This is a genomic window from Limosilactobacillus avium, assembly GCF_947381485.1.
In the GTDB taxonomy this organism is placed as follows: Bacteria; Bacillota; Bacilli; order Lactobacillales; family Lactobacillaceae; genus Limosilactobacillus; species Limosilactobacillus avium.
In genome coordinates, this window is the sequence record NZ_CANCWN010000018.1 from 1 (window position 1) to 41,145 (window position 41,145).

Here is a 41,145-nt window from a genome sequence, read left to right on the forward strand (position 1 = left end):
ATTATCAAACACCTTTGGAAGTATTCATGAAGTATATTACAGATGACCAATTTCTAATTTAAATTGACATTCCGGGTGTCCAAAAAACAGTTGTCAGATGATAAATGTTGGTTCTATAATAGTTAGTAGCTAATTTGAGGAGGCAATTTGATGAAAAGGGCAGAGCAATTAGAAAAAACTCGTCAAGCAATTTTAAAAACAGCAACGAAGTTATTCTTGCAAAATGGTTTTGGGGAAACATCAACAAGGGATATTGCTAAACAGATTGGGATCACCCAACCGGCACTTTACCACCACTTTAGTGACAAGGAAGTTTTGTACCTGGATGTCATGACGAAATTATCAGGGAAAATTCGTCAAGAGATCAACAAGGTTATGCGTAAACACAAGCTGACGCCGGAGGAACAACTTTTTGAAATCGTCCGGGTCCTGAAGAAGCACCACCCGCTGAGCATCTATGACCAATACAACCAGGCAATGCAGCTTCTTTCTAAGAGTGCCCAGCAGAAGCTGAACATGATTTTCACCATGGATTACCTGGAGCCAATTGGGGACTACTTCAAGCAACCAGCAGTAAAACTCCGGCCAGACCTTTTACCAAAGGAAGCTGCCGAGTTATTCCTGGCTAGTCTTTCCCCAATCTTTGGTACATATCAGCGAATCGGTGGCCATTCCATTACGGTTGAGCAACGGGATAAGCTGATTCTAGACTGCATCATTAACGGCTTAGCTAAGCGTTAATATTTTTAAACTAAATTATTGACAGGTGAACGGGCAGTTAGTATACTAATAGAGTATGTAATTGTGAGTTCATCTGATCCCGGTGATCTATTGTCCATCGGGATCGGCAATAAAACCAAAGACAGTTTTTAAACTGTTTTTGGATTTTTTTTGCCCAAAAGTTGGATTTTGACCCAATTGTAATCAAAATGTAACATTTAAAATGAACCCACCCAACAAATTAGAGAGGTGAACAGTTTGGCCGGACATTTAGTAAAATACGGTAAACACCGTACCCGTCGTAGTTACTCCCGAATTAAGGAAGTTCTCGAGTTACCTAACCTGATTGAAATCCAAACCGATTCTTACAATTGGTTCATGGACAAGGGCCTTCGGGAAATGTTTGATGATATTATGCCAATTGACGATTTCCAAGGAAAGCTTTCCCTTGAATTCGTTGATTATCAACTTTTGGAACCTAAGTACACTGTCGATGAAGCACGTGAGCACGATGCTAACTACTCAGCACCCCTGCACGTTACTTTGCGGTTAACCAACCACGAGACCGGCGAAATCAAGTCTCAAGACGTCTTCTTTGGTGACTTCCCACTGATGACTGACCAAGGGACCTTCATTATTAACGGTGCCGAACGGGTTATTGTTTCACAATTAGTTCGTTCTCCTGGTGTCTACTATAATGAAGAAACTGACAAAAATGGTCGGCCAAGCTATGGCGCTACCTTTATTCCAAACCGTGGTGCATGGCTGGAATACGAGACTGACGCCAAGAACGTTTCCTACGTTCGGATTGACCGGACCCGGAAGCTGCCAATGACTGAACTGGTTCGGGCCCTTGGCTTTGGCTCTGATGACGAAATTATTGATATGTTTGGTGGCGACAGTGAAACCCTGTCACTGACCCTGGATAAGGATGTCCACAAGAACGCTGAAGACTCACGGGTCGAAGAATCCTTGAAGGACATCTACGAACGTCTGCGTCCAGGTGAACCAAAGACGGCCGATTCTGCACGGAATCTGCTGACGGCCCGCTTCTTTGATCCAAAGCGTTACGACATGGCACCGGTTGGTCGTTACAAGACGAACAAGAAGTTAATGCTGAAGTACCGTCTGTTAGGGCAGACTCTTGCCGAAACATTGGCTGACCCTGACACCGGTGAAGTGCTGGCACAAAAGGGTGACACGGTCGACAAGGAAGTCCTCAAGAAGTTGGAACCTTACCTTGACCGTGACGACTTCAAGATGATTACCTACACGCCATCTGATGAAGCGGTGGTTACGGAACCCGTTAAGCTGCAAAAGATCTTAGTTTACTCCAAGACCGACCCAGACCGGGTTGTACCAATCATTGGTAACGGCCACATTCCGTTGGAATACAAGCACATTGAACCAGCAGATATCCTGGCTTCTCTGAACTACTTCTTCAACTTACAAGAAGGAATTGGGAGCACGGATGATATCGACCACTTGGGTAACCGGCGGATTCGTTCCGTGGGTGAACTGCTGCAAAACCAGTTCCGGATTGGGCTTGCCCGGATGGAACGGGTTGTTCGTGAACGGATGTCTATCCAAGACCCTGACACCGTTACTCCACAACAACTGATCAACATTCGTCCAGTGGTTGCATCAATCAAGGAATTCTTTGGTTCTTCCCAGCTTTCCCAATTCATGGACCAGACTAACCCGCTGGGTGAATTAACCCACAAACGTCGTCTGTCTGCCCTTGGACCTGGTGGTTTGACCCGTGACCGGGCTGGTTACGAAGTTCGTGATGTTCACTACACGCACTATGGCCGGATGTGCCCAATTGAAACGCCAGAAGGTCCTAACATCGGTCTGATCAACAGTCTTTCCTCATACGCTCGTGTTAACAAGTATGGCTTCATTGAAACACCATACCGTCGTGTATCCTGGAAGACGCACAAGGTTACCGATAAGATTGATTACCTGACTGCCGATGAAGAAGATAATTACGTTATCGCCCAGGCCAACTCGCCATTGAACGATGACGGTTCCTTCGTTGACGAACGGGTTATGGCTCGTGATAAGGATGAATACGTTGAAACCAATGTTGAAAACGTCGACTACATGGACGTTTCTCCTAAGCAAGTTGTTTCTGTCGCTTCCGCATGTATTCCATTCCTTGAAAACGATGACTCCAACCGTGCCCTGATGGGTGCCAACATGCAGCGTCAAGCTGTACCGTTGATTAACCCGCACGCACCACTGGTAAGTACTGGTATCGACTACAAAGCAGCTCACGACTCTGGGGTGGCCCTGATTGCTAAGAAGCCTGGTACTGTTGAATACGTTGATGCTCGTGAAGTTCGTGTTCGTGAAGACGATGGTTCATTAGATACTTACAAGCTGATGAAGTTCCGTCGTTCTAACGGTGGTAAGAACTACAACCAACGGCCAATCGTCAAGGTCGGTGAACATGTGGATGCCGATGACGTGCTTGCTGATGGTCCATCAATGGAACAAGGGGAATTAGCCCTTGGTCAAAACCCATTGATTGCCTTCATGACTTGGCAAGGGTACAACTTCGAAGATGCCATTGCCATTAACGAACGGCTGGTTAAGGATGACGTTTACACGTCCATCCACATTGAATCTTACGAATCCGAAGCACGGGAAACCAAGCTGGGCCCTGAAGAAATGACGCGGGAAATTCCAAACGTCGGTGACGACGCTTTGAAGGACCTTGATGAAGACGGGATCGTTCGTATTGGTGCCGAAGTTCATGATGGTGACATCTTAGTTGGTAAGGTTACCCCTAAGGGAATGACCGAACTGTCTGCCGAAGAACGGCTGCTCCACGCCATCTTTGGTGAAAAGTCCCGTGAAGTTCGTGATACCTCACTCCGTGTTCCTCACGGTGGTGGCGGAATTATCCAAGATGTTAAGATCTTTACCCGTGAAAACGGGGATGAACTGTCACCAGGTGTTAACACCATGGTCCGGGTTTACATTGCCCAAAAGCGGAAGATCCAAGTTGGTGACAAGATGTCTGGTCGTCACGGTAACAAGGGGACGGTTTCCATTGTTATCCCTGAAGAAGATATGCCGTACATGCCAGACGGAACGCCAATTGACATCATGCTTAGTCCAATGGGTGTGCCAAGTCGTATGAACATTGGGCAGCTGCTTGAATTGCACTTAGGGATGGCTGCCAAGCGCTTAGGTATTCACATGGCAACACCAGTATTCGATGGTGCCACCGACAAGGATGTCTGGGATGCCGTTCGTGAAGCTGGTTTCCCAGAAGATGGGAAGACAATCCTTTACGATGGTCGGACTGGTGAACCATTTGAAAACCGGATTGCCGTTGGTTCCATGCACTACCTGAAGCTGGCCCACATGGTTGATGATAAGATTCACGCCCGGTCAACTGGTCCTTACTCACTGGTTACCCAGCAACCACTGGGTGGTAAAGCACAGTTCGGTGGTCAGCGGTTCGGTGAAATGGAAGTTTGGGCTCTTGAAGCTTACGGTGCTGCTTACACCCTTCAAGAAATCCTGACTTACAAGTCTGACGATACCGTTGGTCGTGTCCGGACTTACGATGCCATCATCAATGGTGAATCAATTCCAAAGCCTGGTGTTCCAGAATCATTCCGTGTGCTGGTTAAGGAATTACAAGCCCTTGGTTTGGACATGAAGGTTCTTGACGGTAATAACAAGGAAATTCAACTGAAGAACATGGATGAAGATGACTCTGAAGTTGTTAGTGTTGATGCATTGGCTAAGTACGCTGAACAACACAACGCTGATAACAAGGACAAGAAGACGGCAAACAAGGCTTCTTCAACATCCACTTCGACTGAAGATAAGACCAAACAAGATTAATTTATAGTTCTTCGCTCATATATTACGAAATAAGGAGGAACATCCTTTGATTGATGTCAATAAATTTGAAAGCATGCAGATCGGTCTGGCATCACCAGATAAGATCCGTAGTTGGTCATACGGTGAAGTAAAGAAGCCGGAAACCATCAACTACCGGACCCTGAAGCCAGAAAAGCAAGGTCTGTTTGACGAACGAATCTTTGGCCCAACTAAGGACTACGAGTGTGCTTGTGGTAAGTACAAGCGAGTTCGTTACAAAGGTCGGGTTTGTGACCGTTGTGGGGTTGAAGTTACCAGCTCAAAGGTTCGTCGTGAACGGATGGGCCACATTGAGTTAGCGGCTCCCGTATCACATATTTGGTACTTCAAGGGGATCCCAAGTCGGATGGGCTTGGTCCTGGACATGAGTCCTCGTTCCCTGGAAGAAGTCATCTACTTTGCTTCTTACGTTGTTCTTGACCCTGGTGACACCCCACTGGAAAAGAAACAACTGCTTTCTGAAGCTGAATACCGTGATAAGAAAGCTGAATTTGGTGACCGTTTCACCGCTGAAATGGGTGCGGCAGCTATCAAGAAGTTGCTTGCTGACGTGGACCTGGATAAGGAAGCGGCCGAATTAAAGGAAGAATTAAAGGAAGCCACTGGTCAAAAGCGGACCCGGGCAATCCGGCGGTTGGATATTCTGGAAGCCTTCATCAAGTCTGGTAACAAGCCAGAATGGATGGTGCTGGACGTTATCCCGGTAATGCCACCTGACTTACGGCCGATGGTTCAACTGGAAGGTGGCCGGTTTGCTACCTCTGACTTGAACGACCTGTACCGGCGGGTTATCAACCGGAATAACCGGCTGAAGCGCCTGCTGAAGTTGCAAGCACCAGGAATCATCGTTCAAAACGAAAAGCGGATGCTGCAAGAAGCCGTTGACGCATTGATTGATAACGGTCGTCGTGGTCGTCCGGTCGCCGGTCCTGGTAACCGTCCACTGAAGTCCCTGTCACACCTGCTGAAGGGTAAGCAAGGACGGTTCCGTCAAAACCTGCTGGGTAAGCGGGTTGACTACTCTGGCCGTTCCGTTATCGATGTTGGTCCATCCCTGAAGATGAACCAAATGGGTCTGCCAGTTCCAATGGCTCTGGAACTGTTCAAGCCATTCATCATGCACGAACTGGTTAAGCGTGGGCTTTCTGCCAACGTTAAGGCTGCTAAGCGGAAGATTGACCGTCGTGATGACGATGTCTTCGATGTATTGGAAGACGTTATCAAGGAACACCCAGTTCTATTAAACCGGGCACCTACCCTGCACCGGTTAGGTATTCAGGCCTTTGAACCAATCCTGGTTTCCGGTAAGTCCATGCGGTTGCACCCACTGGTATGTACCGCCTACAACGCCGACTTTGATGGTGACCAGATGGCCATCCACGTTCCATTGTCTGACGAAGCGCAAGCAGAAGCACGGCTGCTGATGTTGGCCGCCCACCACATTTTGAGTCCTCGTGACGGGGAACCAATTGTTTCACCATCACAGGATATGGTTATCGGTAACTACTACATGACCACTGAAGATAAGGGTCGTGAAGGCGAAGGAATGATCTTCAAGGATACCGATGAAGCTGAAATGGCCTACAAGAACGGTTACGTTTCACTGCAAACCCGGGTTGGGGTCCAAGTATCCTCCTTCCCAGACAAGCCGTTCACCGATGAACAACGGGGCCGGATCATGGTAACTTCCGTTGGTAAGCTCCTCTTCAACCGGATTATGCCAAAGGACTTTGCCTACATTAACGAACCAACCGACGCTAACATTCATGAAGGGGTTGACGACAAGTTCTTCCTGGAACCTGGTCAAGACATTCACGAATACTTAGAAAACGCCCCACTGGTTCCACCATTCAAGAAGGGCTTCCTGTCTGACCTGATTGCTGAAGTCTACAAGCAATACAAGGTTACCAAGACTTCTCAATTCCTGGACCGGATGAAGGACCTTGGTTACTACGAATCCACGATCTCTGGTCTGACAACGGCGATTTCCGATATTCATGACCTGCCTGAAAAGCCAGAAATCATCAAGAAGGCCCGTAAGCAAGTGGCCTTGATCACCAAGCAATTCCGTCGTGGTCTGATTACGGATGACGAACGGTACGAACGGGTTATCGGTGTCTGGAACGATGCCAAGGATGAAGTACAAAACAAGCTGATTGAGCACATGGACATCCACAACCCAATCAACATGATGTCTGACTCCGGTGCGCGTGGTAACATCTCTAACTTTACCCAGCTAGCCGGGATGCGTGGCTTGATGGCCTCACCAAACGGTAAGATCATGGAACTGCCTGTTCTGTCAAACTTCTACGAAGGGCTGTCTGTTCTGGAAATGTTCCTGTCCTCACACGGTGCTCGTAAAGGGATGACTGATACCGCTCTGAAGACTGCCAACTCAGGTTACCTGACCCGGCGGCTGGTTGATGTTGCCCAAGACGTCGTTGTTCGTGAAAAGGACTGTGGTACTGACCGTGGTCTGGAAGTTACGGCCATTACTAACGGTAACGAAATGATCGAACCACTGTACGACCGGATTATGGGTCGTTACACGATGAAGTCCGTCTTTGATCCAAAGACTGGTGAAAAGATTGTTGGCAAGAACGTGCTGATCGACGAAGACATGGCCCAAAAGATTGTTGATGCCGGTGTTAAGAAGGTTACCATCCGTTCCGCCTTCACTTGCAACACTGAACACGGTGTTTGTGAACGTTGCTACGGCCGGAACGCCGCTACTGGTGACCGGGTAGAAGCCGGTGAAGCCGTTGGGACCGTTGCCGCTCAATCAATTGGTGAACCAGGTACCCAGCTGACCTTGCGGAACTTCCACACTGGTGGTGTTGCTGGTAACGACGATATCACCCAAGGTCTTCCTCGTGTGCAAGAAATTGTGGAAGCACGTAATCCTAAAGGGCGGGCAACCATCACCGAGGTTACTGGTGAAGTTGTTTCAATTGAAGAAAACCCAGCAGAACGGACTAAGGACGTTACTGTTAAGGGTGAAACCGACACGCGGACTTACACCCTGCCAATCACGGCACGGATGCGGGTTTCAGAAGGTGACTTTATCCACCGGGGAACTGCCCTGAACGAAGGGTCAATTGATCCGAAGGAATTAATCCAAGTTCGGGACGTTCTTTCAACGGAAGCTTACCTGCTGGCCCAAGTTCAAGGTGTTTACCGGATGCAGGGTATCGACCTGCTGGATAAGCACGTTGAAATCATGATTCGTCAGATGATGCGGAAGGTACGGGTCATGGATCCAGGCGATACTGACCTGCTTCCTGGTCAACTTATGGACATTGGTCAATTCCGCGAAGCTAACAAGCCAACGCTGTATGCTGGTGGTATTCCAGCAACGGCCCGGCCAGTTATCCTCGGGATTACCAAGGCCGCTTTGGAAACTAACAGTTTCTTGTCGGCAGCTTCATTCCAGGAAACCACTCGTGTATTAACTGATGCTGCTATCCGCGGTAAGAATGACCCACTTGTTGGTTTGAAGGAAAATGTTATCATCGGTAAGATTATTCCAGCTGGTACTGGGATGAGCACTTACCGGCACATTAAGCCGAAGGAAGTTAGTGTTGCTGCATACTCCATCAAGGACTTAGAAGCCAAGATGAAGGAAGAAGACAAGCAAAACTAGTTCTGTGAAATTGATAAAAAGGGTTATGGCTTTTGTCATGGCCCTTTTTTTATTTGCGATGAAGAGGGGGAGTAAGGTGGCAAAAAAATATAAAGTTGAGATACCGGCAGCAGCCTTAAAAGAGACGGACTTCGACCCGGGGGATGACCTTTCCTTAAGTGTTAGTCACAAGCAGTTCGTTATCCGGCCGGCCAAGGTGACTGACCAAATACCACAGATCAACATTGCTTTCTATACGGTACCGGCCCTATTAATGATGGTTATCTTCTTTGTATATAGCCGGAGTCTGGGCGTTACCCAGGTGGCCTTAACCGGGAAAGACTATTCGATTGCGAATGCGGGGACCCTGCTGGGCACAATCAGTGGAATTGTGATTTTCGTCATTGCGGCGATTTGGACGAAGGTTAACCAAACGGGGCCTACTAAGGAACTGTATTGGCGAAACCTCCCAACGATTGTGATTGCCTGTGGACTGATCCTGGTCTTTTCATTTTCGGCGGCCTTCTGGTTGCTCGGCCGCCTATTTATGGACGCCAGTTTTGATATCTACACGTCAACCGTGATGATCTTCATGATCCTGGCGGTTGTTAACTACGTGATGATTAACCTAGCCATGACACTAACCACCAGTATTATCACCAATTTGCTGACCATCATGATCATTGGTGGGATGCTGTTTGCGATGCTGACCAACTCAAGTCGGGACTGGTGGAAGCACAACTTCAGCTTCTTGGGGACAGCGGAGAACTCCGCTAATTTCCAGTTCAACGTGACCCTGATTTTCTCCGGGGCGTTGATGTTGACCCTGGTGGACTACCTCTTTGTTAACCTCCAGAAACGCTTTAAGGGACGGCGGGTTCTGATTCTCCGTTGGCTGCTCTACGCGCTTTCCGTCTGCATTGCGTCAATTGGCCTCTTTCCCAATGACCCCCAGTTCCACATCCTCCATGACCGGATCTCGATGTGGCTGGTCTACATTATCCTGATTCTCATCGTCGCCCTTCGGTGGATCCTGCCACGGGTGACTAAGCAGTTCTTAACCCTGTCATACACGTTGGGCGCGGTGATGGGCGCGGAATACATCATTTTTAAATTGACTAACTACCTATCCTTAACGGCCTTTGAGCTCCTGGAATTTGGTCTGGCCTTTTCCTGGCTGCTCTTGTTGCTCCAGAACATTGAGAACCTGGCCAACTTTGGCCACAACCTGTTTATCGTGACGGTTAAGGACGATTCAAAAGAGTAAACTGCACCTGGTGCCGTTATAGACACCAGGGCTTTTTTATATAATATTATTTTTAAGTAAAATTAGAACTACTGCGAGGGCACTAGCCAACCCGGGAAGGAAGGGAATCTTTTCTTTGGCTGGCACCTGCTGAGTGAGGAGGAGGGTGAAAAATGACCCGCACATGATGACATAGAGGGTGGGGTACCAGCCAATGGTGAAAGTCACGACCAGGAGGAATTCCCCGTCCCCAATTCCCAGGCAGCCAATCAGACAACAGCCGGCCAGGGCCAGGAGTAGCAGGGCCGACGCAATCATATTTTCCCATGTCCACGCCTGATGGTGGGTACAAAAGAAGAGAGGGAGTAGGCCCACTAGGCTGACGGGGTAGATAAATTGGTAAAAGTAGTCACTGCTGGCGAGGGCAACAAGGGTGCTAATCGTAATTAAAAACGCTGCGGAAGTCCCAACGTTAGGGCTACACAATAAAGCAGCCGTGGTGCCCGCCAATAGTTCGCAGAGGGGAAAAAAGACGGAAATCGGCTGGTGACAGTAATGACAGCGCCCACCTTGAATGAGGTAACCAAGGATGGGGATGAGCTGCCACCATCTTAGGCGGACATGGCAGCCGTCACAATAGGAGCGTACGGGGGCCCAGGGACGCTGGTGGTTGCCAATTCGCTGACCACAGAGGGCGCCAAAAGAGGCAAGAACGGTTCCAATAAGAAAGTAGTAACTGGCGAAAAGCAAAATAAACACCTCCCTATTTATAAAGAACGGGGAAAAAGCAGAATTAACTTAAAATAACTATCCGTCGTTCATTGACATTCTATTTTGGGCGTGATACTCTATTTAAGGTGCTTTTTTAGCAACGAGTGTCTGTCGTTGGGCAGGCGAATGCGTCAACGAAGGCACATTAATCTAATATTCATCCAGCACTTTTTTTATTCATCAAAAAGAACCACCTGGATGTGTGGACTTAAATTAAGGAAGGGGAAAAATTATGCCAACCATTAACCAATTGGTACGTAAAGGCCGTAAGAGCCACAAGGGCAAGTCAAAGTCACCAGCTCTTGGTTATGTTTACAACACTTTCAAGAAAGAAGAAGTTAAGACACCTTCTCCACAAAAGCGTGGGGTTGCTACCCGTGTCGGTACGATGACTCCTAAGAAGCCAAACTCAGCTCTGCGGAAGTACGCCCGTGTACGTCTTTCCAACCTGATCGAAGTTACTGCTTACATTCCAGGTATCGGTCACAACCTCCAAGAACACTCCGTTGTTTTAATTCGTGGTGGTCGTGTTAAGGACTTACCAGGGGTTCGTTACCACATCATCCGTGGTACGCTCGATACTGCTGGTGTTGAAGGCCGGATGCAATCACGGTCCAAGTACGGTGCCAAGAAGCCGAAGAAGAAGTAATTTATAAGGAGGAGTTAAGTAATGCCACGTAAAGGACATGTACAAAAGCGTGAAATCTTACCAGATCCAATGTACAACTCAAAGCTGGTTACCAGCCTGATTGACCACTTGATGATCGATGGTAAGCGCGGAACTGCTACAAAGATTTTGTACGCAGCTTTTGATCAAATTAAGGAAGAAACTGGCAATGACCCAGTTGAAGTATTCCAACAGGCTATGGACAACGTTATGCCTGTACTGGAAGTTAAGGCACGGCGTGTTGGTGGTTCTAACTACCAAGTTCCAATCGAAGTTCGTCCAGAACGGCGGACTACTTTAGGCCTTCGTTGGATTGTTCAATACGCACGTCTGCGTGGGGAACACACAATGGTTGAACGTCTTGCACGTGAAATCATCGATGCTTCTAACAACACAGGTGCTTCAGTTAAGAAGCGTGAAGATACGCACCGGATGGCAGAAGCCAACCGTGCATTCGCACACTACCGCTGGTAATCACTGTCAATTGAGACCAGTCGCTTAACTGGTCGAAAAAGGGGTGACGTAGTTGATTAATGACCGTCATCCCTTTTTCTAAAATGACGTAATTATTCATATAACCATATTCTGGAAGGAGATACACTCTTAAGATGGCTAATAAACGTGAATACCCACTCGCTAAGACTCGTAACATTGGTATCATGGCCCACATCGATGCCGGTAAGACGACTGCTACTGAGCGGATTCTTTACTACACTGGTAAGATTCACAAGATCGGTGAAACCCACGATGGTGCTTCACAAATGGACTGGATGGATGAAGAAAAGGAACGTGGTATCACTATCACTTCCGCTGCCACCACGGCCGTTTGGAAGGACTACCGGATTAACATCATTGATACCCCAGGACACGTGGACTTCACTGTCGAAGTTGAACGTGCATTGCGGGTGCTTGATGGTGCCGTAACTGTTCTGGATGCCCAGGCCGGTGTTGAACCACAGACCGAAACTGTTTGGCGTCAAGCTGACCAATTCAACGTTCCACGGATTGTCTTCGCCAACAAGATGGATAAGGTTGGGGCTAACTTTGACTACTCCGTTCAAACGATCAAGGACCGTCTGAACGTTACCCCACTGCCAATCCAAATGCCAATTGGTGCTGAAGACTCCTTCGTTGGGGTAATCGACCTGGTTAAGATGGTTGCTTACGTTTACGACGAAGATAAGCTTGGTACTAACTGGGATACTGTTGATATTCCTGACGACATGAAGGATGAAGCTCAAAAGCGTCACGAAGCCATGATTGAAACCTTGGCCGACATCGACGACAACATCATGGAAAAGTACCTTGAAGGTGAAGACATTTCCGTTGATGAAATCAAGGCTGCTATCCGTAAGGGGACCCTGGAAGAAAAGCTCTTCCCTGTATTAGCTGGTTCAGCTTACAAGGATAAGGGTATCCAGATGATGCTTGATGCCGTTATCGACTACCTGCCATCACCACTGGATGTTAAGCCATTCGTTGCCCACGATGCTGATGGCAACGAAGTCGAATTGACTGCCGGTGACGACAAGCCATTCGCTGCCTTGGCCTTCAAGATTGCTACCGACCCATTCGTTGGTCGTTTGACCTTCTTACGGGTTTACACTGGTTCTCTGCAATCTGGTTCCTACGTTCTGAATGCTACGAAGGACAAGCGTGAACGGATTGGTCGTCTGCTGCAAATGCACTCTAACCAGCAACACGAAATCCCAGAAGTATTCTCTGGTGATATTGCTGCCGCTATCGGTCTGAAGAACACCACTACTGGTGACTCTTTGACTGATCCTGACCACCCACTGCAACTTGAATCCATGGACTTCCCTGACCCAGTTATCCAAGTTTCTGTTGAACCTAAGTCCAAGGCTGACCAAGACAAGATGGACAAGGGTCTGCAAAAGCTGGCTGAAGAAGACCCAACGTTCAAGGCTGAAACTAACCCTGAAACTGGTGAAACGCTGATCGCCGGGATGGGTGAACTTCACCTGGACATCATTGTTGAACGTCTGCGTCGTGAATTCCACGCCGAAGTTAAGGTTGGTAAGCCACAAGTATCCTACCGTGAAGCATTTACTAAGCAAGCAAGTGCCCAAGGTAAGTTCGTTCGTCAATCTGGTGGTAAAGGTCAATACGGTGATGTATGGATCGAATTCACACCACTTGAAGAAGGTAAGGGCTTCGAATTCGAAGATGCCATTGTCGGTGGGGTTGTTCCTCGTGAATTTATCCCTGCTGTTGAACAAGGTTTGAAGGAAGCTATGCAAAACGGTGTTCTTGCTGGCTACCCACTTGTTGACATGCACGCCAAGCTCTACGATGGTAGTTACCACGAAGTCGACTCTAGTGAAGCGGCCTTCAAGGTTGCTGCATCCCTCGCTCTGAAGAATGCTGCTAAGAAGGCGGACCCAGTTATCCTTGAACCAATCATGAAGGTTGACATTGTTGTTCCAGAAGACAACATGGGTGACGTTATGGGTCAAGTTACTGCTCGTCGTGGGACTATCGATGGGATGGAAGAACGTGGTAACGCTCAACTGATCCACTCATTCGTTCCACTGTCTGAGATGTTTGGTTACGCTACTGCCCTGCGTTCTGCTACGCAAGGTCGTGGTACCTTCACGATGACTTTCGACCACTACTCAGCTGTTCCTAAGTCTATCCAAGAAGACATCATCAAGAAGAACGGTAACAACTAGTTTTAGATAATTCCGGAAGGGGAAACTTCCAACTTTCGGTAAATAAAAGGATTCAGTATCCGGTTTTCCGCTACTGAATCCTTTTTTATTCCTTAAATTATTCGTAGTTAAACGTTTTAGCGAACAATTTTAGACTTTACAGGATTTATAGTTCGTGATATGTTATAAAACATAGAAATTTGATGAGGAGTAATTAGGAAATGGAAGAAAAAGCACAACTAATGGTTGGTCCAGACGATAAGATTTCGGTGACCGAGGCAACCCTGTTGGGGCTCCAGCACGTCCTAGCGATGGATGTCTATGTGCCACCGATTATTTTGGCAGGGATGCTCGCCATGGGGGCGGCCGACTCAACGGGGCTCTTGCAGGCGACCTTCCTGGCGGCGGGAATTGGGACTATCCTACAAACGGGAATCTTTATGAAGATGCCGGTTTCTCAGGGGCCATCCTTTGTTCCCCTGAGTGCGGCCGCGGGGGTTGTCCTTGCCAGTGGGGGACTGAAGGGTGGCGGAATGGCCACCTTGCTGGGTTCACTAGTTGTGGGGGCCATCCTGTTGATTATCCTCGGCCTAAGTGGCGTTTTTCAAAAAATTATTAACTACCTTGTGCCAGCGGTTGTGGGGGGCACCATCATTACCTGTGTGGGCCTGTCGTTGATTCCGTCGGCCCTGAACGATAATATTTTTGACGCGCAGGGGAACGTTTACCAGAACATGGAACTGGCCGCGGTTACGGCCATCACCTTACTAATCTGTGTGGGAATTAGTATTCGCTTTCCCCGGGTCCAAAAACTGTTTAAGGCCGGCTCAATCGTGATTGCCCTCCTGGTCGGCACGGCAATGAGTGCCAGCATGGGGCGCTTTGATTGGCACTCGGTGGCGGCTGCACCTTGGTTCAGCCTGCCGCAACGGACAATGCTCCACTGGGGAATCCATTTCAACATGACGGCCATCCTGACGTTTATCATTATCTACGCTATCCTGACGACGGAAACGACCGGAACCTGGTTCGCCATGGGAGCCGTTACCAACCACAAGATCACCAAGAAGCAGTGGAATCACGGGATCGTTGGTGAGGGGCTCAGTTGCCTGATTGCGGCCTTTAGTGGGACCACGCCGGTTACGGGCTACTCTACCAATGCCGGAATCATCTCAATTACTGGAGTTGCCAGTAAGCGGGCCTTCATTTCGGCCGGCTGCTGGTTCATCGTCCTGGGCTTCTTTACCAAACTGTCGGCCTTCTTGGCTGCCATCCCGGCACCGGTGATCGGTGGGGTCTTCGCGATTATCACGGTTACCATTATGCTAAACGGGCTGAACGTTATTCGGAACCTGAAGACGGGTGAGAGTGATATCTACGTTATTGGCATACCAATTATTTTGACGATTGCCCTGGTCTTGTTGCCAAAGCACGTCCTCAACGCTTCACCACAGATGCTCCAGTACTTACTGGGGTCACCAATCGCCATTGCGGCAATTACCGCAATCATCCTGAACATCCTGATGCCGCGTCGTCAACGGTTATAAAGAAAGAAAGTCGCCATACCGGCGGCTTTTTGCTTTTCAAAATTCTCTGTTTACTAAGTAGACGGGGTGGACCAGCTATAATTCTTAAGGACTATTAAATGTTTCCCTTAATATTGTTAAGGACGGGGATAGATATATTGCGTATTTTGTTTTACCGCAGGACAAAAACGGTCAATCAAAATTGACTTCAATCCTTCGAAAACTTTATAATAATAACATTATAAAAATATTAACTATTTTTAATCTTACTTATAAAGCTGGTAATTTTATGGAGGTGTCGTGATAAATGGGAAAACAAAGAAGCATTGACACCGCATTTTTTGGGCAGCCTCGTGGATTATCGACCCTGTTCTTTACTGAAATGTGGGAACGGTTTAGTTACTATGGAATGCGGGCCATCCTGATATTCTACATGTACTACGCCGTCACAAAGGGTGGCTTAGGCTTTAACCAGGTAACAGCCGCCTCAATCATGTCCATCTATGGCTCACTAGTTTATCTTTCTAGTGTGATTGGGGGCTGGCTTTCTGACCACATCTGGGGGTCTCGGAAGACCGTTTTCTACGGTGGTGTCCTGATTATGTTTGGGCACATCGCCTTATCTCTGCCCTTTGGCCGCTGGGGTCTCTTTGCCTCAATTGCCCTGATTGTTATGGGGACCGGTTTATTGAAGCCCAACGTTTCCGAAATGGTAGGGAGCCTGTACAGTGATGAGGATAGCCGACGGGCATCCGGTTTCTCCCTGTACCTCTTCGGGATTAACCTGGGGGCCGCAGTTGCCCCTTGGGCAGTGCCGTGGGCAGCTGACGGCTTTGGCCTGGGGCTTTTCCACGGCCAAATGAACTTCCACGCGGGATTCTCACTGGCGGCCGTCGGTATGTTCTTTGGCCTGGTTCAATACGTAATAGATGGTCACAAGTACCTGCCAGAAGTAAGCTTAAAGCCAGAAGACCCGTTGAAGGCTGGACAGGCACGGCCGGTTGTTAACAAGACAATCTGCGGGATCGTTGTCCTGGCCCTTATTCTCGGTGTCATGGGATTAACCGGGAAGCTGACCATTGCCAACGTTATCATGCTGATTACGATCGTTGCCATTCTGTTGCCAATCTACTACTTCGTCTTAATGCTGCACTCCAAGAAGGTTACTAAGATTGAGCGGACCCGGGTTCGGGCATACATCCCACTATTCTTTGCGGCGGTAATCTTCTGGATCATTGACGAGTCCGGATCAGTTGTCCTGGCCCTGTTTGCTGCCCAGCGGACTGTTTTACATATCGGTAGCTGGCACTTTGCAGCCGCTAATTTCCAGACTCTGAACCCATTATTCATGATGATTTTGACGCCGTTATTTGCGGTTATGTGGGACCACCTCAAGAAGCGGCCGAGCGCACCGGCAATGTTTGCCCTGGCTTTGATCTTTGCCGGACTCTCATACGCCTTTATGGCTCTGCCTGGTTTGATTCACGGGACAACCGCTGGCCGGGTATCACCATTCTGGCTGGTGGGTTCCTGGTTTATCGTCGAACTGGGTGAAGTTACTCTTTCCCCAGTGGGACTGTCGATTACTAGTTCGCTGGCCCCGAAGGCCTTCAAGTCGCAGATGATGAGTATGTACTTCCTAGCTGACGCCGCTGGGCAGGCGGTCAATGCGCAGATTGTTAAGTTTTACTCGTCAGCTACCGAAGTGCCTTACTTCCTGACAATTGGGACGACCAGTATTGCGTTTGGGATCTTGCTGTTCTTCTTCGTTAAGAAGATTCGTAGTTTGACCGAAGAGTAAGAAAGAAGGGTGTAGAAGTTGGATAAAGAAAAGTTGACGACCGCGTGGCAAAAGGTAATGACCAAGTACGGAAACCAGGCGGCGGTTGCGATCCAGTTTGTAGATGACGATGAAGTCCTGGCAACTACCAATGCGCCGGCACTGCGCTATGAAACGGCCAGTACTGTCAAAGTAGCTGTTCTAGCGCTCCTGTTGAAGAAAACGGGTGGGCAGCTTAACCCAACCCAGCGGGAACTTACGGAACGAATGATTCGTTATAGTGATAATGATGCGACAACGGCAATTCTGGAAAATTACTTAGGGGGGATGCTTTCACTCCAGTCCCTTTACCAGGATCTGGGGATGACAAACACAACCGCCTCGTCATGGTGGGGGACCACATTAACCGTCCCGAGTGACCAGTTGAAGCTGTTGCGGATGATCTACTGTAACTTGCCTGCTGACTACCTGAGTGACTCTTCACGGGCCTACGTTAAGAAACTGATGGGGGAAGTGGCAGTTAGCCAACAGTGGGGGATTTCAACCGGGAAGAGTGAGTACTACCTGAAAAACGGCTGGCGTCCCGCCAGTGATAATGGTAAGTGGGAAGTACACAGTATCGGTTACGTCCCAAATGAACCAAAAAGCTATATCATTGCTATTTATACCCGTAATAATCGTGATTACGCATCCGGTGTCAGTCTGGTCGAGGATCTTGCCCGGGCAACGCAAAATAATATCTAATATTTAAAGGCTAAAAATTTTTTTAGCCTCTTTTTTTGCTTTAACAAAGAAAACGTTTTTTGTTACAAAATAATTTCATTCAAAATAAATCGATTTAAACACTTGATATGACGGCGATTCTTTAGTATTATGGATAGGTGCTTGAGCGTTGGAGGTAGATTTGCCCTACCCCCATAGCGGTTTAAGCTGCGAAGCGATGATGCGGAAGGTTGCGACACACCCGGCCGCTTTGCCACAGGATGTGGCGGTAATTTCCGCGGAGCTAGTCAAATTTTAAATCTGACGAAGGAGGGAACATAATGGCAAAACAAAAGATTCGTATTCGGTTAAAGGCTTATGAACACCGTATCCTCGACCAATCTGCTGATAAGATCGTTGATACCGCTAAGCGGACAGGTGCTCAAATCTCAGGTCCTATCCCGTTACCAACTGAACGGACTCTCTACACTGTTATCCGTTCACCACACAAGTTCAAGAAGTCTCGGGAACAATTTGAAATGCGGACTCACAAGCGTTTGATCGACATCATTGATCCAACACCAAAGACTGTTGATTCATTAATGAAGCTCGACCTGCCAAGTGGTGTTGACATCGAAATCAAATTGTAATTATTTTTCTACTATATAAAAGAAACAAACTAAAACATTAAAATTGGAGGTGTACTCATGGCCAAAGGAATCTTAGGTAAAAAGGTTGGAATGACTCAAGTCTTCACTGACAACGGTGAATTGGTTCCAGTTACTGTTATTGACGTAACACCAAACGTTGTTATGCAAATCAAGACTGTTGAAAACGATGGTTACAACGCTGTTCAACTTGGTTTTGATGACAAGCGTGAAATCTTGAGTAACAAGCCTGAACAAGGTCATGCAGCAAAAGCAAATACGACCCCTAAGCGCTTCATCGGTGAAATCCGTGACGCTGAATTAGGGGATGACATCAAGGTTGGAGACGAAGTTAAGGCTGATATCTTCAACGAAGGTGAAACTGTCGACGTTACGGGTACTACCAAGGGTCATGGTTACCAAGGTAACATCCACAAGGATAACCAATCACGTGGACCTATGGCTCACGGTTCTCGTTACCACCGTCGTCCAGGTTCATTGGGTGCCATCATTAACCGTGTATTCAAGGGTATGAAGCTCCCTGGCCGGATGGGTAACAAGACTGTTACTATGCAACACTTACAAGTTGTTAAGGTTGACTTAGACAACAACGTATTACTCATCAAGGGTAACGTTCCTGGTGCTAACAAGTCATACGTTACTATTAAGAACTCTGTGAAGGCTAACACTAAGAAGAGCCTGAGCAAGCAACACAATAAATAATAAGAAAGGAGGAAGTAAATAATGACTAGCGTTAATTTGTACAAGCAAGATGGTAGCCAAAACGGCACTATCGAATTGAATGCTGATGTTTTTGGTATTGAACCAAATCAAAATGCTGAATTTGATGCTATCTTGCGTCAACGTGCTTCCCTGCGTCAAGGTACTCACGCCGTAAAGAACCGTTCCGCTGTTAGCGGTGGTGGTAAGAAGCCATGGCGTCAAAAGGGAACTGGTCGTGCTCGTCAAGGTTCTATCCGGGCACCACAATTCCGTGGCGGTGGGATCGTCTTCGGCCCTACCCCTCGTTCTTACAAGTACAACCTTCCTCGTAAGGTTCGTCAACTTGCTATCAAGTCAGCACTTTCCCAAAAGGTTCTGGACAACGCATTAGTTGTTGTTGATGCATTGAACTTCGATGCTCCAAAGACCAAGGAATTTGCTGGTGTAATGAACAACTTGAAGGTTGCTGAAAAGGCACTGGTTGTCGTAACTGACGATGACAAGAATGCTGCTTTATCTGCACGCAACCTTGCTAACGCAACTGTTGTTACTCCTGCTGGTGTTAACATCTTAAACGTTGCTGACGCACAAAAGATTGTTATTACTAAGTCAGCTCTTTCTCAAGTAGAGGAGGTGCTCGCATAATGGAAGCACGCGATATTATTTTACGTCCTGTAGTTACTGAAGCTTCAATGGCTGGCATGGACGACAAGCGTTACACTTTTGATGTTGATTTACGAGCAACCAAGACTCAAGTCAAGAATGCCGTTGAAGAAGTTTTCGGCGTTAAGGTTGTTAAGGTAAACATCATGAACGTTAAGGGCAAGAAGAAGCGTCAAGGTCGTTACGTCGGCTACACTAAGCGTCGTCGTAAGGCAATCGTTACTCTTTCTGCCGATTCAAATGAAATTAAGCTGTTCAACGATGACAGTGAAAACTAATCATTAAAAAAAGGAGGAAAACATAGTGGGAATTCGTAAGTACAAACCTACTACTAACGGTCGCCGGAACATGAACGGTTACGACTTCGCTGATATTACGAAGAACACACCGGAAAAGTCATTATTGGCTCCATTAAAGCACACTGCCGGCCGTAACAGTTATGGTCACATTACTGTTCGTCACCGTGGTGGTGGTGTTAAGCGTCAATACCGGATCATTGACTTCAAGCGGATCAAGGATGATGTTCCTGCAACCGTTAAGGCCATCGAATACGATCCAAACCGGACTGCCAACATTGCTTTACTTGGTTACGCTGATGGTACTAAGTCATACATCATCGCTCCAAAGGGCTTGAAGGTTGGCATGACTGTTCAATCTGGTCCAGATGCAGATATCAAGGTTGGTAACGCTCTTCCATTGAAGAACATTCCAGTTGGTACTGTTATTCACAACATTGAGTTAAAGCCAGGCAAGGGTGGTCAACTTGCACGTTCTGCAGGTGCCTCTGCTCAATTACTTGGTAAGGATGAAAAGTACGTTCTGGTACGTCTTTCATCTGGTGAAGTACGGATGGTTCTGGCAACTTGCCGGGCAACCATTGGTACCGTTGGTAACGACGAACACGCCCTCTTAATTAAGGGTAAGGCTGGTCGGACCCGTTACGCTGGTCAACGTCCACACGTTCGTGGTTCTGTAATGAACCCTAATGATCACCCACATGGTGGTGGTGAAGGTAAGCAACCAGTTGGTTTACCATCTCCTCTGTCTCCATGGGGTAAGAAGACTGTTGGTAAGAAGACCCGTTCACACAAGGCTCGTTCAAACAAGTTCATTGTTCGTGGTCGGAAGCGCGGTCCACATACTCGTTAATAATTTACGTCTAATACCCGAGAGGAGGTACACTAAATGGCTCGTAGTTTGAAGAAGGGACCTTTCGCTGATGCTTCATTACTGAAGAAGGTTAAGGCTCAAGAAGGTTCTGAAAAGAAGACAGTCATCAAGACCTGGTCACGTCGTTCAACCATTTTCCCAAGCTTCATTGGTTACACCTTTGCAGTTTACAATGGTCGGAAGCACGTACCAGTTTACGTACAAGAAGACATGGTAGGTCACAAGTTGGGTGAATTTGTTCCAACTCGTACTTTCCACGGTCACGCAACTGATGACAAGAAGACTGGTACTACTAAGTAAGGAGGGTGAATTAATAAATGGCTGAAAACATTACATCAGCTAAGGCAACCGCTAAAATGGTTCGCGTGCCTGCACGTAAGGTTCGTCTTGTTTTAGACGCAATTCGCGGCAAGAGCGTTGCTGAAGCATTTGCTATTCTGAAGTTCACCAACCGTGGTGCCGCTTCAGACGTTCAAAAAGTATTAAATTCTGCTGTTGCAAACGCTGAAAACAACTTTGATTTAGATCGTGCTTCATTGGTTGTAAGTGAAGCCTACGCAAACGAAGGACCAACCCTGAAGCGGTTCCGTCCACGTGCAAAGGGTTCTGCTTCTCCAATTAACAAGCGGACTAGTCACATTACAGTGGTTGTTACAGAACGATAGGAGGAATGAATAGTGGGTCAAAAGATCAATCCTAATGGTTTTCGTGTTGGAGTCATTCGTGATTGGACTGCAAAGTGGTACGCTGATAAGGACTTTGCTAACTACCTGAACGAAGACCTTCGGATCCGTAAGTACATTGAAAAGCGACTTGCTGATGCCTCTGTATCAACCGTTGAAATTGAACGTGCCGCAAACCGCGTCAACGTTTCAATTCACACTGCCAAGCCAGGTATGGTAATTGGTAAGGGTGGTTCAGAAGTTGAAGCACTTCGTAAGGAATTAAACAAGTTAACTGGCAAGCGTGTTCACATCAACATTGTGGAAATCAAGAAGCCAGACTTGGATGCTCACCTTGTTGGTGAAAGCATTGCTCGTCAACTAGAAGCTCGTATTGCTTTCCGTCGTGCAATGCGTGGCGCTATGCAACGTGCAATGCGTGCCGGTGCAAAGGGTGTTAAGACCCAAGTTGCTGGTCGTTTGAACGGTGCCGACATGTCACGGGTTGAATCATACTCTGACGGTACTGTTCCTTTGCACACTCTTCGTGCTGATATTGATTACTCTTGGGACGAAGCTCACACTACTTACGGTGTTCTGGGTGTTAAGACTTGGATCTACCGTGGTGAAGTTCTTCCTGCCAAGAAGACTGCTAACGATGATGAAGAAGGAGGGAAGTAAAACATGCTAGTACCAAAGCGAGTAAAGCACCGTAAGGTTCAACGTGGCCACATGCGTGGTGAAGCTAAGGGTGGCAAGACTGTTGCCTTTGGTGATTTCGGTCTGCAAGCACTTGATTCTCACTGGATCAGTAACCGGCAAATCGAAGCTGCCCGTATCGCAATTACCCGTTACATGAAGCGTGGCGGGAAGGTTTGGATTAAGATCTTCCCTCAACTTTCCTACACCAGCAAAGGTGTTGGTGTCCGGATGGGTAATGGTAAGGGTGCTCCTGAAGGATGGGTTGCACCAGTTAAGCGCGGCAAGGTAATGTTCGAAGTAGGGGGCGTTTCTGAAGAAGTCGCTCGTGAAGCTTTACGTCTTGCCGGTCACAAGTTGCCAGTTCGCACTAAGATCGTACAACGTGAGGAAGTAGGTGGACAATCTAATGAAAAGTAAAGATTACGTACAAGAACTGAATGGATTAACCACTGACAAGCTACTTGACCGTGAAAAGGAATTGAAGGAACAATTGTTTAACTTACGTTTCCAATTAGCTACTGGTCAATTGGAAAACACTGCAAGTCTGAAGCAAGTACGTAAGGACATTGCACGGGTTAAGACAGTTCTTCGTCAACAAGAATTAAACAAATAAGAATACGAAAAGGAGGATTAGCGCATGAGTGAAGAACGTAATGCACGTAAGGTTTATCAAGGCCGCGTTGTTTCTGACAAGATGGACAAGACCATCACTGTTGTGATTGACACTTACAAGAGTGCCCCAATCTACGGCAAGCGTGTTAAGTACTCAAAGAAGTACTACGCCCACGATGAAAACAACGAAGCAAAGACCGGCGACACTGTACAAATCATGGAAACTCGGCCACTGTCAGCTAAGAAGCGTTTCCGTCTTGTAAAGATTGTCGAAAAGGCTGCTACCCTTTAATTTAGCAGATAACTCTAAAATTCGTATTCTAATTCTTATTTGTAAATGGAAGGAGGACATTAACCGTGATTCAACAGGAAAGTCGGTTGAAGGTCGCTGATAACTCTGGTGCCCGTGAAATCCTTGTTATCAAGATCTTGGGTGGTTCCCGGGTTAAGACTGGTAATATTGGTGACATTATTGTTGCTACTGTAAAGCAGGCAACACCAGGTGGCGTTGTCAAGAAAGGTGACGTTGTTAAGGCTGTCGTAGTACGGACTAAGCATGGTCTGCACCGTAAGGATGGTTCTTACATCAAGTTTGATGAAAACGCCGCTGTTTTGATCAACAACGATAAGAGCCCTAAGGGTACCCGTATTTTTGGACCAATCGCTCGTGAACTTCGTGGCGATGACTTCATGAAGATCGTTTCTCTGGCTCCAGAAGTTCTGTAAGATTTAACCAAAAATAAGGAGGTGCACAATCAACATGTTCATTAAAACAGGTGACAAAGTTCGCGTTATCGCCGGTAAGGACAAGGGTAAGGAAGGTAACGTTAAGAAGATTTTCGCTGCCCAAAACCGTGTTATCGTTGAAGGCATTAACAAGGTAAAGAAACACCAAAAGCCAAGTAACGCTAATCCAAATGGTGGCGTTATCGATACAGAAGCTGCTATTAGTGCTTCAAACGTTATGCTGATTGATCCTTCTACCAACGAACCAACCCGTGTTGGCTTCAAGTTCGTTGATGGCAAGAAGGTTCGTTTTGCTAAGAAGTCTGGCAAGACTATCGACTAATTGAGGAAAGGAGGAATAACTACCAATGGAAAACCGTTTAAAAGCTAAATACGAAAGCGAAATTCGCCCCGCTTTGATTGAAAAGTTTAACTACTCTTCAGTAATGCAAGCACCAAAGGTTGACAAGATTGTCTTAAACATGGGTGTTGGTGATGCTACCACTAATTCCAAGAACTTGGATGAAGCCGTTGAAGAACTTGGTCTGATCGCCGGTCAAAAGCCTCTGATTACTAAGGCTAAGAAGTCAATCGCCGGTTTCCGTCTTCGTGAAGGAATGCCAATTGGTGCCAAGGTAACCTTACGTGGTGAACGGATGTATGATTTCTTAGATAAGTTAATCAACGTGGCCCTGCCACGGGTTCGTGACTTCCACGGTGTAAGCAACAAGGCCTTCGATGGTCGTGGTAACTACACTCTCGGTATTCATGAACAATTAATTTTCCCAGAAATTGATTACGATAAGGTTAACCGTGTCCGGGGCTTGGACGTAGTTATCGTAACAACTGCTGAAAGTGATGAAGAATCACACGAATTACTTGCCCAACTCGGCATGCCATTTGCTAAATAAAGGAGGTTCCACAAATTGGCTAAAAAATCAATGATTGCTAAGTGCAACCGTCCAGCTAAGTTCTCAAGTCGTGAATACACGCGTTGTGCACGTTGTGGACGTCCGCACTCAGTTTACCGTAAATTCCACCTATGCCGGATTTGCTTACGTGAACTTGCCCACAAGGGACAAATTCCTGGTTTAAAGAAGGCTAGCTGGTAAACAAATCACCGACAAAAGGAGGAAAACATCGATGTCTATGAGTGATCCAATTGCAGATTTCTTAACACGGATTCGTAACGCCAACATGGCTCAACACGAATCAGTTGAGGCTCCTGCATCAAAGATGAAGAAGGACATCGCTGAAATCTTGAAGAACGAAGGTTTCATTCGCGATGTTGAATATGTTGACGATAACAAGCAAGGCATCATCCGTGTGTTCTTGAAGTACGGCAAAGACGGTCAACGGGTTATTTCCGGCTTAAAGCGTATTTCCAAGCCAGGACTGCGGACTTATGTCAAGGCTGATGCTGTGCCAAAGGTTCTTAACGGATTAGGGATTGCTATTATCTCAACATCTGAAGGTGTTGTAACTGACAAGGTAGCTCGTGCCAAGAACATTGGTGGCGAAGTTATCGCTTACATTTGGTAATAAATTATATATAGTTAGGAGGTGCACGCATGAGTCGTATTGGTTACAAGGAAATTGACTTACCAAAGGGCGTTGAAGTTTCCCAAGATGGTAACGTCGTAACTGTTAAGGGTCCTAAGGGTACTTTGTCTCGCGAAATCTCACCTTTGATTAAGATGACTGTCGCTGACAACGTTGTTAAGTTTGACCGTGATGAAGATACTAACAAGTTGAAGATGATTCACGGTACTACCCGGGCTAACGTTAACAACATGGTTGAAGGTGTTGTTAATGGTTACAAGAAGGTTCTTAAGTTAGTCGGTGTTGGTTACCGTGCTCAATTCAAGGGCAACAAGCTGATCTTGACTGTTGGTTACTCTAACCCAGTTGAAATTGACAAGCCTGATGACATTGATATCAAGGTTCCTGACAACACAACCATTGAACTGAGCTCTATCAACAAGGAACACCTTGGTGATTTTGCTGCCCAAGTTCGTGCCGTTCGTTCACCTGAACCATACAAGGGTAAGGGTATTCGTTACGAAAACGAACACATCATCCGTAAGGAAGGTAAGACTGGTAAGTAATCTGTTAAACAGGTTAATTAGCCGTCTAATAATAAAAACAAACTATTTAATAAGAGGTGACTGTTGTGATTTCTAAACCAGATAAGAACAAGATCCGTCAACGCCGTCACATGCGCGTTCGCGGCAAGATTTCTGGTACTGCGGAGCGCCCACGCTTAAGTGTTTACCGTTCAAACAAAAACATTTACGCTCAATTAATTGATGACGTAAAGGGTGTGACGCTCGCAAGTGCCTCCACAAACGACAGCGAAGTAAGTGGTAAGACTAAGACTGAACAAGCTAGTGGTGTTGGTGCTTTAATTGCAAAGCGCGCTGCTGCTAAGAACATTACTAACGTTGTTTTCGACCGTGGTGGTTACCTGTACCACGGACGTGTTCAAGCTTTAGCTGAAGCTGCTCGTGAAAACGGACTTAAATTCTAAAGAAAAGGAGGAATAACCTGCAATGACATCATCAGAATACATTGATCCAGCAAAGTTGGACTTAGACGATCAAGTTGTTGCCATCAACCGGATTACCAAGGTTGTTAAGGGTGGTCGTCGGATGCGTTTCGCTGCATTAGTTATCGTCGGCGATCGCAAGGGCCACGTTGGTTTTGGTACTGGTAAGGCTCAAGAAGTTCCTGAAGCTATTCGTAAGGCTCAAGCTGCTGCTGAAAAGAACCTGATCACTGTTCCAATCGTTGGTACTACTATTCCACACGAAGTTATCGGTACTTACGGCGGTGGAAAGATCATGTTGAAGCCAGCCGTTGAAGGTTCCGGGGTTGCTGCCGGTGGTGCGGTACGTAACGTTATGGACCTCGCCGGTGTTGCCGATGTTACTTCCAAGCGTCTCGGTTCTAACACTCCTGTTAACGTTGTTCGGGCAACGTTTGAAGGTCTGAAGCAATTGAAGAGCGCTGAAGAAGTTGCTAAGCTTCGTGGTGTTTCAGTAGATCACTTGGCAGAATAAGGAGGGCACTAATTATGGCTAAAGTTAAAGTTACCTTAATCCACAGTGTTGCCCACCGTGAACCTACCCAACGTAAGACCGTTAAGGCATTGGGCTTAGGCAAGATCGGTAGCTCAAACATTCTACCAGACAACGCTGCAACACGTGGTCAAATTTTCAAAGTTGCACACTTAGTTTCAATCGAAGAAGTTAAGTAATTAAAACTAAATAATAAGGAGGTGCCTACCAAATGAAGTTAAATGAATTGAAGCCTGCTGCAGGTTCTCGTTCAAAGCGTCTTCGTAAGGGTCGTGGCCTTTCATCCGGTCATGGTTTTACTTCTGGACGTGGTACTAAGGGTCAAAAGGCTCACGGCAAGACTCGTCTTGGTTTTGAAGGGGGCCAAATGCCACTCTACCGGCAAATTCCAAAGCGTGGTTTTACCAACATCAACCGCAAGGAATACGCTATTGTTAACTTGACTGCACTGAACAAGTTCGATGACGGTACTGAAGTTACCCCACAAGTTCTTGTTGAAAGCGGTCTTGTTAAGAACTTGAAGAGCGGTGTTAAGGTTCTTGGTAGCGGTAAGCTTGAAAAGAAGTTAACTGTTAAGGCTAATAAGTTTTCTGCTTCTGCAGTTTCTGCTATTGAAGCTGCTGGCGGTAAAACTGAGGTGATGTAATTTGTTCAAAGCCGTCATGAACACCCTTAAGGTTAAAGAGATCCGCAAGAAGATCCTCTTTACCTTATTCGTGTTGATTGTTTATCGAATTGGGGCGGCTATCACTGTTCCTGGAGTTAATGCTGCAGCTTTGCAGGAAATTTCCTCGACCGGGTTAGCATCGATCCTCAATACTTTCAGTGGTGGTGGACTGGAAAACTATTCATTGTTCGCGATGGGGGTTTCCCCGTACATCACTGCTCAAATTGTTGTTCAACTGCTGCAGATGGACATTGTCCCGCGGTTCGTTGAATGGAGTAAACAAGGTGAAGTAGGGCGGCGAAAACTTAATCAAGCAACCCGGTGGTTAACAATTGTCCTCGGTTTTATCCAGTCAATTGGGATTACCGCTGGTTTTAATGCGTTAAGTACTATTAAGTTGGTTAATCACCCGAATGCGCAGACATATTTGACAATTGGTTTGATCCTGACTGCCGGAACAATGTTTGCCACTTGGATGGGTGATATGATTACTGAACGTGGTATCGGTAATGGTGTCTCCATGCTGATCTTTGCTGGGATTGTTGCTCAGATGCCTGGTGGAATCAGACAACTTTGGGATGATCAAATTGCGGGTGAATCTGGTTCGGCCTTATGGTCAGGAATCGGATTTATTGCCTTAGTAATTTTAGCGTTAATAATCATCGTGGCGTTCGTAACTTGGGTTCAACAAGCGGAACGTCGTTTACCAATTCAATATACTCGTCGAACAACTACCTCACCATCGAGTAGTTATCTACCATTGAAGATTAACGTTTCCGGGGTTATTCCAGTTATCTTCGCTGGATCCTTTATTTCGACTCCGCAAACAATCTTAATGGCTTTCCAGCAAAGCCATGGTGGTGATACTTGGTATCAAGTTTTAACAACGATTTTCAACATGCAGTCCGGACCCGGAATTGCATTGTACACATTGTTGATTGTTGTATTTACCTTTTTCTACGCCTTTGTTCAGGTTAATCCGGAAAAGCTTGCAGAAAATCTGCAGAAGCAGGGTTCTTACATTTCTGGTGTCCGTCCCGGACGAGGAACACAAGACTTTGTTTCTGGTTTGTTAATGCGTTTAAGTACGGTTGGTTCACTGTTCTTGGGATTGATTTCGTTAATTCCATTGATTGCAAGTAACGTTTGGAACCTCAGTCAGTCAATCGGACTTGGTGGTACTAGCTTGCTAATTATTGTCCAGATTGCCTTAGACGTAATTCGTCAATTAAACGGGTTAACAATGAAGCGTGAATATATTGGATTTATTCGTGAACCAGAAGGAGGAAATGGCAAATGAGTATGAACCTTGTATTAATGGGGTTGCCTGGTGCCGGTAAGGGTACCCAAGCTCAAAAGATTGTGGAAGATTTCGATATTCCTCATATCTCGACTGGGGATATCTTCCGTGCGGCAATTAAGAATGAAACGCCAATGGGAGTTGAAGCTAAGAAGTACATCGACAAGGGTGAACTTGTTCCTGATGAAGTTACTAACGGCATCGTTAAGGAACGGTTAGCTCAAGATGATACTAAGAAGGGCTTCATGCTTGACGGCTTTCCTCGTAATCTTAACCAGGCGGATGCCCTGGATAAGATGTTGGCTGAGAGCAACCGGCAATTAGATGCAGTTATCAATATTCATGTCGAACCTGACGTATTGGTAGAACGTTTAAGTGGTCGGTTTATTTGTCGCAATTGTGGTGCAACGTATCACAAGATTTACAATGCACCAAAGGTTGAAGGTACGTGTGACGTTTGTGGCGGCCACGACTTCTACCAACGTGATGACGATAAGCCAGAAACGGTTAAGAATCGTTTGGATGTTAACATTAAGTTGAACACACCACTGGTAGATTACTACCAAAAGAAAGGTGTTTTGCACACGATCGATGGTCAACAGGACATCGATAAGGTTTACGTAGACGTCAAGAAAGTGCTCAATAACCTTTAATTAGGTGGGATGCCTTGCCATAGGGAGCGGATTATGCTAAACTAGGCAAGGTTTATCTAGCTGACAGTGGGAAGTAGTCTGCTTTCCACCGTTTTTACGTAATTTCTTGATTAAGCAAGGAGGAACCGTTTCGTGGCAAAAGCCGATGTGATTGAAGTTGAGGGCAAGGTTACCGAAACCCTGCCTAATGCGATGTTTAAAGTTGAACTGGAAAATGGGGCGGAGATTCTTGCTCACGTCTCTGGGAAGATCCGGATGCACTACATCAAGATCTTGCCTGGTGACCGAGTAAAGGTTGAAATGTCCCCATACGACCTGACTAAGGGTCGGATAACGTTCCGGTTTAAGTAATAATTGTTAATCTAGGAACTCTCTAGGAGGATATTAAGAATGAAAGTAAGACCATCAGTCAAGCGGATGTGCGAGCACTGCAAGATCGTTAAGCGTCATGGACGTGTTATGGTTATCTGCTCTGCTAACCCTAAGCACAAGCAACGTCAAGGCAAGTAATTTTATTAATTAAGAATGGAGGTGCACTAAATGGCTCGTATTGCAGGTGTCGATTTACCTCGTGACAAGCGAATCGTGGTCGGCTTAACTTATATTTACGGTATTGGTGATTCCCGGGCTAAGAAGATCCTGGAAGCAGCCGGTGTTTCAGAAGATGTTCGTGTTCGTGACTTAACTCCGGACCAAGAAGAAAAGATCCGTGGTCAAGTTGAAAACATCGAAGTTGAAGGGGACTTACGTCGTGAAGTTTCCATGAACATCAAGCGGCTTCAAGAAATCGGTTCTTACCGTGGCATGCGTCACCGTCGTGGTTTACCAGTTCGTGGTCAACACACCAAGAACAACGCTCGTACTCGTAAGGGTAAGGCGGTAACCATCGCTAACAAGAAGAAGTAATTCAATTTTATAAAAAAGGAGGTTAGTACTAGATATGGCAACCAAAAAAGGTACGCGTAAGCGTCGTGCAAAAAAGAATGTTGAAACTGGTGTTGCACACATTCACTCAACATTCAACAACACTCTGATCATGATCACTGATGTTCAAGGTAACGCTGTTGCTTGGTCATCAGCTGGTGTATTGGGCTTCAAGGGTTCACGTAAGTCAACCCCATTTGCTGCTCAAATGGCTTCAGAAGCTGCTGCAAAGCAAGCTATGGAACACGGTATGAAGACTGTCGAAGTTGAAGTTAAGGGCCCAGGTTCTGGACGTGAAGCTGCAATTCGTGCTCTTCAAGCAACTGGTTTGGAAGTTACTGCTATTCGGGATGTAACTCCAGTTCCACATAATGGTTCTCGTCCTCCAAAGCGTCGTCGTGTTTAATAGGCATTGGTGGGGAACGAGTTTTCCACATTTGTCTTTTCGCAAAAAATACGAACCACGTTTGAAAGGGGTACAGGGATAGAATGATCGAATTTGAAAAGCCAAACATTCATAAAGTTGAAGAAACGGATAACTACGGCAAGTTTGTTGTAGAACCACTTGAACGCGGTTATGGGACCACTCTTGGTAACTCACTGAGACGGGTTCTGATTGCTTCATTACCAGGTGCTGCAATTACCACCATGCAAATTGATGGCGTTTTGCACGAATTCAGTACTGTTAAAGGTGTAACTGAAGATGTAACCCAAATTATCTTAAATCTTAAGAAGGTTTCTCTTAAGTTGAATTCCGAAGATCAAAAGGATTTGGAATTAGATGTTAAGGGACCTGCTGAAGTAACCGCCAGTGATATCCAGGGTGATAGTGAAGTAACTGTCTTAAACCCTGACTTGCATATCGCAACTGTCGCTGATGGTGCTGAATTACACATTAAGATGACAGCTGATAAAGGTCGTGGCTACCTTTCAGCTAATGATAATAAGGCCCGGATGGAAGATCTTCCAATTGGTGTTTTGCCGATTGATTCCATCTACACCCCAATTGAACGTGTTAACTACACCGTTGAAAATGCGCGGGTTGGTCAACGTAGCGACTACGATAAGCTGACTCTGGATGTTTGGACTGATGGTTCATTAACACCAACCGAAGCGGTTAGTTTGGGTGCTAAGATTTTGACCGAACACTTGGACATGTTCGTTAACTTAACGGAAACGGCACAAAATGCCCAAGTGATGGTTGAAAAGGAAGAAACCCATAAAGAAAAGACGCTTGAAATGACAATTGAAGAACTTGACCTTTCTGTTCGGTCCTACAACTGTCTTAAGCGTGCCGGCATTAACACTGTTAAGGAACTGACAGACCGTACCGTTTCAGACATGATGAAAGTTCGGAACTTAGGACAGAAGTCATTAGAAGAAATTAAACTGAAATTAAATGATCTCGGCGTTTCATTCCGTCAAGATGATTAATTGATACCAATTGCAAAGGAGGGAACCACTTCATGAGTTACCGTAAATTAGGACGTACAAGTTCACAACGTAAGGCTTTATTACGTGATTTAACTACCGATTTAATCGTTAATGGTCAAATTACCACTACTGAAGCACGGGCTAAGGAAGTTCGTAAGACTGCTGACAAGATGGTTACGCTTGCTAAGCGTGGCGACCTTGCTTCCCGGCGGAAGGCTGCTGCATTTATCCGTAATGTTGTTGCTGACGTTAAGGAAGATGGCGACAACATTCGTATCCAATCTGCACTTCAACACCTGTTTGAAGAACTTGCTCCAAAGTATGCAGACCGTAACGGTGGTTACACACGGATTTTGAAGACGATGCCTCGTCGTGGTGACGGCGCACCAATGGTTATTTTGGAATTCGTTGACTAATTATTGTTAACTAAATACGTAATAAAGAATCACTATCACTGGTGGTATAGAGCGTTACGATGGTGGGAACTCCCTAGTCTAGCTCGAATGCGGAAACCCCGTGCACCCCAGTGGTAAGTGATTTTTTATTTTAAATTGTTTTAGTGCAAATGGGTGTTCAAGTAGCGTAGTTCACGCTAAAATGGAAATATTAACTGTGAAGGGACCAGTAACTTGGACGGGATAATTTTAAAAGATATTACATATACATACCCAGGCGCCGCGACGCCAGCCCTCGACGGCTTAAACCTGACAATTCCCCGTAACCAGTGGACGACTTTAATTGGGAAAAACGGGAGTGGTAAGAGCACCATTGCTCGTTTGATAGATGGCCTCCTTGTCCCAAGTCAGGGGAGCATCACGGTCAATGGCCTGGCGGTAACGGAGGAGAACCTTGGTAAACTCCACCAACAAGTGGGAATCGTGTTTCAGAACCCGGAGAACCAATTCGTGGGGGCAACGGTGGCTGATGATATTGCCTTTGGCCTCGAAAACCTCCAAGTTCCTCGTGAAAAGATGGCGCCCCTAATCAAGCGGTCCCTGGAACGGGTCGGAATGACCGCGTTAGCCGATGCGGAACCGGGAATGTTGTCTGGTGGCCAGAAGCAGCGGGTTGCGATTGCCGGAATTTTGGCACTGGAGCCCGAAATAATCATTCTTGATGAGGCGACGAGTATGCTTGATCCCGCAGGCCGGCAGACAATCCTTGACCTCATTAATAACTTGCGGCGCGACAGTGGGCTGACCATTATTTCAATTACCCATGATCCGGTTGAAATGGAAATGGCGGACCAGATTGTGGTCGTGGGCGACCACCACGTTATTGAAAACGGCCCAGCAGCTGACATCCTGCAGAAGACATCCTTACTGAGGAAACTTGGTGTGGGTATTCCGACGGGGCAACACCTACGTGATTTGTTGGTTGCCAGGGGAGTAACGGTTCCCGAGCAGTACTTTACGGAAGATGAAATGGTGAAATGGTTATGGCAGCAATTGAGTTAAGCAACGTTAATTTTACCTACCCGAATTCGCAGCGGGGCGATACCAACACCCTCTCTGATATTAACCTTTCGATTGCCGCGGGAAGCTATACCGCAATCATTGGCCACACCGGGTCGGGGAAGTCAACCTTGGTATCGCTGATTGATGGCCTACTTGTACCGTCGAGCGGGCAAGTACAAGTCGGCAGGGTAACGGTGACGAGTGACGCCAAGCAGGCAGACTTGGCCCAACTTCGCCAGCACGTCGGCTTTGTCTTTCAGTTTCCCGAACAGCAGCTCTTTGCGGAGACGGTCGCCCAGGATGTCGCCTTTGGACCGGAGAACCTGGGATGGCCTCCGGAGAAAGTTAAGGCGGCGGTCAAGCAGTCAATTGCCGATGTTGGCTTACCGAAAGAAATCGGTGAGCGGTCACCGTTTATGCTCTCCGGTGGGCAGATGCGGCGAGCAGCGATTGCCGGGGTCTTGGCAATGAAGCCGTCAATCCTGATTTTGGATGAGCCGACGGCCGGGCTCGATGCTCAGTCAACCGACCAGTTACTGTCGTTAGTTGCTAAACTAAATGCAGCGGGAACGACCATCATCTTAATTACCCACCAGATGGAGCAGGTCGCCGCCTATGCGGACCAAGTGGTGGTAATGAACCATGGTCGCCTGGTGACCAGCACTGTTCCCCAGAAGCTGTTCAGCAATCCGCAGTTACTGGCGGACAACCACCTGGCCCAGCCGGTAGCAATCAAGATGCGGGAACGCCTTCAAGACAAGGGCCTTTCCTTGCCCCTCGCCCTAACGCTCGACGACTTGGCAGACCATCTGGCCAGCCGGATTGGGGGTGGGGCGGATGAATAACGCGATTGTGTTTGGAAGTTACGTTCCCGGTAGTTCCCTTCTTCACCGCCTCGATCCCCGGACGAAGCTTTTCTTGTGTGTGGCATACGTGGTATTGGTTTTCTTTGCCAACTCGTTTGTGACCAGTGCATGGCTGACGGTGGCTTTACTGGTAACGATGGTCCTTAGCCAGGTGGGCTTTGGACTTTACTGGCGTGGTATCCGGCCCCTAATGTGGATCATCTTGATTACGGTTGCTTTTCAAATCCTGTTTAGTACGGGCGGGAAGGTGTACTGGCACTGGGGGATTATGTCGATTACCCATGACGGCCTGGTCAACTCACTGATCATCTTTTTCCGTTTCATGGTAATTATTACCGCCTCCACCGTTTTGACGGCAACCACGCCGACCTTGCGGATTGCCGATGCCCTTTCCTGGTATATGAAGCCACTGCGGGTAGTTAAGGTGCCAGTCAACCAGATTACCCTAATGATCTCGATTGCCCTCCGCTTTATTCCCACAATCATGGAGGAAGCGGGGAAAATCACTAACGCCCAGCGTTCGCGGGGGATGAACTTTGCAGAAGGCAGCCTCGTCCGGCGGGTCCGGCGGATGGTGCCAATCCTGATCCCACTCTTCGTTGATTCATTCAAGCGGGCAGAGGAACTCGCCACGGCCATGGAGGCCCGGGGCTACGACCCAGCTGCACCCCGGACACATTACCGGCAGCTTCACTGGGCAAGGCGTGATACCATCAGCCTCTGCCTGTTTGCTGTTGTGACGGTTATTTTATTTGGTTTACGAATTATCTTATAAGGAGCTCTCAAGGAAGGGCTCCTTTTGTTTCGTAATGCTAGCCATAGCAAGCATACTGCTATATAATAATGAGGTATTTTTAAAGTAAATTAAGTTGAGGGAGAAAAATGGAACAGAAGAAACGTTATAAACTTTATAAAAGTGGCAAGCTCTGGTGCTGTGCGGCCATTGCCTTTGCCAGCTTTACCATCGGCACTGCTACCCTGACTGGCACGAGTCATGCTGATACAACCACACCGGTTAACCAAACGATGGGGACCAGCACGAGTACAGGGACCACGACGACTAGTTCAACTACTAGCCAGCCAGCGAAGAACCAGATGCCAGCAACGACACCAACGACGGCCAACGATGTGAACGCAAATAACGGTTACCTAGACCATTCTTCGCTTTCTACCAATCAGCAGGGCCAAACCCAGCTAAACGTCAGTGGTTGGCAAGCCACTGGTCACAGTACCAGTCAACCCTACCGGTACATAATAGTTTATGATAACAGCAGCCAGCAGGAAATTGCCCGCCAGGCCATCACGCCCCAGCGGCGCGACGACGTGCAAAACGCGTACCCTGACGTGGCCGGCAGTGACTACGCGGGCTTTAATGCTAATATTTTGCTGCCAAACGCGGCTTCACTAGCTGGGCACTCAATCAGTGTCATTTCCCGTTACAGCAGTGATCCCCTGCATGGGGAGGGGAACCGGACCGACTTCTGGTTTAGTCCCATCATCATTGATAACCAGAACCGGGCGGTTTTAGACAACATTAGTAGTGACCAGGACGGTAATGTCACCGTCAGTGGTTGGCACGCCAGCAACCAAGCGGCCCAAAAGCAGTACCACTACATCATCGCTTTTGACCAGACACTGAACCGTGAAATCACCCGACAAAAGGTGGTCGATAACCAGGCCCGACCAGACGTCGCCAAGGCCTTCCCAACAATTGCCAACGCTGGGATTGCCGGTTTTAAGGTCAGCTTTAAGCTTACTCCCCAATATGCTAAGGATAATATTGTCTTCCTGAGTCGGTGGACAGCTGACCCGGCCGGTAATGGTAACGGGACCGACTTTTGGTTTAGTGGGGTTACCAAGGTAAACCGGGCAAACCTGGATTCCTGGGACCTTAGCAGTGGGGACCTACACGTTACCGGCTGGCATGCCGATGACGCTTCTATCTTCGCTCCCTACCACTACCTGATTGTCTTTGACCGGACTGCTAACCGGCAGGTATCGTCCCAACGGATTAAGAATATTGCCTCACCAGACGTGGCTAAGGTGTTCGGCAGCGATACCCGGACAGCGGGGGATGCCCGCTTTGACGTTGACCTGGGCAAATTGCCGTTGCAAATGGGGCACACCTACTCAATCGTGAGCCGCTATTCTGACGTCAGCACCGGTAACGGTAACTCCAGCGATAGTGTTGACTATTGGTTGCCAGACTTTACCTTGAACCAATCGGGATACCACTTTGATTCGGTCAATGTTGAAGGGGACCGGATCACGGTTGGTGGCTGGTTTGCTAGCGATGCGGCAACTACGAAAGATAACCGCTTTGTCATCCTCCTCATTAACGGCAAGGAAGTCGCTCGGCAAAAGATTCAGGCAACTGCCCGGCCGGACGTTGCTAAAGTTTATCCGCAGATGTACAACAGTGCCAACAGTGGCTTTGTTACCGCGTTTGACCTGCCTAACAACGTTACTGACCATAACGGCAGTTTCCAGGTCGTCCTGCGCTATAGTGATGCTAATGATGGTGAAGGTAACTATGTCGATGCCTGGTCTGAGAAGTACAACAATAAGATTCTTTACACCAACCGCCTGATTGTCTCGAACGGTAAATTCTACTACCTTGACGGCAATGGTCAAATTGTGCGTAACCAAACCGTCAATGTGAATGGTATTAACCTGCACTTCAACAATGATGGGGCGGCGGATACCGATCTTGATACCTTGCGGACCTTTACTGGTAACCAACTGGCAGCGGACTTGAAGGCTAACCACCAGCTTGTTAAGTACGATTGGCAGAGCAGTGACAATAACTACGCCGCCTTTTCCGTCCACCAGATGGCCCAGCTGATTGCCCGGGGCGATTTGAAGAACGACCCGGCCATTATTGAAAAAGTCCTTAACCGGACATCACTGTTGAACGGGACCGTGGTCGAAAGCTATACGGCTAAGCTGAACCAGACAAACTTCGACGATGCACTAGCCAACTTCATGAACCAGCTTGGTAACCGAAACGTCAATGGTGACTTCTTAGGGGTCGGACTGGACCTGCATACCATGACCCTCGCCTTGCTGCTGATCAACGGTCAACAGGCTAGCCAGCCGGTTGCTACCACCAGTTCTACCCTTCAGCCCGTTGTCCAGGACCTCTTCAAGGATCATGGGGTCAATGTTGATGTTGAAAACGGCCTAACGAAGGGGCAGGCCCTCGGGGCCGATGACCTGGGCAACCTGTTGGCAAACCTCGGCCTCGTCTTGAAGGGACCTAAGGGGGAGACAATTAGCGACGACATCCTGAAGACCATCTTCGCGAGCCTGCCTGGCAACACCAAAGGCCTTGAAGGACTCAAGACTTACACCCATGGTAAGGATAGCTACCACTACGTCTTCTGGCTAGAGGGACAAAGTGCTGAGGATAAGCTAAACAACTTCCTCGCTGCTAATAAGGGCGCCAAGTACGGTGACGCCTTAAAGATCAACTACAGCGCCATCCTAACTTGGGGGGCACCCGTCAAGCCGGCCGTCGACGATGACAAGACACCGGAAAGCCAAAAGACGGTTGACGAGGTTAAGTTGGCTTACCAGACAGGTGGAGAAACTGGGGCCCGTTACGAAACCGTCAAGGTGGAACCAATCAATAATATGAGCCAGGAGACCATCCGGGGAGTGGACGTCTCAAGTTACATTGCCCTGATCAATAACGGGGTTCAGTTCTACGACTTCAATGGGCAACCGGCCGACCTGATGAAAGTCCTTTCTGAAGCGGGCGTTAACTACGTCCGGATCCGCCTGTGGGTTAACCCTTACAATGCCGATGGCTTAAGCTACGGTGGGGGAAACAACGATGAACAGACTGCCCTAGAGATTGCCAAAAATGCCCAAAAGTACGGGATTAAGACCTACCTAGACCTGCAATTCTCCGACTTCTGGGCCGACCCGGCTACCCAAGCGCGGCCAAAGGCTTGGCGGGACCTGAGTGACGAAAACCTGAACACGGAGCTGTACCTGTACAACAAGAAACTGATCAGTGACTTCAACGCGGCCGGAATTCAGATTGGTATGGTCCAACTCGGTAACGAAATTACCAAGGGTATGCTGGGCGTCAGCGAGGGTGGCTCGATTAACGTTTGGAAGGATAACCCGTACGCCACTAAGTTGACCAACCTACTGAGCGCGGCTTCGCGGGCATACCGGGAGGACAGTCAGAATACCAAGATTGCCATCCACGTTGAATCCCCAGACATTGATAACGACCGCCTGATTTTGCAGTCGTTACAAGACCACAACGTTAGTTACGACATCTTTGCTACTTCCTACTACCCGTTCTGGGGATGGGGTAACACAACCAAGTGGGGGAACAACCCGACCATCATCGCGCAGGTTGAACAGCTGGCAAAGGAATTTGGTAAGAAGTACATGGTTGCCGAAACTGGCTGGCCGTTTACTCTGCAAAACGCGGACGGGACAGCCAACAACATCAGTAACGACCCTGGTCACTACCCAGTGAGCCCCCAGGGACAAGTCGATGCCATCAGCGAACTGTACAAGACGATTCTTAGTAATGATAATGGCCTCGGCGCATTTTACTGGGAACCAGCCTGGATCCCGGTTCGTGCCGGTTGGGATAACTGGCAGTTCAACAAGTACATGGGTGAAACCGAAGGAACCGGTTGGGCCTCAATGAACTCGCGTGGTTACTACCCTGACTCAAAGCTGTTCTACAATGGTCAGCCGGCAAGTGGCGGTTCATCCTGGGATAACATTACCCTGTTTGATGACCACGGCCACCCACTGCAGTCGTTGATGATGTTCAAGGGCTTCTTAGATGGCTATACGTCACCTGAAGTGGCAAGAAAAGAGTCACCGGTAACGATTAAGATCAGCAAGATCTGGAATAATACCGATGTCACCCCGGGAGATGGCCTGACAGCTGGGGGAACGGTTGCGGTCGATGACTTCCTAGACGGTCAGTCAGCCAGCCTCCTTACTGGCGATCCCGCTGCTGCCATCAGTGATACCAACTTGACGGCCATTGCTGAAAGACTGAAGGATGGGGTTAAGTCGGCGGAATACGTTGCTGCTAATGGCGCCCGTTACCACTATGAATTCTGGCTTAATGGTAACAATGCTGGTGAAAAGACGGATAACTTTGTGGCTGCTAACCAGGGAGTTAAGTACGGGCAAAACCTGACGGCTACCTATTCGGCTAAGCTAGTGGTGGACGCGGAGCCAGGCGACCAGGCAACGACCAAGTTAAGCCCTCAAGTTGATGATGAAATTTAATTAGTATAAAGGAGACCGGACTTTTAAGCTGGTCTCCTTTTCATATGCTTGTATCTCCGGGGATGACCAGCTAAAATGGGAAGGATAGTTTATGAAAGGAGCGGCAAAAATGTACCGTTACAAGATTACGTTTGCCTATGATGGGGCCAACTTCTCAGGCTTTCAGATTCAGCCGCACAAACGGACCGTTGAGCAGGTCCTCAAAAACGCGGTCAATAAGATTGCCAAGCACCCGGACCCACCAATTTCGGTCATTGGATCGGGGCGGACCGATGCCGGCGTCCACGCTCTTAACCAGGTGGCCCACTTCGACATTCCCTACCACTTAGGTAATGATTCGATGCGTAAGGCCCTCAACAGTATCCTTCCCTTGGATATCCTGGTGAAAAAGGCCGAACTGGTTGATCCTAGTTTTCACGCCCGCTTTAGTGCCCACCGCAAGACCTACCGTTACCGGGTTGACCAGGGTGAATTCGTGGACCCTTTCAAGCGCAACTACACGGCGCACTTTAAATACCCGGTCGATATTGACAAGATGCGGATTGCGGCTCAGGACTTCATCGGGGAACATGACTTTACCAGCTTTGTTGCCTCGGGAAGCCAGGCCAAGAGTAACGTCAGAACGGTGGAGAAAATCACCATTAACCGGGACCCCGTCCGCAATGAGGTTGTCTTTGAGTTTACGGGGAACGGGTTCTTGTATAACCAGATCCGGATAATGGTTGCCTTCCTCTTGGAGGTGGGAAGCGGCCAGCGCCCGGTCAGTGACGTCAAGCGGGTACTGGCGGCCAAGGACCGGACCCAGGCCCGGATGACGGCCCCCGCTAGTGGCTTGTACCTGGTCAGTGTTGATTATGGATCGAATGGCGAAAATGATTGACGAACAATTGAGAAAAAGGTATACTAACACTTGGTATTTCTTTTCCATCTAATAACTCGGTACACTATTATATGTAAAAGAAAACAAAATTGGAGGAACTAATCGTGAGAACGACATACATCGCTAAACCTGGTGAAGTTGATCGCAAGTGGTACGTTGTCGATGCTAAGGATGTCCCAATGGGTCGTCTGGCCACCGTCGTCGCATCTATCCTGCGTGGTAAGAACAAGCCAACATTTACTCCCCACGTTGACACTGGTGACAACGTCATCGTTATCAACGCTGCACAAGTTAAGTTAACTGGTAAGAAGGCATCTAAGAAGATGTACTACCGTCACTCAAACTACCCTGGTGGTTTGAAGGCACGGACTGCCGGTGACTTCCGTGCTAAGGAACCAGAGAAGTTAGTGGAAACTGCTATCAAGGGTATGCTTCCACACAACTCCCTTGGCCACAAGATGGGCTTAAAGCTTCATGTCTACGCTGGTGAAGACCACAGTCATGCAGCACAAAAGCCTGAAGCATTGGACATTACAAACTTAATCTAAGGAGGGAATGGAATTGGCTCAAACTGTACAATACAGAGGTACTGGTCGTCGTAAGGACGCTACCGCACGTGTTCGCTTAGTACCAGGTTCTGGTAAGATTACTATGAACGGTAAGGCAATCGAAGACTACATTCCATTTGCCAACTTACGTGCTATCGTTAACCAACCATTTGATGTTACTAAGACTAACGGTCAATACGACGTTATCGCTAACATCAACGGTGGTGGATTCTCCGGTCAAGCCGGTGCAGTTCGTCACGGTATCGCCCGTGCCCTGCTCACTGTTGACCCTGACTTCCGTGACGCTTTGAAGAAGGCCGGTCTTTTGACTCGTGACCCTCGGATGAAGGAACGTCGTAAGCCAGGTCTGAAGAAGGCTCGTAAGGCTGCTCAATTCAGTAAGCGTTAATATTCGATTACCGCTTCAATATCAGAGATCGAGTTTTACTCGGTCTCTTTTTTGTTTCGCGGTTTGTAAAATTAAGTTAGAAAAATAAAAAAGTCATTTGTGATAGACTTTTGAATAACCACAAACAAAAGTA

Annotated in this window: 47 protein-coding genes; 46 read left to right on the forward strand and 1 reads right to left on the reverse strand. The window is 47.5% G+C overall.

The window, feature by feature from the left end:
* The first annotated feature begins 150 nt into the window (after nucleotides 1–150).
* From QOS01_RS06635 to QOS01_RS06650, 4 genes are all read left to right on the forward strand, one after another.
* Nucleotides 151–741, forward strand: a complete 591-nt coding sequence (locus tag QOS01_RS06635; RefSeq protein ID WP_283621649.1) for a TetR/AcrR family transcriptional regulator — start codon at nucleotides 151–153, stop codon at nucleotides 739–741.
* Between the two features lie 228 nt (nucleotides 742–969).
* Nucleotides 970–4,587, forward strand: a complete 3,618-nt coding sequence (gene rpoB / locus QOS01_RS06640; RefSeq protein WP_283621650.1) for a DNA-directed RNA polymerase subunit beta — start codon at nucleotides 970–972, stop codon at nucleotides 4,585–4,587.
* A gap of 46 nt (nucleotides 4,588–4,633) precedes the next feature.
* Nucleotides 4,634–8,269: a DNA-directed RNA polymerase subunit beta' gene (gene rpoC, locus QOS01_RS06645; RefSeq protein ID WP_283621651.1), complete on the forward strand. Its 3,636-nt coding sequence runs from the start codon at nucleotides 4,634–4,636 to the stop codon at nucleotides 8,267–8,269.
* A 76-nt stretch (nucleotides 8,270–8,345) separates the two neighbouring features.
* Complete coding sequence (locus QOS01_RS06650) at nucleotides 8,346–9,515, forward strand: DUF998 domain-containing protein (RefSeq protein ID WP_283621652.1); 1,170 nt, start codon at nucleotides 8,346–8,348, stop codon at nucleotides 9,513–9,515.
* 36 nt (nucleotides 9,516–9,551) lie between these two features.
* On the opposite strand, the gene QOS01_RS06655 is transcribed toward QOS01_RS06650, so the two are convergent.
* Nucleotides 9,552–10,244 (reverse strand): prepilin peptidase, encoded by a 693-nt coding sequence (locus tag QOS01_RS06655; RefSeq protein WP_283621653.1) that lies wholly within the window; start codon nucleotides 10,242–10,244, stop codon nucleotides 9,552–9,554.
* Between the two features lie 253 nt (nucleotides 10,245–10,497).
* On the opposite strand from QOS01_RS06655, the gene rpsL reads away from it, so the two are divergent.
* From rpsL to rpsI, 42 genes are all read left to right on the forward strand, one after another.
* Nucleotides 10,498–10,914: a 30S ribosomal protein S12 gene (gene rpsL / locus QOS01_RS06660; RefSeq protein WP_047767437.1), complete on the forward strand. Its 417-nt coding sequence runs from the start codon at nucleotides 10,498–10,500 to the stop codon at nucleotides 10,912–10,914.
* A 21-nt stretch (nucleotides 10,915–10,935) separates the two neighbouring features.
* Nucleotides 10,936–11,406, forward strand: coding sequence for a 30S ribosomal protein S7 (gene rpsG, locus QOS01_RS06665; protein WP_047767439.1), 471 nt, complete (start codon nucleotides 10,936–10,938; stop codon nucleotides 11,404–11,406).
* A 134-nt stretch (nucleotides 11,407–11,540) separates the two neighbouring features.
* Nucleotides 11,541–13,625: an elongation factor G gene (fusA, locus tag QOS01_RS06670; RefSeq protein WP_283621654.1), complete on the forward strand. Its 2,085-nt coding sequence runs from the start codon at nucleotides 11,541–11,543 to the stop codon at nucleotides 13,623–13,625.
* Between the two features lie 200 nt (nucleotides 13,626–13,825).
* On the forward strand, nucleotides 13,826–15,151 hold the full coding sequence (locus QOS01_RS06675; RefSeq protein WP_283621655.1) for a uracil-xanthine permease family protein: 1,326 nt from the start codon (nucleotides 13,826–13,828) through the stop codon (nucleotides 15,149–15,151).
* A 286-nt stretch (nucleotides 15,152–15,437) separates the two neighbouring features.
* Nucleotides 15,438–16,931, forward strand: a complete 1,494-nt coding sequence (locus tag QOS01_RS06680; RefSeq protein WP_283621656.1) for a peptide MFS transporter — start codon at nucleotides 15,438–15,440, stop codon at nucleotides 16,929–16,931.
* An 18-nt stretch (nucleotides 16,932–16,949) separates the two neighbouring features.
* Nucleotides 16,950–17,654, forward strand: a complete 705-nt coding sequence (locus QOS01_RS06685; protein WP_283621657.1) for a serine hydrolase — start codon at nucleotides 16,950–16,952, stop codon at nucleotides 17,652–17,654.
* Nucleotides 17,655–17,953: 299 nt separating this feature from the next.
* A complete protein-coding gene (gene rpsJ, locus QOS01_RS06690; RefSeq protein ID WP_047767337.1) occupies nucleotides 17,954–18,262 on the forward strand; it encodes a 30S ribosomal protein S10 in 309 nt (102 codons plus the stop codon).
* A gap of 57 nt (nucleotides 18,263–18,319) precedes the next feature.
* Nucleotides 18,320–18,982, forward strand: coding sequence for a 50S ribosomal protein L3 (gene rplC, locus QOS01_RS06695; RefSeq protein WP_283621658.1), 663 nt, complete (start codon nucleotides 18,320–18,322; stop codon nucleotides 18,980–18,982).
* Nucleotides 18,983–19,003: 21 nt separating this feature from the next.
* Nucleotides 19,004–19,627 carry a 50S ribosomal protein L4 gene (gene rplD / locus QOS01_RS06700; RefSeq protein WP_283621659.1) on the forward strand — a complete coding sequence of 208 codons (624 nt, stop codon included), beginning with the start codon at nucleotides 19,004–19,006 and terminating at the stop codon, nucleotides 19,625–19,627.
* Nucleotides 19,627–19,923 carry a 50S ribosomal protein L23 gene (gene rplW / locus QOS01_RS06705; protein WP_283621660.1) on the forward strand — a complete coding sequence of 99 codons (297 nt, stop codon included), beginning with the start codon at nucleotides 19,627–19,629 and terminating at the stop codon, nucleotides 19,921–19,923. The genes rplD and rplW overlap by 1 nt, the downstream gene beginning before the upstream one ends.
* Before the next feature lie 25 nt (nucleotides 19,924–19,948).
* Entirely contained in the window at nucleotides 19,949–20,794 is an 846-nt protein-coding gene (gene rplB / locus QOS01_RS06710) for a 50S ribosomal protein L2 (RefSeq protein ID WP_283621661.1), read from the forward strand.
* Nucleotides 20,795–20,830: 36 nt separating this feature from the next.
* On the forward strand, nucleotides 20,831–21,115 hold the full coding sequence (gene rpsS, locus QOS01_RS06715) for a 30S ribosomal protein S19 (RefSeq protein WP_283621662.1): 285 nt from the start codon (nucleotides 20,831–20,833) through the stop codon (nucleotides 21,113–21,115).
* Between the two features lie 17 nt (nucleotides 21,116–21,132).
* On the forward strand, nucleotides 21,133–21,480 hold the full coding sequence (gene rplV, locus QOS01_RS06720) for a 50S ribosomal protein L22 (protein ID WP_047767347.1): 348 nt from the start codon (nucleotides 21,133–21,135) through the stop codon (nucleotides 21,478–21,480).
* 12 nt (nucleotides 21,481–21,492) lie between these two features.
* The gene (gene rpsC, locus QOS01_RS06725) at nucleotides 21,493–22,158 is read left to right on the forward strand and encodes a 30S ribosomal protein S3 (RefSeq protein ID WP_283621663.1); all 666 of its coding nucleotides are present in this window, start codon (nucleotides 21,493–21,495) and stop codon (nucleotides 22,156–22,158) included.
* A gap of 3 nt (nucleotides 22,159–22,161) precedes the next feature.
* On the forward strand, nucleotides 22,162–22,596 hold the full coding sequence (gene rplP, locus QOS01_RS06730; RefSeq protein WP_047767349.1) for a 50S ribosomal protein L16: 435 nt from the start codon (nucleotides 22,162–22,164) through the stop codon (nucleotides 22,594–22,596).
* A complete protein-coding gene (rpmC, locus tag QOS01_RS06735; protein ID WP_003664552.1) occupies nucleotides 22,586–22,792 on the forward strand; it encodes a 50S ribosomal protein L29 in 207 nt (68 codons plus the stop codon). The genes rplP and rpmC overlap by 11 nt, the downstream gene beginning before the upstream one ends.
* Nucleotides 22,793–22,816: 24 nt before the next feature.
* Nucleotides 22,817–23,083: a 30S ribosomal protein S17 gene (gene rpsQ / locus QOS01_RS06740; RefSeq protein WP_003716661.1), complete on the forward strand. Its 267-nt coding sequence runs from the start codon at nucleotides 22,817–22,819 to the stop codon at nucleotides 23,081–23,083.
* Nucleotides 23,084–23,148: 65 nt separating this feature from the next.
* Nucleotides 23,149–23,517: a 50S ribosomal protein L14 gene (gene rplN / locus QOS01_RS06745; RefSeq protein WP_003714461.1), complete on the forward strand. Its 369-nt coding sequence runs from the start codon at nucleotides 23,149–23,151 to the stop codon at nucleotides 23,515–23,517.
* A 34-nt stretch (nucleotides 23,518–23,551) separates the two neighbouring features.
* Complete coding sequence (gene rplX, locus QOS01_RS06750) at nucleotides 23,552–23,860, forward strand: 50S ribosomal protein L24 (RefSeq protein WP_283621664.1); 309 nt, start codon at nucleotides 23,552–23,554, stop codon at nucleotides 23,858–23,860.
* 25 nt (nucleotides 23,861–23,885) lie between these two features.
* Complete coding sequence (rplE, locus tag QOS01_RS06755) at nucleotides 23,886–24,428, forward strand: 50S ribosomal protein L5 (protein ID WP_283621665.1); 543 nt, start codon at nucleotides 23,886–23,888, stop codon at nucleotides 24,426–24,428.
* A 15-nt stretch (nucleotides 24,429–24,443) separates the two neighbouring features.
* Nucleotides 24,444–24,629 (forward strand): type Z 30S ribosomal protein S14, encoded by a 186-nt coding sequence (locus QOS01_RS06760; RefSeq protein WP_003664547.1) that lies wholly within the window; start codon nucleotides 24,444–24,446, stop codon nucleotides 24,627–24,629.
* A 31-nt stretch (nucleotides 24,630–24,660) separates the two neighbouring features.
* The gene (gene rpsH / locus QOS01_RS06765; RefSeq protein WP_283621666.1) at nucleotides 24,661–25,059 is read left to right on the forward strand and encodes a 30S ribosomal protein S8; all 399 of its coding nucleotides are present in this window, start codon (nucleotides 24,661–24,663) and stop codon (nucleotides 25,057–25,059) included.
* A 29-nt stretch (nucleotides 25,060–25,088) separates the two neighbouring features.
* Entirely contained in the window at nucleotides 25,089–25,625 is a 537-nt protein-coding gene (gene rplF / locus QOS01_RS06770) for a 50S ribosomal protein L6 (protein WP_283621667.1), read from the forward strand.
* 56 nt (nucleotides 25,626–25,681) lie between these two features.
* Entirely contained in the window at nucleotides 25,682–26,047 is a 366-nt protein-coding gene (gene rplR / locus QOS01_RS06775) for a 50S ribosomal protein L18 (protein WP_047767363.1), read from the forward strand.
* A gap of 22 nt (nucleotides 26,048–26,069) precedes the next feature.
* Nucleotides 26,070–26,579 carry a 30S ribosomal protein S5 gene (gene rpsE / locus QOS01_RS06780; protein ID WP_283621668.1) on the forward strand — a complete coding sequence of 170 codons (510 nt, stop codon included), beginning with the start codon at nucleotides 26,070–26,072 and terminating at the stop codon, nucleotides 26,577–26,579.
* A gap of 14 nt (nucleotides 26,580–26,593) precedes the next feature.
* Complete coding sequence (gene rpmD / locus QOS01_RS06785) at nucleotides 26,594–26,776, forward strand: 50S ribosomal protein L30 (RefSeq protein ID WP_047767366.1); 183 nt, start codon at nucleotides 26,594–26,596, stop codon at nucleotides 26,774–26,776.
* Between the two features lie 32 nt (nucleotides 26,777–26,808).
* On the forward strand, nucleotides 26,809–27,243 hold the full coding sequence (rplO, locus tag QOS01_RS06790) for a 50S ribosomal protein L15 (RefSeq protein WP_283621669.1): 435 nt from the start codon (nucleotides 26,809–26,811) through the stop codon (nucleotides 27,241–27,243).
* 1 nt (nucleotide 27,244) lies between these two features.
* The gene (gene secY, locus QOS01_RS06795; protein WP_283621670.1) at nucleotides 27,245–28,564 is read left to right on the forward strand and encodes a preprotein translocase subunit SecY; all 1,320 of its coding nucleotides are present in this window, start codon (nucleotides 27,245–27,247) and stop codon (nucleotides 28,562–28,564) included.
* A 2-nt stretch (nucleotides 28,565–28,566) separates the two neighbouring features.
* The gene (locus tag QOS01_RS06800) at nucleotides 28,567–29,217 is read left to right on the forward strand and encodes an adenylate kinase (protein WP_283621677.1); all 651 of its coding nucleotides are present in this window, start codon (nucleotides 28,567–28,569) and stop codon (nucleotides 29,215–29,217) included.
* Nucleotides 29,218–29,349: 132 nt separating this feature from the next.
* Complete coding sequence (gene infA, locus QOS01_RS06805) at nucleotides 29,350–29,568, forward strand: translation initiation factor IF-1 (RefSeq protein WP_003664537.1); 219 nt, start codon at nucleotides 29,350–29,352, stop codon at nucleotides 29,566–29,568.
* A 39-nt stretch (nucleotides 29,569–29,607) separates the two neighbouring features.
* Entirely contained in the window at nucleotides 29,608–29,727 is a 120-nt protein-coding gene (gene rpmJ / locus QOS01_RS06810) for a 50S ribosomal protein L36 (protein WP_003714521.1), read from the forward strand.
* A gap of 30 nt (nucleotides 29,728–29,757) precedes the next feature.
* The gene (rpsM, locus tag QOS01_RS06815) at nucleotides 29,758–30,123 is read left to right on the forward strand and encodes a 30S ribosomal protein S13 (protein WP_047767373.1); all 366 of its coding nucleotides are present in this window, start codon (nucleotides 29,758–29,760) and stop codon (nucleotides 30,121–30,123) included.
* A gap of 34 nt (nucleotides 30,124–30,157) precedes the next feature.
* Complete coding sequence (gene rpsK, locus QOS01_RS06820; RefSeq protein ID WP_003664532.1) at nucleotides 30,158–30,547, forward strand: 30S ribosomal protein S11; 390 nt, start codon at nucleotides 30,158–30,160, stop codon at nucleotides 30,545–30,547.
* An 83-nt stretch (nucleotides 30,548–30,630) separates the two neighbouring features.
* Nucleotides 30,631–31,575 (forward strand): DNA-directed RNA polymerase subunit alpha, encoded by a 945-nt coding sequence (locus QOS01_RS06825; protein ID WP_283621671.1) that lies wholly within the window; start codon nucleotides 30,631–30,633, stop codon nucleotides 31,573–31,575.
* A 32-nt stretch (nucleotides 31,576–31,607) separates the two neighbouring features.
* Nucleotides 31,608–31,991, forward strand: a complete 384-nt coding sequence (gene rplQ, locus QOS01_RS06830; protein ID WP_047767379.1) for a 50S ribosomal protein L17 — start codon at nucleotides 31,608–31,610, stop codon at nucleotides 31,989–31,991.
* Nucleotides 31,992–32,204: 213 nt separating this feature from the next.
* Entirely contained in the window at nucleotides 32,205–33,032 is an 828-nt protein-coding gene (locus QOS01_RS06835) for an energy-coupling factor transporter ATPase (RefSeq protein ID WP_283621672.1), read from the forward strand.
* Nucleotides 33,014–33,877 (forward strand): energy-coupling factor transporter ATPase, encoded by an 864-nt coding sequence (locus QOS01_RS06840; RefSeq protein ID WP_283621673.1) that lies wholly within the window; start codon nucleotides 33,014–33,016, stop codon nucleotides 33,875–33,877. The genes QOS01_RS06835 and QOS01_RS06840 overlap by 19 nt, the downstream gene beginning before the upstream one ends.
* Nucleotides 33,870–34,673, forward strand: coding sequence for an energy-coupling factor transporter transmembrane component T family protein (locus QOS01_RS06845; protein WP_283621674.1), 804 nt, complete (start codon nucleotides 33,870–33,872; stop codon nucleotides 34,671–34,673). The genes QOS01_RS06840 and QOS01_RS06845 overlap by 8 nt, the downstream gene beginning before the upstream one ends.
* A gap of 107 nt (nucleotides 34,674–34,780) precedes the next feature.
* Nucleotides 34,781–39,175, forward strand: a complete 4,395-nt coding sequence (locus QOS01_RS06850) for a glycosyl hydrolase 53 family protein (protein WP_283621675.1) — start codon at nucleotides 34,781–34,783, stop codon at nucleotides 39,173–39,175.
* Between the two features lie 109 nt (nucleotides 39,176–39,284).
* The gene (gene truA, locus QOS01_RS06855; protein WP_283621678.1) at nucleotides 39,285–40,055 is read left to right on the forward strand and encodes a tRNA pseudouridine(38-40) synthase TruA; all 771 of its coding nucleotides are present in this window, start codon (nucleotides 39,285–39,287) and stop codon (nucleotides 40,053–40,055) included.
* A 104-nt stretch (nucleotides 40,056–40,159) separates the two neighbouring features.
* On the forward strand, nucleotides 40,160–40,603 hold the full coding sequence (gene rplM / locus QOS01_RS06860; protein ID WP_283621676.1) for a 50S ribosomal protein L13: 444 nt from the start codon (nucleotides 40,160–40,162) through the stop codon (nucleotides 40,601–40,603).
* A gap of 13 nt (nucleotides 40,604–40,616) precedes the next feature.
* The gene (gene rpsI, locus QOS01_RS06865; RefSeq protein WP_047767415.1) at nucleotides 40,617–41,012 is read left to right on the forward strand and encodes a 30S ribosomal protein S9; all 396 of its coding nucleotides are present in this window, start codon (nucleotides 40,617–40,619) and stop codon (nucleotides 41,010–41,012) included.
* Nucleotides 41,013–41,145: the final 133 nt, after the last annotated feature.

Excerpts from the sequence above, each read along its gene's own strand:
- QOS01_RS06800 (WP_283621677.1), top strand. The coding sequence starts at position 28,567 with ATGAACCTTGTATTAATGGGGTTGCCTGGTGCCGGTAAGGGTACCCAA.
- rplQ (WP_047767379.1), top strand. The coding sequence starts at position 31,608 with ATGAGTTACCGTAAATTAGGACGTACAAGTTCACAACGTAAGGCTTTA.
- truA (WP_283621678.1), top strand. The coding sequence starts at position 39,285 with ATGTACCGTTACAAGATTACGTTTGCCTATGATGGGGCCAACTTCTCA.
- rpsM (WP_047767373.1), top strand. The coding sequence starts at position 29,758 with ATGGCTCGTATTGCAGGTGTCGATTTACCTCGTGACAAGCGAATCGTG.
- fusA (WP_283621654.1), top strand. The coding sequence starts at position 11,541 with ATGGCTAATAAACGTGAATACCCACTCGCTAAGACTCGTAACATTGGT.
- rplP (WP_047767349.1), top strand. The coding sequence starts at position 22,162 with ATGCTAGTACCAAAGCGAGTAAAGCACCGTAAGGTTCAACGTGGCCAC.
- QOS01_RS06850 (WP_283621675.1), top strand. The coding sequence starts at position 34,781 with ATGGAACAGAAGAAACGTTATAAACTTTATAAAAGTGGCAAGCTCTGG.
- rplX (WP_283621664.1), top strand. The coding sequence starts at position 23,552 with ATGTTCATTAAAACAGGTGACAAAGTTCGCGTTATCGCCGGTAAGGAC.
- rplW (WP_283621660.1), top strand. The coding sequence starts at position 19,627 with ATGGAAGCACGCGATATTATTTTACGTCCTGTAGTTACTGAAGCTTCA.
- rpsH (WP_283621666.1), top strand. The coding sequence starts at position 24,661 with ATGTCTATGAGTGATCCAATTGCAGATTTCTTAACACGGATTCGTAAC.
- QOS01_RS06635 (WP_283621649.1), top strand. The coding sequence starts at position 151 with ATGAAAAGGGCAGAGCAATTAGAAAAAACTCGTCAAGCAATTTTAAAA.
- QOS01_RS06675 (WP_283621655.1), top strand. The coding sequence starts at position 13,826 with ATGGAAGAAAAAGCACAACTAATGGTTGGTCCAGACGATAAGATTTCG.
- rplD (WP_283621659.1), top strand. The coding sequence starts at position 19,004 with ATGACTAGCGTTAATTTGTACAAGCAAGATGGTAGCCAAAACGGCACT.
- rpsG (WP_047767439.1), top strand. The coding sequence starts at position 10,936 with ATGCCACGTAAAGGACATGTACAAAAGCGTGAAATCTTACCAGATCCA.
- rpsE (WP_283621668.1), top strand. The coding sequence starts at position 26,070 with ATGACATCATCAGAATACATTGATCCAGCAAAGTTGGACTTAGACGAT.
- rpsS (WP_283621662.1), top strand. The coding sequence starts at position 20,831 with ATGGCTCGTAGTTTGAAGAAGGGACCTTTCGCTGATGCTTCATTACTG.
- rpsJ (WP_047767337.1), top strand. The coding sequence starts at position 17,954 with ATGGCAAAACAAAAGATTCGTATTCGGTTAAAGGCTTATGAACACCGT.
- rplC (WP_283621658.1), top strand. The coding sequence starts at position 18,320 with ATGGCCAAAGGAATCTTAGGTAAAAAGGTTGGAATGACTCAAGTCTTC.
- rpsQ (WP_003716661.1), top strand. The coding sequence starts at position 22,817 with ATGAGTGAAGAACGTAATGCACGTAAGGTTTATCAAGGCCGCGTTGTT.
- rplE (WP_283621665.1), top strand. The coding sequence starts at position 23,886 with ATGGAAAACCGTTTAAAAGCTAAATACGAAAGCGAAATTCGCCCCGCT.
- QOS01_RS06840 (WP_283621673.1), top strand. The coding sequence starts at position 33,014 with ATGGCAGCAATTGAGTTAAGCAACGTTAATTTTACCTACCCGAATTCG.
- rplF (WP_283621667.1), top strand. The coding sequence starts at position 25,089 with ATGAGTCGTATTGGTTACAAGGAAATTGACTTACCAAAGGGCGTTGAA.
- rplV (WP_047767347.1), top strand. The coding sequence starts at position 21,133 with ATGGCTGAAAACATTACATCAGCTAAGGCAACCGCTAAAATGGTTCGC.
- rpsL (WP_047767437.1), top strand. The coding sequence starts at position 10,498 with ATGCCAACCATTAACCAATTGGTACGTAAAGGCCGTAAGAGCCACAAG.
- rpsK (WP_003664532.1), top strand. The coding sequence starts at position 30,158 with ATGGCAACCAAAAAAGGTACGCGTAAGCGTCGTGCAAAAAAGAATGTT.
- rpmC (WP_003664552.1), top strand. The coding sequence starts at position 22,586 with ATGAAAAGTAAAGATTACGTACAAGAACTGAATGGATTAACCACTGAC.
- QOS01_RS06680 (WP_283621656.1), top strand. The coding sequence starts at position 15,438 with ATGGGAAAACAAAGAAGCATTGACACCGCATTTTTTGGGCAGCCTCGT.
- QOS01_RS06825 (WP_283621671.1), top strand. The coding sequence starts at position 30,631 with ATGATCGAATTTGAAAAGCCAAACATTCATAAAGTTGAAGAAACGGAT.
- rpmD (WP_047767366.1), top strand. The coding sequence starts at position 26,594 with ATGGCTAAAGTTAAAGTTACCTTAATCCACAGTGTTGCCCACCGTGAA.
- rplO (WP_283621669.1), top strand. The coding sequence starts at position 26,809 with ATGAAGTTAAATGAATTGAAGCCTGCTGCAGGTTCTCGTTCAAAGCGT.
- QOS01_RS06845 (WP_283621674.1), top strand. The coding sequence starts at position 33,870 with ATGAATAACGCGATTGTGTTTGGAAGTTACGTTCCCGGTAGTTCCCTT.
- rpmJ (WP_003714521.1), top strand. The coding sequence starts at position 29,608 with ATGAAAGTAAGACCATCAGTCAAGCGGATGTGCGAGCACTGCAAGATC.